58 protein-coding genes (2 of these 58 only partly in view) are annotated in these 55,235 nt (G+C 66.7%); 38 read left to right on the forward strand and 20 right to left on the reverse strand.

What is annotated here, in order from left to right; all coding sequences use genetic code 11:
• Both HCU64_RS04295 and HCU64_RS04300 read right to left on the reverse strand, forming a co-directional pair.
• On the reverse strand, positions 1-682 hold the 5' end (the start) of the coding sequence (locus tag HCU64_RS04295; RefSeq protein ID WP_233382517.1) for a glycosyltransferase. 1,310 nt of this gene lie to the left of the window's left edge; 682 of the gene's 1,992 nt are visible here — the first part of the coding sequence; its start codon is at positions 680-682; its stop codon lies off the left edge, out of view.
• A 134-nt stretch (positions 683-816) separates the two neighbouring features.
• Complete coding sequence (locus HCU64_RS04300) at positions 817-1,470, reverse strand: response regulator (protein ID WP_233382518.1); 654 nt, start codon at positions 1,468-1,470, stop codon at positions 817-819.
• Positions 1,471-1,964: 494 nt separating this feature from the next.
• Between HCU64_RS04300 and HCU64_RS04305 the strand changes: the two genes are divergently transcribed.
• From HCU64_RS04305 to HCU64_RS04365, 13 genes are all read left to right on the forward strand, one after another.
• Positions 1,965-3,779, forward strand: coding sequence for a PQQ-dependent methanol/ethanol family dehydrogenase (locus HCU64_RS04305; RefSeq protein ID WP_233382921.1), 1,815 nt, complete (start codon positions 1,965-1,967; stop codon positions 3,777-3,779).
• Positions 3,780-3,905: 126 nt separating this feature from the next.
• Entirely contained in the window at positions 3,906-4,607 is a 702-nt protein-coding gene (locus HCU64_RS04310; protein WP_233382519.1) for a pentapeptide repeat-containing protein, read from the forward strand.
• Complete coding sequence (locus HCU64_RS04315; RefSeq protein WP_233382520.1) at positions 4,604-5,029, forward strand: hypothetical protein; 426 nt, start codon at positions 4,604-4,606, stop codon at positions 5,027-5,029. Before HCU64_RS04310 ends, HCU64_RS04315 begins: the two co-directional genes overlap by 4 nt.
• Positions 5,030-5,070: 41 nt before the next feature.
• Positions 5,071-5,520 (forward strand): cytochrome c-550 PedF, encoded by a 450-nt coding sequence (gene pedF, locus HCU64_RS04320; protein WP_233382521.1) that lies wholly within the window; start codon positions 5,071-5,073, stop codon positions 5,518-5,520.
• The gene (locus HCU64_RS04325) at positions 5,517-5,867 is read left to right on the forward strand and encodes a hypothetical protein (protein WP_233382522.1); all 351 of its coding nucleotides are present in this window, start codon (positions 5,517-5,519) and stop codon (positions 5,865-5,867) included. Before pedF ends, HCU64_RS04325 begins: the two co-directional genes overlap by 4 nt.
• The gene (locus HCU64_RS04330) at positions 5,842-6,441 is read left to right on the forward strand and encodes a cytochrome b (RefSeq protein ID WP_233382523.1); all 600 of its coding nucleotides are present in this window, start codon (positions 5,842-5,844) and stop codon (positions 6,439-6,441) included. The genes HCU64_RS04325 and HCU64_RS04330 overlap by 26 nt, the downstream gene beginning before the upstream one ends.
• 3 nt (positions 6,442-6,444) lie before the next feature.
• Positions 6,445-7,017, forward strand: coding sequence for a rhodanese-like domain-containing protein (locus HCU64_RS04335; RefSeq protein ID WP_233382524.1), 573 nt, complete (start codon positions 6,445-6,447; stop codon positions 7,015-7,017).
• A gap of 221 nt (positions 7,018-7,238) precedes the next feature.
• On the forward strand, positions 7,239-8,027 hold the full coding sequence (locus tag HCU64_RS04340; RefSeq protein ID WP_233382525.1) for a quinoprotein dehydrogenase-associated SoxYZ-like carrier: 789 nt from the start codon (positions 7,239-7,241) through the stop codon (positions 8,025-8,027).
• A 23-nt stretch (positions 8,028-8,050) separates the two neighbouring features.
• Complete coding sequence (locus tag HCU64_RS04345) at positions 8,051-9,013, forward strand: quinoprotein relay system zinc metallohydrolase 1 (RefSeq protein ID WP_233382526.1); 963 nt, start codon at positions 8,051-8,053, stop codon at positions 9,011-9,013.
• A 98-nt stretch (positions 9,014-9,111) separates the two neighbouring features.
• Entirely contained in the window at positions 9,112-9,585 is a 474-nt protein-coding gene (locus tag HCU64_RS04350; RefSeq protein ID WP_233382527.1) for a formate dehydrogenase subunit gamma, read from the forward strand.
• Positions 9,582-11,147 carry a formate dehydrogenase beta subunit gene (locus tag HCU64_RS04355; RefSeq protein WP_233382528.1) on the forward strand — a complete coding sequence of 522 codons (1,566 nt, stop codon included), beginning with the start codon at positions 9,582-9,584 and terminating at the stop codon, positions 11,145-11,147. The genes HCU64_RS04350 and HCU64_RS04355 overlap by 4 nt, the downstream gene beginning before the upstream one ends.
• 10 nt (positions 11,148-11,157) lie before the next feature.
• Complete coding sequence (gene fdhF, locus HCU64_RS04360; RefSeq protein WP_233382529.1) at positions 11,158-14,013, forward strand: formate dehydrogenase subunit alpha; 2,856 nt, start codon at positions 11,158-11,160, stop codon at positions 14,011-14,013.
• A gap of 10 nt (positions 14,014-14,023) precedes the next feature.
• Positions 14,024-14,314 carry a formate dehydrogenase subunit delta gene (locus HCU64_RS04365; RefSeq protein WP_233382530.1) on the forward strand — a complete coding sequence of 97 codons (291 nt, stop codon included), beginning with the start codon at positions 14,024-14,026 and terminating at the stop codon, positions 14,312-14,314.
• A gap of 25 nt (positions 14,315-14,339) precedes the next feature.
• Here the strand turns inward: HCU64_RS04365 and HCU64_RS04370 are convergent, their stop codons facing one another.
• Positions 14,340-14,513, reverse strand: a complete 174-nt coding sequence (locus tag HCU64_RS04370) for a hypothetical protein (protein ID WP_233382531.1) — start codon at positions 14,511-14,513, stop codon at positions 14,340-14,342.
• 266 nt (positions 14,514-14,779) lie between these two features.
• On the opposite strand from HCU64_RS04370, the gene HCU64_RS04375 reads away from it, so the two are divergent.
• The 3 genes from HCU64_RS04375 (at position 14,780) to HCU64_RS04385 (ending at position 17,944) form a co-directional block, all read left to right on the forward strand.
• The gene (locus tag HCU64_RS04375; protein WP_233382532.1) at positions 14,780-16,297 is read left to right on the forward strand and encodes a sensor domain-containing diguanylate cyclase; all 1,518 of its coding nucleotides are present in this window, start codon (positions 14,780-14,782) and stop codon (positions 16,295-16,297) included.
• A 112-nt stretch (positions 16,298-16,409) separates the two neighbouring features.
• Positions 16,410-17,327 carry a LysR family transcriptional regulator gene (locus HCU64_RS04380; protein WP_233382922.1) on the forward strand — a complete coding sequence of 306 codons (918 nt, stop codon included), beginning with the start codon at positions 16,410-16,412 and terminating at the stop codon, positions 17,325-17,327.
• A gap of 83 nt (positions 17,328-17,410) precedes the next feature.
• On the forward strand, positions 17,411-17,944 hold the full coding sequence (locus HCU64_RS04385; RefSeq protein ID WP_233382533.1) for a helix-hairpin-helix domain-containing protein: 534 nt from the start codon (positions 17,411-17,413) through the stop codon (positions 17,942-17,944).
• A gap of 11 nt (positions 17,945-17,955) precedes the next feature.
• On the opposite strand, the gene HCU64_RS04390 is transcribed toward HCU64_RS04385, so the two are convergent.
• Complete coding sequence (locus HCU64_RS04390; RefSeq protein ID WP_233382534.1) at positions 17,956-18,333, reverse strand: hypothetical protein; 378 nt, start codon at positions 18,331-18,333, stop codon at positions 17,956-17,958.
• Between the two features lie 533 nt (positions 18,334-18,866).
• Between HCU64_RS04390 and HCU64_RS04395 the strand changes: the two genes are divergently transcribed.
• On the forward strand, positions 18,867-19,124 hold the full coding sequence (locus tag HCU64_RS04395; protein ID WP_233382535.1) for a hypothetical protein: 258 nt from the start codon (positions 18,867-18,869) through the stop codon (positions 19,122-19,124).
• A gap of 10 nt (positions 19,125-19,134) precedes the next feature.
• Here the strand turns inward: HCU64_RS04395 and HCU64_RS04400 are convergent, their stop codons facing one another.
• From HCU64_RS04400 to HCU64_RS04425, 6 genes are all read right to left on the reverse strand, one after another.
• Positions 19,135-19,419, reverse strand: coding sequence for a hypothetical protein (locus HCU64_RS04400; RefSeq protein WP_233382536.1), 285 nt, complete (start codon positions 19,417-19,419; stop codon positions 19,135-19,137).
• Between the two features lie 186 nt (positions 19,420-19,605).
• A complete protein-coding gene (locus tag HCU64_RS04405) occupies positions 19,606-19,965 on the reverse strand; it encodes a hypothetical protein (protein WP_233382537.1) in 360 nt (119 codons plus the stop codon).
• A 332-nt stretch (positions 19,966-20,297) separates the two neighbouring features.
• Positions 20,298-21,071: a class I SAM-dependent methyltransferase gene (locus HCU64_RS04410; RefSeq protein ID WP_233382538.1), complete on the reverse strand. Its 774-nt coding sequence runs from the start codon at positions 21,069-21,071 to the stop codon at positions 20,298-20,300.
• Positions 21,072-21,081: 10 nt separating this feature from the next.
• The gene (locus HCU64_RS04415) at positions 21,082-22,317 is read right to left on the reverse strand and encodes an MFS transporter (protein WP_233382539.1); all 1,236 of its coding nucleotides are present in this window, start codon (positions 22,315-22,317) and stop codon (positions 21,082-21,084) included.
• A 183-nt stretch (positions 22,318-22,500) separates the two neighbouring features.
• Positions 22,501-24,657 (reverse strand): OmpA family protein, encoded by a 2,157-nt coding sequence (locus tag HCU64_RS04420; RefSeq protein WP_233382540.1) that lies wholly within the window; start codon positions 24,655-24,657, stop codon positions 22,501-22,503.
• Between the two features lie 227 nt (positions 24,658-24,884).
• Complete coding sequence (locus HCU64_RS04425; protein WP_233382541.1) at positions 24,885-25,907, reverse strand: DUF2865 domain-containing protein; 1,023 nt, start codon at positions 25,905-25,907, stop codon at positions 24,885-24,887.
• 173 nt (positions 25,908-26,080) lie between these two features.
• Here HCU64_RS04425 and HCU64_RS04430 point away from each other — a divergent pair, with 173 nt between their 5' ends.
• Positions 26,081-26,590, forward strand: coding sequence for a CreA family protein (locus tag HCU64_RS04430; RefSeq protein WP_442785915.1), 510 nt, complete (start codon positions 26,081-26,083; stop codon positions 26,588-26,590).
• Between the two features lie 87 nt (positions 26,591-26,677).
• Here the strand turns inward: HCU64_RS04430 and HCU64_RS04435 are convergent, their stop codons facing one another.
• Complete coding sequence (locus HCU64_RS04435; RefSeq protein WP_233382542.1) at positions 26,678-27,001, reverse strand: hypothetical protein; 324 nt, start codon at positions 26,999-27,001, stop codon at positions 26,678-26,680.
• 331 nt (positions 27,002-27,332) lie between these two features.
• Here HCU64_RS04435 and cysS point away from each other — a divergent pair, with 331 nt between their 5' ends.
• A complete protein-coding gene (gene cysS / locus HCU64_RS04440; RefSeq protein WP_233382543.1) occupies positions 27,333-28,715 on the forward strand; it encodes a cysteine--tRNA ligase in 1,383 nt (460 codons plus the stop codon).
• A gap of 59 nt (positions 28,716-28,774) precedes the next feature.
• On the opposite strand, the gene HCU64_RS04445 is transcribed toward cysS, so the two are convergent.
• Entirely contained in the window at positions 28,775-29,368 is a 594-nt protein-coding gene (locus tag HCU64_RS04445) for a TIGR00730 family Rossman fold protein (protein ID WP_233382924.1), read from the reverse strand.
• Positions 29,369-29,611: 243 nt separating this feature from the next.
• Between HCU64_RS04445 and HCU64_RS04450 the strand changes: the two genes are divergently transcribed.
• The 3 genes from HCU64_RS04450 to HCU64_RS04460 all read left to right on the forward strand — a co-directional run bounded on the left by HCU64_RS04450 (position 29,612) and on the right by HCU64_RS04460 (position 33,756).
• A complete protein-coding gene (locus HCU64_RS04450) occupies positions 29,612-31,171 on the forward strand; it encodes a LysM peptidoglycan-binding domain-containing protein (protein WP_233382544.1) in 1,560 nt (519 codons plus the stop codon).
• Positions 31,172-31,270: 99 nt separating this feature from the next.
• Positions 31,271-33,193, forward strand: a complete 1,923-nt coding sequence (locus HCU64_RS04455; RefSeq protein ID WP_233382545.1) for an ABCB family ABC transporter ATP-binding protein/permease — start codon at positions 31,271-31,273, stop codon at positions 33,191-33,193.
• Positions 33,194-33,210: 17 nt separating this feature from the next.
• Positions 33,211-33,756 carry a hypothetical protein gene (locus tag HCU64_RS04460; RefSeq protein ID WP_233382546.1) on the forward strand — a complete coding sequence of 182 codons (546 nt, stop codon included), beginning with the start codon at positions 33,211-33,213 and terminating at the stop codon, positions 33,754-33,756.
• Between the two features lie 60 nt (positions 33,757-33,816).
• Here HCU64_RS04460 and HCU64_RS04465 read toward each other — a convergent pair whose 3' ends face one another.
• Positions 33,817-34,533 carry a dihydrofolate reductase family protein gene (locus HCU64_RS04465; protein ID WP_233382547.1) on the reverse strand — a complete coding sequence of 239 codons (717 nt, stop codon included), beginning with the start codon at positions 34,531-34,533 and terminating at the stop codon, positions 33,817-33,819.
• A 143-nt stretch (positions 34,534-34,676) separates the two neighbouring features.
• On the opposite strand from HCU64_RS04465, the gene HCU64_RS04470 reads away from it, so the two are divergent.
• From HCU64_RS04470 to HCU64_RS04485, 4 genes are read left to right on the forward strand one after another with little or no spacing between them, the layout of a single operon-like run.
• The gene (locus HCU64_RS04470; protein WP_233382548.1) at positions 34,677-35,114 is read left to right on the forward strand and encodes a GlcG/HbpS family heme-binding protein; all 438 of its coding nucleotides are present in this window, start codon (positions 34,677-34,679) and stop codon (positions 35,112-35,114) included.
• A 44-nt stretch (positions 35,115-35,158) separates the two neighbouring features.
• Complete coding sequence (locus HCU64_RS04475) at positions 35,159-36,751, forward strand: peptide ABC transporter substrate-binding protein (RefSeq protein WP_233382549.1); 1,593 nt, start codon at positions 35,159-35,161, stop codon at positions 36,749-36,751.
• Positions 36,752-37,675, forward strand: a complete 924-nt coding sequence (locus HCU64_RS04480) for an ABC transporter permease subunit (protein ID WP_233382550.1) — start codon at positions 36,752-36,754, stop codon at positions 37,673-37,675.
• A gap of 46 nt (positions 37,676-37,721) precedes the next feature.
• Positions 37,722-38,840 carry an ABC transporter permease gene (locus HCU64_RS04485; protein ID WP_233382551.1) on the forward strand — a complete coding sequence of 373 codons (1,119 nt, stop codon included), beginning with the start codon at positions 37,722-37,724 and terminating at the stop codon, positions 38,838-38,840.
• Here HCU64_RS04485 and HCU64_RS04490 read toward each other — a convergent pair.
• A complete protein-coding gene (locus tag HCU64_RS04490; protein ID WP_233382552.1) occupies positions 38,824-39,126 on the reverse strand; it encodes a hypothetical protein in 303 nt (100 codons plus the stop codon). The two genes, HCU64_RS04485 and HCU64_RS04490, sit on opposite strands and share 17 nt — an antisense overlap.
• 120 nt (positions 39,127-39,246) lie before the next feature.
• Here HCU64_RS04490 and HCU64_RS04495 point away from each other — a divergent pair, with 120 nt between their 5' ends.
• From HCU64_RS04495 to HCU64_RS04525, 7 genes are all read left to right on the forward strand, one after another.
• The gene (locus HCU64_RS04495; RefSeq protein WP_233382553.1) at positions 39,247-40,725 is read left to right on the forward strand and encodes an MFS transporter; all 1,479 of its coding nucleotides are present in this window, start codon (positions 39,247-39,249) and stop codon (positions 40,723-40,725) included.
• A gap of 195 nt (positions 40,726-40,920) precedes the next feature.
• Positions 40,921-41,262: a hypothetical protein gene (locus HCU64_RS04500; protein WP_233382554.1), complete on the forward strand. Its 342-nt coding sequence runs from the start codon at positions 40,921-40,923 to the stop codon at positions 41,260-41,262.
• 163 nt (positions 41,263-41,425) lie between these two features.
• Positions 41,426-42,457, forward strand: a complete 1,032-nt coding sequence (gene holA / locus HCU64_RS04505) for a DNA polymerase III subunit delta (protein WP_233382555.1) — start codon at positions 41,426-41,428, stop codon at positions 42,455-42,457.
• 412 nt (positions 42,458-42,869) lie between these two features.
• Positions 42,870-44,759 carry a tRNA uridine-5-carboxymethylaminomethyl(34) synthesis enzyme MnmG gene (mnmG, locus tag HCU64_RS04510; RefSeq protein WP_233382556.1) on the forward strand — a complete coding sequence of 630 codons (1,890 nt, stop codon included), beginning with the start codon at positions 42,870-42,872 and terminating at the stop codon, positions 44,757-44,759.
• Between the two features lie 67 nt (positions 44,760-44,826).
• On the forward strand, positions 44,827-45,462 hold the full coding sequence (rsmG, locus tag HCU64_RS04515) for a 16S rRNA (guanine(527)-N(7))-methyltransferase RsmG (RefSeq protein ID WP_233382925.1): 636 nt from the start codon (positions 44,827-44,829) through the stop codon (positions 45,460-45,462).
• Positions 45,459-46,283 (forward strand): ParA family protein, encoded by an 825-nt coding sequence (locus HCU64_RS04520; RefSeq protein WP_233382557.1) that lies wholly within the window; start codon positions 45,459-45,461, stop codon positions 46,281-46,283. Before rsmG ends, HCU64_RS04520 begins: the two co-directional genes overlap by 4 nt.
• Before the next feature lie 29 nt (positions 46,284-46,312).
• Positions 46,313-47,209 carry a ParB/RepB/Spo0J family partition protein gene (locus HCU64_RS04525; RefSeq protein WP_233382926.1) on the forward strand — a complete coding sequence of 299 codons (897 nt, stop codon included), beginning with the start codon at positions 46,313-46,315 and terminating at the stop codon, positions 47,207-47,209.
• Between the two features lie 208 nt (positions 47,210-47,417).
• Here HCU64_RS04525 and HCU64_RS04530 read toward each other — a convergent pair whose 3' ends face one another.
• Positions 47,418-48,014 carry a DUF1287 domain-containing protein gene (locus HCU64_RS04530; protein ID WP_233382558.1) on the reverse strand — a complete coding sequence of 199 codons (597 nt, stop codon included), beginning with the start codon at positions 48,012-48,014 and terminating at the stop codon, positions 47,418-47,420.
• Positions 48,015-48,215: 201 nt separating this feature from the next.
• Between HCU64_RS04530 and HCU64_RS04535 the strand changes: the two genes are divergently transcribed.
• From HCU64_RS04535 to HCU64_RS04550, 4 genes are read left to right on the forward strand one after another with little or no spacing between them, the layout of a single operon-like run.
• The gene (locus tag HCU64_RS04535; RefSeq protein WP_233382559.1) at positions 48,216-50,561 is read left to right on the forward strand and encodes an Orn/Lys/Arg decarboxylase N-terminal domain-containing protein; all 2,346 of its coding nucleotides are present in this window, start codon (positions 48,216-48,218) and stop codon (positions 50,559-50,561) included.
• Complete coding sequence (locus HCU64_RS04540) at positions 50,561-51,190, forward strand: GNAT family N-acetyltransferase (protein WP_233382560.1); 630 nt, start codon at positions 50,561-50,563, stop codon at positions 51,188-51,190. Before HCU64_RS04535 ends, HCU64_RS04540 begins: the two co-directional genes overlap by 1 nt.
• Positions 51,190-51,675: a hypothetical protein gene (locus HCU64_RS04545; protein WP_233382561.1), complete on the forward strand. Its 486-nt coding sequence runs from the start codon at positions 51,190-51,192 to the stop codon at positions 51,673-51,675. Before HCU64_RS04540 ends, HCU64_RS04545 begins: the two co-directional genes overlap by 1 nt.
• Positions 51,672-51,974, forward strand: coding sequence for a hypothetical protein (locus HCU64_RS04550; RefSeq protein ID WP_233382562.1), 303 nt, complete (start codon positions 51,672-51,674; stop codon positions 51,972-51,974). The genes HCU64_RS04545 and HCU64_RS04550 overlap by 4 nt, the downstream gene beginning before the upstream one ends.
• A gap of 10 nt (positions 51,975-51,984) precedes the next feature.
• On the opposite strand, the gene HCU64_RS04555 is transcribed toward HCU64_RS04550, so the two are convergent.
• The 5 genes from HCU64_RS04555 to HCU64_RS04575 all read right to left on the reverse strand — a co-directional run bounded on the left by HCU64_RS04555 (position 51,985) and on the right by HCU64_RS04575 (position 54,632).
• Positions 51,985-52,635: an NrsF family protein gene (locus tag HCU64_RS04555; protein ID WP_233382563.1), complete on the reverse strand. Its 651-nt coding sequence runs from the start codon at positions 52,633-52,635 to the stop codon at positions 51,985-51,987.
• Positions 52,628-53,200 carry an RNA polymerase sigma factor gene (locus HCU64_RS04560; protein ID WP_233382927.1) on the reverse strand — a complete coding sequence of 191 codons (573 nt, stop codon included), beginning with the start codon at positions 53,198-53,200 and terminating at the stop codon, positions 52,628-52,630. Before HCU64_RS04560 ends, HCU64_RS04555 begins: the two co-directional genes overlap by 8 nt.
• Positions 53,201-53,350: 150 nt before the next feature.
• Positions 53,351-53,587, reverse strand: a complete 237-nt coding sequence (locus tag HCU64_RS04565) for a hypothetical protein (protein ID WP_233382564.1) — start codon at positions 53,585-53,587, stop codon at positions 53,351-53,353.
• Positions 53,588-53,682: 95 nt separating this feature from the next.
• Positions 53,683-54,372 (reverse strand): DUF1223 domain-containing protein, encoded by a 690-nt coding sequence (locus HCU64_RS04570; RefSeq protein ID WP_233382565.1) that lies wholly within the window; start codon positions 54,370-54,372, stop codon positions 53,683-53,685.
• A 53-nt stretch (positions 54,373-54,425) separates the two neighbouring features.
• Complete coding sequence (locus tag HCU64_RS04575) at positions 54,426-54,632, reverse strand: hypothetical protein (RefSeq protein WP_233382566.1); 207 nt, start codon at positions 54,630-54,632, stop codon at positions 54,426-54,428.
• A 188-nt stretch (positions 54,633-54,820) separates the two neighbouring features.
• On the opposite strand from HCU64_RS04575, the gene HCU64_RS04580 reads away from it, so the two are divergent.
• Positions 54,821-55,235: the start of a glycine--tRNA ligase subunit alpha gene (locus HCU64_RS04580; protein WP_233382567.1), read on the forward strand. Its footprint extends 515 nt past the window's final position; the window shows 415 of its 930 coding nt (coding positions 1-415); its start codon is at positions 54,821-54,823; its stop codon lies off the right edge, out of view.

Here is a 55,235-nt window from a genome sequence, read left to right on the forward strand (position 1 = left end):
TGCCGGCCCCGCCGCCATAGCCGAGATCGGTGAGCGACACGATCGAGCGTCCGGACGGGGGACAGCTAACCGCCGGTTCGCGCCGAAGCAGGACCGGCCGCCCGATCCGGGACGTCCGGATACCGGCGCCCGCCAGACGGGACCAGAGGTCTACCGAGGATGACAGGGCGGTTTTCGCGAGGAGGCCGAGACGAGCGAGGGTCTCGCGCGAAACCAGAATGTCGCCGTAGCCGACAGGCGCCCCCTCTTCGCACGACATCGCGCCCGGCGGCCCGAGCAGGTCGAGGCCGTGGACGCCGCGCGCGAACAGTACGCGCAGGCCGGCCACCGCGCCCGCATCCGACAAAACCGCGTCCAGGCAGAGTGCGGCGAGCGCCCCCGGCGCCAGGAGGTCGCCGGCCCGCAGCCAGAGCCGGTATTCGGCATCGACCGAGTCCGCGTGATCGAGCTCGGCCGAGGCGACCTCGCGGATATGATGGCGAAGCCGCGGATAGGCCTGCCCTTCGAGCGAGGCGAGCGTCGCCGGAAAGTCGGCATCCTGCTCGTCCTGAACGACGGTGACCGTAATCCATGGCCACGGGCGGCCATCCGGCAGGGAATCCGGCAGCAGCGCCGGCTCGGAGCCCATGGGCCAGTCGGCAACGCCGTGGTCGTCGGCGGGGGGAGCTGGCCCTTGGCTCATGCCGTCTCGGTTCCCGGACGCGGACGTCGCGACCGCGCGGCAGGCCTCGAGGGCCGTGGCGTGCAGACGCGATAATGCGAGGAGAACCGTAAAGAAAAGCCGTCGCGGGGTTTTGGCGGCGGCGGAGCGCTCCGTCAGAGGCCGACCCGGTCGAAGTCGAGCGAGGAAGCGCAGATCGCGACCTGCGTCCGGTTGCTCACCCCGAGCTTGCGCATGATCTCGGAGACATGCGCCTTCACCATCGAGTCGCCGATCCCGAGCTCATAGGCGATCTGCTTGTTGATCTTGCCCCGCTTGATCAGGGTCAGGACGTTCATCTGGGCCGGGGTCAGAGTGCGTATCCGCTCCGCGGGACGTGGTGCCTCGTGCCGGCGTGGATCGGTGCGATCCATGCTCAAGTTCACGGAAGCGGGCACGAAGATCGAGCCACTGACGATCTCCTGGATCGCCTGCATGTAGACCGATTTGCCGGACGATTTCGGGACGAAGCCGGCAGCACCGAGCTGCAGCGCCTCGCGTACGATCCGGGGTTCGTCCAGCGCCGAGACCACCACGATCGGGATGCGCGGATAGGCGATGCGCAAGGACATCAGCCCGTCGAAGCCCGTGACGCCCGTCATCGACAGATCGAGCATGATCAGGTCGACCGTCGGCCGATCGCCGAGAGCGATCTTGGCGGCCTGAATCGAGTCGGCCTCGTCGATCTTCGCGTGAGGAAGGCCGAGGCGGATCATGCTGCGCAGCGCCTCACGGAACAGCGGATGGTCGTCGACGAGGATGAAGTGCACGGGAGGCTCCCTGGTCGACGGTTCCGATCGCCATGGCGCGGAACGGACCGGTCCATCGGTCGATAGATGTGGCGCAACGTAGAATAGTTCGCGCATCACGAATGCCGTCAAGGCTTTCGATTTTAACAAATCGCTTATTTCCAAGAAGTATTTCGGACATTGACTGCTGGCAACTCATGTTGCGCAATGTTCCCAATGATAAGAACTCAATAAGCCTTATGGCCAAAAGTTAGGATGCGATTGCCTGATCTTCCGTCATAGGTTGCATCGAGGCCGCTTCCAATGCCGGCCCAGGTGCAAACCGCAACGCTGGCGGTGGAGCACGACGATCCAAGACTGCGACGTCGAGCCATCGACGCGAAACCATCAACGCCAACAGCCGGTCCGACCACGTGATCAAGACCGGGAGGGAGAGACGCATGGCCTGGAAGACCGCGGGGCGCACGCCCCGCACGCTGATGCTTGCCACCGCTTCGTCGCTGATCTTGTCCGGCATGCTGCTGGCGGGCCCGACCTCGGCCGAAACGGCCCAGAAGGCCTCCGCCGGCAACGTGACCTGGGAGGACATCCTCAACGACCAGAACACCAACAACGACGTGCTGATGTACGGCATGGGCATCAAGGCCCAGCGCTACAGCACGCTCGATAAGGTCAACACCAAGAATGTCGGTCTTCTGAAGCCGAAATGGTCGTTCTCGTTCGGTGACGAGAAGCAGCGCGGCCAGGAAGGCCAGGCGCTCATTCACGACGGCATCGTCTACATCACGGCTTCCTACTCCCGCATCTTCGCGCTGGACGCCAAGACCGGCAAGAAGATCTGGGGCTTCGCGGCACGCCTGCCTGACGACATCCGTCCCTGCTGCGACGTCGTGAGCCGCGGCGCCGCGATCTACAACGGCAAGATCTACTTCGGGACGCTCGATGCCTCGATGTACGCGCTCGATGCCAAGACCGGTAAGGTGGTCTGGAGCAAGAAGTTCGACGATCACTCCGCCGGCTACGCGTATTCCGGCGCTCCGAACATCATCAAGGACAAGAAGACTGGCAAAGTCTTCCTGATCCACGGCAATTCGGGCGACGAGTTCGGTGCCGTCGGCAAGCTCTACGGCCGCGATCCCGAGACCGGCGAAGAGATCTGGATGCGCCCCCTCGTCGAGGGCCATATGGGTCGCCTCAACGGCAAGGACTCCGTGACGACGGGCGATGCCAAGGCTCCGTCCTGGCCCGAGAAGGACGGCAAGAAGGTCGAGGCTTGGCACCACGGTGGCGGCGCTCCTTGGCAGACCGGCGTCTACGACGAGAAGACCAACACCTTCATCATCGGTACCGGCAACCCGGCTCCGTGGAACACCCACTACCGGTCCCCGGGCGACAGCCTCTACACCTCGGGTCAGGTCTATATCGAGCCGTCGACGGGCGAGCCGGTGGGCTTCTTCCAGCACACCCCGAACGACGCCTGGGACTTCTCGGGTAACAACGAGATCATCCTCTTCGACATGGAGAAGGACGGCAAGAAGATGCGTCTCGGCGCCCATGCCGACCGCAACGGCTTCTTCTTCCTGACCGACACCGACAAGCTGACCGCCCGTGACGGCCAGATCAACAAGCCGACCTCGCTCGTCGCCGCCTATCCCTTCGTGAAGGACATCAGCTGGGCCAAGGGTTTCGACCTGAAGACCGGCCGTCCGATCGAGGTCGAGGGCCAGCGTCCGCCGATGCCGGAAGAGGGCCAGACCAAGGGCAAGTCGATCGAGGTGACGCCGAACTTCCTCGGCGGCAAGAACTGGTCGCCGATGTCCTACTCCCAGCAGACGGGCCTGTTCTACATCCCGTCGAACGACTGGAAGGAAGACTACTGGACGGAGAACGTCACCTATAAGGCCGGCTCGGCCTATCTCGGCCAGGGCTTCCGCATCCACCGGAAGTTCGACACACACGTCGGCGCCCTGCGCGCCCTCGACCCGAAGACCGGCAAGATCGTCTGGGAGCATCTGGAGCACATGCCGCTCTGGGGCGGCTCGATGACGACCAAGGGCGGCCTCGTCTTCCAGGGCACCTCGGACGGCTTCTTCAAGGCCTTCGATGCCAAGAACGGCAAGGAGCTCTGGGCCTTCCAGACCGGCTCGGGCGTGGTCTCGGTCCCGACGACCTGGGAGATGGATGGCAAGCAGTACATCGGCATCTCGTCGGGCTACGGCGGCGCCGTGCCGCTGTGGGGCGGCGACATGGCCGACCAGACCAAGCTCGTCTCGCAGGGCGGCTCGTTCTGGGTTTTCGAACTGCCGACCGACACGGCCTCCGCCGAGTGATCGCGTGAACTCGAGCCCGGGGATGCCGCTCGCATCCCCGGGCTTCCCGTTCCGGGCAGCCGAAATCCGGGAGAGTTCGAACGGCCCGGTCAATCGTCTTTCGCGTCACCTTTCAGGAGCTGACCCATGTCGGCCCGTCGTCATGTCCCGCCGCGCGCCATCACGATCGCCGGCCTCTGCCTCGGCATCGCCGCCCCGATCCCCGCCTTCGCGCAAAACGTCATCGTCAATAAGGAAGACCGTCCCGACCCTTGGGTCATCAACGGCTGCACCATCGCACCGAAGGCCAAGTGCCCCGGCGTCGACCTTCGTCACGCCGACCTCAAGAATGCAGATCTCGGCGGCGCCGACCTCACCGGAGCCAATCTCGCGCGCGCCGACATGCGCGGTGCCAATCTGCGCGGGACGAAGCTCGACGGTGCTAACCTCGGCGGCGCCCAGCTCCAGATCGCCTTCATGCAAGGCGTGAAGGCCAAGAACGCCTCGTTCATCGGAGCCAATTTCGACCACGCGCGCATCGCCGGCGGTGACTTCAGCGGCTCCGACTTCACGGTGGCCGACCTCGAGATGGTCCAGGCCAAGCGGGCCCAGTTCGTCGGCGCGAAATTCGTCAACACCGACCTGCAGGAGGCCAAGTTCTACGAAGTCAACCTGACGGGCGCCGTGATGGACGGCGCCAAGATCCGCTTCGCGGTCTTTCAGGACGCGTGGATGCCGAACTGCACCGGCTGCCCGGTGCATTGGCAGAGCGACAAGCCGGTCTGGGAACTCTATCCCGAGACGCCCGCGCCCCAGCATGATGAAAGCGACGCGAAGGAGGCGCAGTGAGAGCCGCCACGGTCTCGCTGCTCGGTCTCGTCGTCGTGCTCGGGGGTGACGCCTTCGCGAATGATCCCGGGGCGGACGCCAATGTCCGCCACGCCTTCGCCAAGTGCCGCGCCGTCGAAGACGATCACGACCGGCTGCGCTGTTACGACAAGCTCACCAACCTGCTCACGCCGCCGCGTTGGCAGGGGCGCCTGACGGCCCAGACCGAGAACTTCGAGATCTCCGCCCCGACCGTGCTTCGCTACGAGAGCGATGGGCCGATCTTCGTCATGTACCTCAAGGACGCGCAGGGCGGCATCGTCCAGAACCTGCACATCGGGGGCGGCGGTACCTCGACCTACCTCATCGAGAAGCCCGGGACCTACTCGCTTCAGGTCAGCGGCTCCGAGACCTGGCGCATCTGGCTCGACCCGATGAGCTGATCCGACCGAAGACCCTCGCAACAAGAAGAAGGTTCGCGACCATGTCCAAGTTCTTGAAGGCCATCGTCATCGGCGCGCCGCTGCTGATCGCGGCCCCGGCCCTCGTCCACGCCCATGGCGACGGCGCGCCCTCTCCGATCGATACGACCGGGCTCGAGTCCCTCGGCGATACCGATCGCGAGAAGAATCCCTACGAGGGCAACGCCAAGGCCGTGGAGATAGGCGCGTCGGGCTACAACAAGAACTGCGCCCGCTGCCACGGACTCGATGCGAAGTCTGGCGGCATGGCCCCGGATCTGCGCGAGCTCGAGAAGAGCGAGGCGACCGACGTCTACTTCCTGACCCGCGTGCGCGGCGGCGCCCAGCGTGACGGCCGCTACCGGATGCCTCCCTTCGGCGAAATCCTGAGCCAAGAGGCGATCTGGGCGATCCGGACCTATGTCGAGAGCGAAGCCGCGAAAGACCCGGCGCTGGCGGCGAAGGTCAATTGAGCGGCGTCCGCTTCGATCGCACGCTTCCGGTGATTGCGGGCCTCCTGCTCGCGATCACGTGGCCGGTCACCGCTCGGGCCACCATCAAGGAGTATCAGATCCGGCGGATGCTCCTCCTCAAGACCGAATGCGGGACCAGTGGTCTCGAGATCTCGGAGAAGGATGGGAAGGATCGGTTCTTCGCGACCTGTGAGAACGTCGCGCACTACCCGGACGGCGTCGAGATCCTCTGCCCCGACAGCGAGGACGAACGCGACTGCACCATGGTGACGGAGAAGCGCGAGTTCCGGCACCTCCATCACATGAGACCGGTGGAGCAGGATGAGCATCGGCGCGAGCACCCCTGACATCGCGGCCTCCCGAAGCGGCGGCAGGCGCTTAAGCGCGCCGACGCTTCTGCTGCACTGGCTCGTCGGCCTCGGTGTGCTCGGCCTCCTGGCCTATGGCTTCTGGCTCCAGACCCTGCCGTCTGGCGCCGGGAAGGCGCCTGCCGTGCAGATCCATAAATCCTTTGGCATGCTCGTCTTCGGGCTGGCGCTCTTGCGCGTCGCGTGGCGCTGCCACGAGGGTTTTCCCGAGCCCGCCGGGCCACATCGCCACTGGGAGCGACGCAGTGCGATCGTGCTGCACAGCTTCCTGATGGCGGCCACGCTGCTGATGCCGATCACCGGCATCCTGCGCTCCCTCGCCTATGCGCGGCCGGTTGCCGTCTTCGGGCTACCCGTCATCCCCAAGCTCTTCGAGACCAAGCAGGAGCTGCTTTACGAGATCAGCTCCAAGCTCCATGACTCGCTTGCCTTCGTGCTCGCCGGAGCGATCGCCCTGCACGTCGCCGCCGCGCTGATCCACCAGACCCGCGCCGGCGACGCCACGCTCGGGCGGATACTCGGCGGACGAGGCCCGACACAGACGCCGGGGTAGTTCATGAAGTCGCGCCTGCTCGCCGCCGCCATCGGCATCGCCTGCCTCACATTGCTCGGGGCCGGCACGGAGCTGAGCGCCTTCGACAACGACGAGACCACCGGCTACCGGATGCAGAACTACCGCTCGCCGGTGAACCTGCCGGTTCAGGGCGGCAAGCGGGTCGAGACCGCGGACGTCGACGCGCTCACGAAAGAGGGCGCTATCCTCGTCGACGTGATGCCCCAGCGCGGCGGCTACGATCCGGCCACCGGCGGATGGCGCATGGTCGACAAGCACGAGACCCTTCCCGGCGCGACGTGGCTCCCCAATACAGGCACGGGCTACGTCGAACCGCGGCTCGCAGCCTATTTCACCGATGAGCTGAGCCGGCTCACGAAAGGCGACAAGGCAAAGCCGCTGATCGTCTTCTGCAAGGCCGATTGCTGGATGTCGTGGAACGCGGTGAAACGAGCCGCTGAACTCGGCTACAGCCGTGTCTACTGGTACGCCGATGGCAGCGACGGCTGGAATGACGCCGACCGCGCCCTGGTTGGGGCGACGCCCCCTCCGGTCCCCGCGCTGGCGGGCCATTGAGCAAGGCGGCAGATGGCACCGCGAACCGGCAATAAAATTCTTGCCGAGGCCGACTCGCACTTCTACCGATCAGTCGGTAGAGACAATGAATGGCTGTGTCATCATCGACCAATGGGTTGGATGACGCGCAACGGTTGTCGCAGCATGATGCAGGCTGGCCATGCCAGGACACCTGCTGACCTGCGCAGGGCCGGAACGAGAATGGACGAGGTGACGCCGCCATGATGGTCCCATTCCGCAAACCGCCCGCACCGGCCATGGCCGTGGCGGCGGAGACCACGACGCGTGATCCCCTCGATTCCCCGATGTGGAGCGACCTCTCCAAGCGCTACCTCTCGGGACGCGCGGTGGTGTTCGACGAACGCGTGCAGGTGATCCTGCCGCCGGTCACTGAAAACCAGACCCAGGTTCCGATCACCATCGATGCCCGCGCCCTCGGTCAGGTCGACGAGATCCTGGTCATCGTCGACCTGCATCCCTTCCCACAGCCCCTGCGCATGGAGCCGATCGCGGCTCAGCCCTTCGTGGCCTACCGCCAGAAGATCGAGCAGGGCACGCCCGTCCGTGCGGCCGCCCGGCAGGGCGACACCTGGTATGTCGGCGGACGATATCTCGACGCGGCCGGCGGCGGCTGCTCGGTACCTCCGGCGGTCATCGCCAAAGTGGATTGGGAGCATCTCGGCGAGATCCGGGCACGCGCCTGGCGCGAAGCGGATGGCGGCGCCCGCGTGCGGATGCGACTGCTCCACCCCATGGATAACGGCATGATCGCCAACATCCCGGCCTTCTTCATCGAGACCCTGAACGTGAGCGATGCGAGCGGCGCGCCTCTGGCCAAGCTGCAGCTCAGCGAGGCCATCGCCGCCAACCCGACCCTGACGCTCCTTCCCGCGATGCCGAAGGACGGCGAGCTTCTCAAAGTCTCGGCGCGCGACAACAACGGCGGCGAGTTCAAGGCTGCCATCCCGATTCCGGCCGCGGCCACGCGCATGCGGGAGGGCCGCCTGTGACCTCGACGACAGCAGGATCGCTCATGCCCGGCATCAACCGCCGCGAATGGCTCGCCCTCGGCCTTGCCGCCGCGACGCTGCCCGTGATTCCGGGGGCGTCGGAAGCGGCCTCCCTCAAATACAGCCTGAACCCGGTGCCGATCGCGCCCGGCGTCTGGACGATCTACGGCCTGCCGGAGCCGATCACGTCGAAAAATGGCGGCGCCATCGCCAACATCACCATCTTCGATACCAGCGAAGGCACGGTGCTGATCGATGCCGGCCCCTCGCATCGCTACGGCGAGGCGCTGAAGGCCAAGGCGACGGAGCTGACGGGCAAGCCGGTCGTGCGCGTCTACCTGACGCATTACCACACCGATCACGTGCTCGGGGCGACTGCCTTCGAGAGCGGCACGGTTTCGGCGGGCAAGACGCTGACGGCCGACCTCAAGCGCGTCGGCAACGACCTGACCAATGCGATGTACCGAGTCGCCGGGGACTGGATGCGCGGAACGGACGTCCCCCAGCCTGGCCGCGAGGCAGCGGAAGGCGTCGAGACGGTGGGCAACCGCAGTTTTCGGCTGATGCCGCTCGCCGGCCATACCAGCGAGGATCTCTGTCTCTATGAGGAGAGCACAGGTCTGCTATTCCCCGGAGACCTCGTCTTCCTCGATCGCGCGGCCACCACACCGGACGCCAAGATCGATACCTGGCGCAGCTCGCTGGAGCGCTTGAAGGGCATTGGCCACAAGATGCTGGTGCCCGGACACGGCCCAGTCGAGGCCGGCACGCGCGGCATCGAGCAGACCTGGCGCTGGCTCGATACCATCGAGGCGCAGATAGACGATGGCTTCGAGCGCGGCCTCGACATTACCGAGCTGATGGCGGTGCCCCTGCCCGCCTGGACCGACGGAATTGCGGTCGCGAATTACGAATATGCACGCTCGGTCATGCACCTCATGCCGGCCCTTGAGGCCACCCGCCTTCCACAGACCGAGCGCGCTTAACAAAAATACCCTGTCAAGCGACGGGTCCGCTTGATTGAATTATATCGCTCTTCCTGTTCAATTGGCCTTTAGAACAAGACCAATTTGGGTTGGAAAGCATGGCAAGTCCCGAGCCTTGGAGCGCCGACCGCGCCGCTGGGATCGTCGCCGAGCACAAGCATCTCGAAGGTGCGACGCTCCCGATCCTGCACGCGTTGCAGGAAGAGTTCGGCTACGTCGACGAGGCGGCAGTGCCGATCATCGCCGATGCGCTGAACCTGTCGAAGGCCGAGGTCTTCGGCTGCATCACCTTCTACCACGACTTCCGGAAGGCGCCGGCCGGACGCCACCACGTGAAGCTGTGCCGCGCTGAAGCCTGCCAGGCCATGGGCTCGGACAAGCTGCATGGCGAAATCCTGCAGCGTCTCGGCGTCGATTGGCACGGCACCACGTCCGACGGCGACGTGACGGTCGAGCCGGTCTACTGCCTCGGCCTCTGTGCCAACGGCCCCGCCGCGATGATCGGCGAGGAGCCTGTCGCGCGTCTCACGGCCGACAGCCTCGAAGCGGCGCTGAAGGAGTCGCGGGCATGAGCATCAAGATCTACGTCCCGCAGGACGCCGTCGCTCTCGGGCTCGGCGCCAACCGCGTCGCCCGCGCCATCTTCAACGGCGCGGAGCAGCGCGGCCTCGACGTCGAGATCGTCCGCACCGGCACCCGCGGCCTGCTCTGGCTGGAGCCGATGGTCGAGGTCGCGACGGCCGAGGGCCGCATCGCCTACGGCCCGGTGACGCCGGCCGATGTCGATAGCCTGCTCAACGCCGGCCTGCACGAGGGTGGCGAGCACACGCTCCGCCTCGGTAATCCGGAAGAAATCCCCTTCCTCAAGCGTCAACACCGTATCACCTTCCACCGCTGCGGCGTGGTCGATCCGGTTTCGGTCGAAGACTATCGCGCCCATGGCGGCTATCGCGGTTTAGAGGCCGCGCTGAAGATGGAGCCGAAGGACGTCGTCGCGCAGGTGAAGGATTCGGGGCTGCGCGGCCGCGGCGGCGCCGGCTTCCCGGCCGGCATCAAGTGGAACACGGTGATGCTCGCGCAGGACGAGCGGAAATACGTGGTCTGTAACGCCGACGAGGGCGATTCCGGCACCTTTGCCGACCGGATCATGATGGAGGGCGACCCCTTCAACCTGATCGAGGGCATGACCATCGCCGCCGTCGCCACCGGCGCGACCCGCGGTTACATCTACTGCCGCTCCGAGTATCCGCAGGCCTTCCGCACGATGCGGGACGCCATCGCCAACGGCGTGAAGGCGGGCGTGCTCGGCGAGAACATTCTTGGAAGCGGCAAGACCTTCCATCTGGAAGTCCGGCTGGGCGCTGGTGCGTACATCTGCGGCGAGGAGACCTCGCTGCTCGAGAGCCTCGAGGGACGTCGCGGCATCGTGCGCGCCAAGCCGCCGATCCCGGCACTCAAGGGCTTCCTGGGCAAGCCGACGCTCGTCAACAACGTCATGACCTTCACGGCCGTGCCGTGGATCATGGAGCACGGCGCCAAGGCCTATGCTGATTTCGGCATGGGTCGCTCGCTCGGCACCCTGCCGATCCAGCTCGCCGGCAACATCAAGCAGGGCGGCCTGATCGAGTACGCCTTCGGCATCACCATCCGCGAGGTCATCGAGGACTTCGGCGGCGGCACGTTGTCCGGTCGTCCGGTGCGCGCAGTGCAGGTCGGTGGCCCCCTCGGTGCCTACTTCCCCGACAGCCTGCTCGACACGCCCCTCGACTACGAGAAGATGGCCGAGAAGAAGGGCCTCGTCGGGCATGGCGGCATCGTGGTCTTCGACGACACCGTCGACATGGCCAAGCAGGCCCGCTTCGCCTTCGAGTTCTGCGCGGCCGAGTCGTGCGGCAAGTGCACGCCCTGCCGCATCGGCGCGACGCGCGGCGTCGAGACCATGGACAAGGTCATCTCTGGCGACCGCGCCGAGGCCAATGTCGAGCTGGTCAAGGACCTCTGCGAGGTCATGACCGATGGATCGCTCTGCGCCATGGGGGGTTTGACTCCCATGCCGGTGATGAGCGCGATCAACTTTTTCCCCGAAGATTTCACGGGCCCGGGACAGCAGTCCTTCCCCGTCGCCGCCGAGTGAGGAACACACGATGACCCTCATCAAGGAAATCGACTACGGCACGCCGATCCGCGTCAGCGACAAGACGGTGAACCTCACCATCGACGGTGAGCTGGTCTCCGTCCCGGCGGGCACTTCGGTCATGGCCGCCGCCATGGCGATGGGCACCAAGATCCCGAAGCTCTGCGCGACCGACTCGCTGGAGCCGTTCGGCTCGTGCCGCATGTGCCTCGTGGAGATCGAGGGCCGCCGCGGCACCCCGGCCTCCTGCACGACGCCGGCCGAAGAAGGCATGATCGTCCACACGCAGACGCCGAAGCTGGCCCGTCTGCGTAAGGGCGTGATGGAGCTCTACATCTCCGACCACCCGCTGGACTGCCTGACCTGCGCCGCCAATGGCGATTGCGAGTTGCAGGACACGGCCGGACAGGTCGGCCTGCGCAACGTGCGCTACGGCTACGACGGCGACAACCACGTCAAGCCGACCTCCGAGAAGTACCTGCCGAAGGACGAGTCGAACGCCTACTTCACCTACGACCCGTCGAAATGCATCGTCTGCAACCGCTGCGTCCGCGCCTGTGAGGAGGTGCAGGGCACCTTTGCGCTGACCATCGAGGGCCGTGGCTTCGACAGCCGCGTCGCCGCCGGTCCGACGAACTTCATGGAATCCGAGTGCGTGTCCTGCGGCGCCTGCGTTCAGGCGTGCCCGACCGCGACGCTCCAGGAGAAGTCGATCCACGAATTCGGCCAGCCCGACCATTCCGAGGTCACCACCTGCGCCTATTGCGGCGTCGGCTGCGCCTTCAAGGCGGAGATGCAGGGCGACAAGATCGTCCGCATGGTGCCCTACAAGGATGGCAAGGCGAACGAGGGCCATAGTTGCATCAAGGGCCGCTTCGCCTACGGCTATGCCACCCACAAGGATCGCATCACCAAGCCGATGATCCGCGCCAAGATCACGGATCCCTGGCAGGAGGTGAGCTGGGAAGAGGCAATCAATCACGCCGCCTCCGAGTTCAAGCGCATCCAGGCCAAGTACGGCCGCGACTCTGTCGGCGGCATCACGTCGTCCCGCTGCACGAACGAAGAAGCCTATCTCGTCCAGAAGCTGGTCCGCGCGGCCTTCGGCAACAACAACGTCGATACCTGCGCCCGCGTCTGCCACTCGCCGACCGGCTACGGCCTGATGTCGACGCTCGGCACCTCGGCCGGCACGCAGGACTTCAAGTCGGTCGAATACGCCGACGTGATCCTGGTCATCGGTGCCAACCCGACCGACGGCCACCCGGTCTTCGGCTCGCGCATGAAGAAGCGCCTGCGCGCCGGCGCCCGCCTCATTGTCGCCGATCCGCGCAAGATCGACCTCGTGAAGTCGCCCCACATCAAGGCCGATTATCACCTGCCGCTGAAGCCCGGCTCCAACGTCGCCTTCATCAACGCCTTCGCCCACGTCATCGTGACGGAAGGCCTGATCGACGAGGCCTATGTCCGCGAGCGCTGCGACCTCGCCGAGTTCGAGTCCTGGGCTCGCTTCATCGCCGACGAGCGTCACTCGCCGGAGGCCTCCGAGCAGTACACCGGCATCAACCCGGCCGATCTACGCGCTGCGGCCCGGCTCTACGCCACCGGCGGCAATGCGGGTATCTTCTACGGCCTGGGCGTGACCGAGCACAGCCAGGGCTCGACCATGGTCATGGGCATGGCCAACATCGCCATGGCCACCGGCAACATCGGCAAGGAAGGCGCCGGCGTGAACCCGCTGCGCGGCCAGAACAACGTGCAGGGCTCCTGCGACATGGGTTCGTTCCCGCACGAGCTCACCGGCTACCGCCACGTCTCGGACGACGCCACCCGCGAGACCTTCGAGGCTCTCTGGAACGCCAAGCTCTCGAACGAGCCGGGCCTGCGCATCACCAACATGCTGGACGAGGCCGTCGATGGCTCGTTCAAGGGCATGTACATCCAGGGCGAGGACATCGCCCAGTCCGACCCGGACACCCATCACGTGACCTCCGGCCTCAAGGCCATGGAGTGCATCGTGATCCAGGACATCTTCCTGAACGAGACCGCGAAATACGCCCATGTCTTCCTGCCGGGCGCTTCGTTCCTCGAGAAGGACGGCACCTTCACCAATGCCGAGCGCCGCATCAGCCGCGTCCGCAAGGTGATGTCGCCGCTCGGTGGCTACGGTGACTGGGAGGGCACGATCCTGCTCGCCAAGGCACTCGGCTACGAGATGCACTACAACCACCCGAGCGAGATCATGGACGAGATCGCCCGGCTCACCCCGACCTTCACGGGTGTGTCCTATGCCAAGCTCGACGAGCTCGGCTCGATCCAGTGGCCGTGCAACGACAAGGCGCCGAATGGCACCCCGATGATGCACGTCGACCGGTTCGTGCGCGGCAAGGGTCGCTTCATGATCACGGAATACGTCGCCACCGATGAGCGGACCGGCGCCAAGTTCCCGCTGATCCTGACCACCGGCCGCATCCTGTCGCAGTACAATGTCGGCGCGCAGACCCGCCGCACGGAGAACTCGCGCTGGCATGAGGAGGACGTGCTGGAGATCCATCCGTTCGACGCCGAGCTGCGCGGCATCGTCAACGACGATCTCGTCGCGCTGGAGAGCCGCTCGGGCGACATCGCCCTCAAGGCGAAGATCACCGAGCGGATGCAGCCGGGTGTGGTCTACACCACCTTCCACCACGCCAAGACCGGCGCCAACGTCATCACCACCGACTATTCGGACTGGGCGACCAACTGCCCCGAATACAAAGTGACGGCGGTGCAGGTGCGGCGCACGAACCGTCCGTCGGATTGGCAGGCGAAGTTCTACGAGGAGGACTTCTCGCTGACCCGCATCGCCCAGGCAGCGGCAGAGTAAGCGTAAGACAATGGGCGCAGCGACCAACCAAGACCGGCTCGTCCGGATGGCCAACCAGATCGCCGCCTTCTTCCGGACCTATCCGGAAGAAGAGGCGGTCGCCGGAATCCACAAGCACCTCGTCGCCTTCTGGGCACCGAAGATGATCCGCGACCTCGTCGCGCACATCCCGGCAGCGGGCGACAAGCTCGATGCCTACGTCATCAAGGCTCTGGGCGAGGTGCCGACCGGGCAGAGCCCGGTGCGCCCGGCGACGCACGATCCTCAGCTCGCCGGCCAGGGTGCCAGCGACGCGGGCTGATACGGGACGAACCCTAGCCTGGCCTCTAGGCCAGGTAGCCGGCGGCCCTCAAATCATCTTCGAGAGCGCGATAGAGCCCGGCAAGGGGATCATCCTTGCCGGGGCTGATCGTCGCCTCATCGCTCTCGACCATGACAGCAAGGTCAGGGATCGCGATGGCGGGCGGGCGGATGAAGACGGATAGCAGCCTATACAGCATCAGCGCCTCCCAAGCTTATCCTTAACGCAGCTTGACCATTCGCGTTCCGGCGAAGCCGTGTGCCATGAGAGCAGCCCCGGCCACGCTGCGCGGTTCGGATGCCGCACAACCCGTCCCAACCGACAGCTGAGGGATCCTCACGATGCCGGAAACCCGACGTTAGGGACAACGGCATTCATCGGCGAAAATCAGCCGGCTCATGAGGGCCCGTAAAAGGTTCGCGCTCTACAACCCAGGTAACCCCTCGCGCCTGGGAGCGCCCACCGATGGTTCTGCCAGTCCGCATCGCGAGCCTGCTTCGCTCGGCGCGCACCTGGATCGCGCTCGGTATCCTCGCGCCGACCGGCATGCTGCTCCTGTCGGGGCTGATGCTGCTCGACATGCGCAGGGACGCCTGGGACAAGGCGGAGCAGACCTCCACGAACCTCCTGCAGGTCATCGCGCGCGACATTGCCCGCAACGTCGAGCTCTTCGACCTCTCCCTGCAGGCCGTGGTGGAGAACCTCCGCACACCGGGGATCGACGGGATCGATCCGGCGATGCGCCAGCTCGTGCTGTTCGATCGCGCCGCCACGGCGAAGGACATGGGAGTCCTGCTCGTCATCGACGAGCATGGCGACATCGCCATCGACGCGCGCGCCCTGCCGCCACGCAAATCGAACTATGCCGACCGCGACTATTTCCTGGCTCACAAGAACCAGACCGGCCTCGGGCTCTATATCGGGCACCCCCTGATCTCGCGGCTGACCGGCCAGCGCATGATTCCGTTCAGCCGGCGCGTCAACAAGCCGGACGGCTCCTTCGGGGGCGTCGTGCTGGGGACGATGAATCTCGCCTACTTTTCCCATCTGTTCGATCAGATCGGTCTGGGACAGGACGGCGCGATCAACCTTTATCTGCGGGATGGGACCCGCATCATGCGGCAACCTTTCGTCGACGCGGATATCGGTGCGAGCCTCGCCGGCACGCCGATCTTCGCGAGATTCACGAGCCAGCGCTCCGGCAACGTCGTGAGGACCTCTGTCCGAGACGGGATCGAGCGATACTACGCCTTTACCCGCATCGCGGACCTGCCCCTGATCCTCAACGTCGCCCTGTCGACGCGTGAGATCGAGGCCGAATGGCGGACCAAGGCCCTGGTCATTGGGGCCGCCGTCCTCACCCTATGCGGATTGGCCATCGCTCTGTCGCTGCTCTTCGGACGGGAACTCGGGCGCCGGGCCGCGATGCAGGTCGAGCTGGCCCGGCTCTCGCGCACGGATCCGCTGACCGGCCTCGCCAACCGCCGTAGCTTCGAGGATGCCCTTGAAGGGGCCGCCAGGGACGCCCGACGCACCGGACTGCCCGTCTCGCTGCTCGTGGTCGATGCCGATCACTTCAAGCGCTACAACGACCGCTACGGGCACGCCGTCGGCGACGAAGTGCTGCGAGAGCTCGCGCGGCGCCTTTCCGCAAGCGTGCATCGGCCGAACGACATGGTCTGCCGCGTCGGAGGCGAGGAATTCGTCCTGCTGCTGCCGGCGACCGATGCGGCCGGCGCGCTGCGTGTCGCGGACGAGGTCCACGAGCAGATGAAGGGCCTGACGGTGCCCTCGGCCGGCATCGGGAGAGGCGCGGTCACGGTGAGCATCGGGGTCGCCTCCGGTATCGACGACCCAGATCTCTTCCGCCGGGCAGATACGGCCCTCTACGAGGCCAAGGCGACCGGCCGGAACCGCACGTGTCGTGCGCCGGAGGCTCCAATCCGTCCGGAAGTCCGCGCTCTCCGGCTGGTGGGAGCCTGACAGGCAGGGCGTTGAGGGCGGCCCCGTCCTCCGTTTTCGGCTGTTGAGCCGATTGGTACATCTGCTACCACCGTGAAGTCCGCTGCCGCGGACGGCCCGGCCGGTGGACGCGGTGATCGAAAAGCTGGACTACCTGCTCGCGCTCTCTCGCGAGGAGCATTTCGGGCGCGCGGCGGAAGCCTGCAACATCAGCCAGCAGACCCTCTCCGCCGGCGTGAAGCAGCTGGAGAACCGCTTCGGCGTGCAGCTCGTGCGGCGCGGCTCGCGCTTCCAGGGCTTCACCCCCGAGGGCGAGCGCGTGCTGGCCTGGGCGCGCCGCATCGTCGCCGATGCCCGCGCCATGCACGAGGACGTCTCCACGCTCAAGCGCGGCCTCGCCGGAACCCTGCGCATCGCCGCCGTGCCAACGGCACTCCCGATGGTCGCCGCCCTGACCACGCCCTTCCGCAAGCGCCATCCCGGCGTGCGCTTCTCCATCGAGTCCACCACCTCTGCCGACATCTTCCAGCTCCTCGATGGGCTCGAGGCCGATGCGGGACTGACCTATCTCGACAACGAGCCGACCGGCCGGGTCATCACCGTGCCGCTCTATACCGAACATTATCGCCTGCTCACGGCGGCCGGCGGACCCTACGACGACCGCGACTCGATCACCTGGGCCGAGGCCGGCCGCGTGCCCCTCTGCCTGCTGACGCCGAACATGCAGAACCGGCGTATCATCGATCAGCAGCTCCGTATCGCCGGGGCCGAGCCGGCACCGACTCTCGAATCCAACTCGATGATCGTGCTGATGACCCATGTGCGCACCCTGCAATGGGCGAGCATCATGCCAGCGATCCTCGCCGACGCGCTCGGGCCGACGGAGGGCGTGCGCTCGATTCCCATCGTCGAGCCTGACCTGACCCACGTCATCGGCCTCGTCGCGCCACGCCGCGAGCCGGCGACACCGATGGTGACGGCGCTGGTCGCCATCGCGCGCACGATCGCGGGTACGCTCGACCAGATGGGCACCGGCGGCCGGCGCAGCTGACGGTAGGGGTGGCTTCGGCCGGCCGCATCCCGGATAAGATCGCATCCGGGATCCACGCCAACGAGAGGATTCGAGCGCCGCGCATGAAGGCCTCCACCCTGTTTCTCGGCTTTACCCTCGTCGTCCTCGTCGCGGCGGCCGGTGGCCTGTGGCAGTCGTTCAGCCCAAGCGCACCGAGGCCTGCCACGCCATCCTCCGTGGCGGAAGCGCCTGCGCTGCAGCCGAAACCGCTGCAGCCCAACCTGGCTGAACCCGCCGAGCCTGGCGTGCGCTCGGTCTATCCCGGCGGACGACCAACGGCGGCTGCGCGGCCAGTTACCCCGGAGAGCGCCCCGCCCTCCCCCACGGAACGGCAAGCTCCGCTAACCGCCCCGGGTCCCGTAGAGGCGGCGCCATCTCCCGAGCAGCAGGCGGCCATGCCGCAGGCCGCGCCGGAGGGAGACGGGATCGACCTGAACTCGGCGCCGGTCGAGGCTCTGAACAGTCTCGGGGCCGGCATGATCGGCAAAACCATCATCGCGAACCGGCCCTACGCCTCGCCGGACGACCTCGTCACGCGGCGCGTGCTCAAGCGGCAGGACTACGAGATCATCAAACCGCACGTGGTCGCTCGGTAGGGCGCGGCCCGTCAGTGCAGGGCGAGCGAGGCGCCAGGGGCTTCGCCGTCCGGAACGGTCGCACCGGATGCAGACAGCCCGAGTGCGTCGGCGGCACGGTGGATGCGGAGCTCGGCCTCGGCGGCACGCCCCTCGAGGGCCTCGGCAAGGCGGCTGCCGGCCTCGACTTGGTCGCGCAGCGCGCGGATCTCAGCCTGCGCCTCCGAAGCAGCGGCCTCGGCTTGGTCCAACTCCGCACGCATGGCCGCGTTCTCATCGGACAGGGCATCGAGCAGCAGGCTCATCTGGGCTGCGCGCGCCTCGGCGTGCTCCGAGCGCTCGTTGGCTGCCCGGACGCGCTCGACGACCAGCGTGAGCAGCCCCAGCAACTCCTGCATCCTGGCCTTCATTGCGGGTCTCCAGCACTCCTCGTTCTCCATGACACGAGCGCCGTGTTGCGGCCAAGCTGTCGCCTCAAAATCGCGCTTTAGCGCCGGATTGGGTTGCACTGCGGCGTCGAATGGCTAAGCTTCTGCTGTGCTCCGGCGCTTTCGAAACCGATTCGATGGGGATCGGCGATCGGGACGATGTATCCGAAGCAGCACCGCGCCGACCGGCGCCGCGCGATCCTGGACCTTAACTTTCGCCAGGCTCGCAACCGGCCTTTTTGGCTGAAATCACCATCCCGACGCGTCGGATGAAACCCGGCGCGCGCAACAAGCATTAACGCTCACCGCCCGAACGCGTCCGCGAGTTTGGGACGACCTTCGCGCGCGACATGCGTGTCGCGAGCATTTCCGAAGCACGTGCTTTGAAACTCACCGACGGTGCTTCGGCGTGAGGGGAGAAGCCACGAGGCACATTCGCCGGACGGGTCACGACCCGCCTCGCCACTGTATCCGCGTTTCAGAACCGCCGAGACTTCCCGAACCAAGGAGCCCCCATGCCCCTTCATTCCCGACGTCTTCTGTCCAAGGCAGCGCTCGCCATCGAGGGCCGGATTTCGATCAAGCAGAACACCACCCGCGACTGGCCGCGGGACCATGCCCGCCTGCGGGTGCTCGAGCGCAGGGGCAACCTTCGCTGGGTCGGCACGCAGGCCGGCCCGCATCTCGGCGGCACCTACGCCGTCTGGCAGATCACCGACGAAGGCCGTACCCGCGTGGCCACCTGGGAGCCGGACAGTATCGAGATCGGCTGATCCGGCCGGATCAGGCCGGCGCCATCGCGGGCGTCTTGACCGGCGAGGATCGGAAGAGGGCCGTGCAAGCCGTGTCGCGGTGCATGCTGAGGATCGAGGCCCGGTCGAGATCCGGGTTCTCGGCGAGCACGCGGCGGACGTCCTCGACGACCTTCTGGTAGCGCACCGGATCGTAATCCTTCTCCAGCGGGCTGACGGCGATATAGGCCTCGACGACGAGAATGCGTTCGCAGCGATCATGGTCGAGTTCGACCGCGACCCAGGCGGATTTGATCAGGCGATTGGCAGCAAGCATGGGCAGACCTCCGAATTGGGCCCACTTCTGTGGCGGGCTCGTTTTCGGAGCATGAACCCTGCCGGTGCAGGTGCCAAGGCCCGCGAGCCGGCCGACCCGCCGAATTCGCGAATCACCTCGTCGGCACAACGAAAACGGCCCGCTTCGAAACGCGAAGCGGGCCGTTTGCTGCAATCCGGGACGAGATCAACGGGCCGGAACCGACCTTACCTGGTTGAAGGCGACGACGTTGTCGTTGCTGGACCCACCGTTGTCCCGGACGGCGTCGTCCTTCGCCGCGTTGCCCTGATTGATCCAGCGAACCACCTTGTCGTCGCTATGTCGGCCCAGGCGGCGGCTACGTTGGCGCGCGGCCCAAGCCGGTAACGTCTCACTGTGTCGCATCGGTTTTCCCCTCAAGTACGAAAAGGAGAAAGCACGCAGGCCAACAAGTTTCATCACCCATTTGGGGGATGCGGGCGCACCATGGACGTGCATCGGGCCATCAAAACCGCCTTGCGCCAACGATTTGCTGCCGAATTCGGCGAGCGTGTTCGCAACGGACACTGTCCCGCGATCAGCGGCGGTGACGCGTGATGCCGAAGCGTGGACGGCCCGACCGTCTGAGCTTGGACAGAGCCGACGGTCCGCCGCGGAAATAATCCGGAATCATTGGCGGCGTAGCGTCAAATCACGACGCGTCCCGAGATCCCCCCAGTCGGGTCGTGGAGTGGTCGGCGGACCCGACGAAGCCCCGGCTTCGCCGGTCCGCCGACTCCGCTTTTCAGCCCTGCATCGCCGCATCGATCCCGGCCGATCTCAGACCTGCTCTCGCGCAGAAGCCTGATCGGGCCCGACGGACGGTTGGTCGCCTCAGGCGCCCGGTGCTTCTTCTGACGTTAGTCCGAGTCTCCGTCCGGCTCCGCTTCGATCGTCAGCGTGTCGAGGGTGAAGGTGCCGTCGTCTTCCAGAGCGAAATAGCTGCGCACGGATTCGGGCGCACGCTGCTGCAGGCGGCGGATCGTGTCGGCATCGTCGTCCAGCGTTCCCATCCGGGCGATCCAGCTCGCGTAATCCAGACGCAGGCGGCGCAGCGTCTCGTGGCCCGGCACGAAGCCGGCCTGCGCCAGCATCGCGCGCCATTGCGAGGGTGCGTAATTGTGGCCATGCGAGGGGTCACGCAGCAGCTCCCAACTCTGCAGATGCGTGTCGAACAGCGGGTTCTCCGGCGCGGCCGTGTCGATCATCACGAGCCGGCCCCGCGGAGAGAGCACGCGGCGCGCCTCGGTGAGCGCGGCGACGAGATCGGTCCAGTGGTGGGCGCTGAAGCGCGACACGACGAGGTCGAAGCTCTCATCACGGAAGGGCAGGGCCTGCACGGTGCCCTGCTGGGTGCGGATGTTGGCGAGGCCACGCCGCACCGCCTCTTCGGACACCGCCGACAGCATCGCGGGCGAGAGATCGAAGGCGGTGACGGAGCGGACATGCGGCGCAATGGCGTAGGTGGCATGCCCCCCGCCGCAGCCGAGATCGAGCGCGGCGGCGTCCGGGGTCGCGCGGGCCAGCTCGGCGAGCTGGGCGAGATCGTCGCCGGCGGCATGGGCCGCGCTCGTCACGTAGTCCGCGGCGCGGGCTTCGAATTGCCCGGTGACGTTGGCCTCATGCCCTGCCATGGCCTGCTCCTCAGGTTTTCGGGATCTCAGCCGCGATGAGTTCCGGCAGAGGCGCTAATCGCGAGAGCCGGATCGCGATCAGCAATGCCAGAACGTAGAGCCCCGCGAAGAAGCCCGCCACACCGGGCCAGCCGGCATGGGCGAAGAACCAGCCCCCCGTCGTGCCGAGCACCGACGAGCCGAGATAGTACAGGCAGAGATAGATCGACGAGGCCTGGGCCCGGTCGGTCATGGCGCGCCGCCCGATCCAGCTCGAAGCCACCGAATGGGCGCCGAAGAAGCTCACCGTCACAACGACGATGCCGGCGATGATCAGGACGAGGTGCGAGGACAGGGTGAGCGCGATGCCGGCGAGCCCGAGCAGGATGGCGAGCCACAAGACCCGGCGCCGCCCGAGCCGGCTGGCGATCTCGCCGGTGATGGCCGAGCTCGCGGTGCCGGCGAGATAGACCACGAAGATCGCGCCGATCGCCGTCTGGCTGAGCGAGTAGGGCGGCTCGAGCAGGCGGAAGCCGATGTAGTTGTAGACGCAGACGAACCCGCCCATCAGCAGGAAGGATTCGCAGAAGAGCCAAGGCAGCCCGGCATCCTTGAAATGATGCCCGAAGCTCGCCGGCACCTCGCGCCAGCGCATACGATGCGCGTTGAAGTGCCGTGAGGCGGGCAGGGCGAACTGGAAGGCGAAGGCCGCCAGCAGCGCCAATCCGCCGATCAGCCCCAGTCCGAGCCGCCAGGAGGCATGGTCGGCGATGATGCCGGCGATGAGCCGGCCAACCATGCCGCCGAGCGCATTGCCGCCGATCAGGAGGCCCATGGAGAGGCCGATGGCGCGCCCGTGCATCTCTTCGCTGAGATAGGCCATGGCCACCGCGGGCAGGCCGCTCGCGGCGATGCCGGTCAGGGCGCGCAGGACGAGGAAGCCATGCCAGCTCGGCATCATCACCGCGGCGATAGTGAGCAGGGCGGACAGGAACAGCGAAGCCGCCATCACCGGCTTGCGGCCCCAGACCTCGGAAAGCGGGCTCACGATCAGCAGCGAAATCGCAAGCGTCGCGCAGGGCAGGGAGAGGGCGAGGCTGCTCTCGGCCGGCGAGACCGAGAAAGCATCGGCGAAGACCGGCATCAGCGGCTGCACGCCGTAGAGAACGGCGAAGGTCGAGAAGCCGGCGGCGAAGAGGGCGAGGGTGGTGCGACGGAATTCCGGCGTCCCGGCTTCGATCAACCGGTGCCCCACCTCTCCGTCCATAGCCTCAAAAACCCTTCGTCCGCGTCGCGTCCCGCGCCCCAGCCAGAGCCGGACACGGTCATCGGTATAGGACTCAAATGTTTCCCATACCCGTCACGGTCAGGTGAGGACGCACAGATCCGCCCTGTCGCATCCGCATGCGAAAGATCCCGCCCGCATCGGCTGCGGACGGGATCCGGTGTCTCAGCGCGGCGGGGGCGGCGGCGGTGAGCCGCCCTGCTGGCCCTGGTCTGCCTGCTGCTGCAGGAGCGGCGTGATCCGGCGCACCGTGACGCGGCGGTTCTCGCGGTTGGCCTCCTGCGTGTTCACCTTCAGGTACTGCTCGCCGTAGCCCTGGGTGGTCAGGTTCTCCGGCGGCACCTGGAAGTTCTGCGTCAGGATGGTGGCCACCGACTGCGCGCGGCGGTCCGAGAGCGAGAGGTTGTCGATGTCGGCGCCCACCGCATCGGTGTAGCCCTCGATTAGGAAGACCTCCTGCGGGTTCGCCTGCACCGCCTGATTGATCGCATCGGCGATGTTCTTCAGCTGGCGGCCCTGCTCCGGCGTCACCGTGAACGAGCCGGAGTCGAATGTGATCGTGTTGATATCGACGCTCGGCATGCGGGCGCGTAGCTGCGGGCTGTAGCGCACCTGGTCGAGTGAGTAGCGCCGGTCGATCGCGGTCACCGGCGGCGCCGTGAGCGCCCCGTAGACGGCGCGGGCATCGGCCCGGTCGTAATCGACCACGTAGCGGTCCCGTGGGATCCGGATGTCCGGCGGCGGCAGGTCGACCACGTCGTCGTAGATCGGACGCGGGCCGCCGGGGCCGTAGCCGTTGTTGATGATGATCACCTCGCGGCCGTCGCGGAAGCGGCGGTAGCGCCGGACGAGGCGGCCGTCGTCATCCACCACGGTGACGATCTGCTCGCCGCCGGGACGATCGATATAGCTGTAGGTCTCATTGCCGCGCCGCTCGCTGCGATAGGCGCGCCGGTCGAGGTCGCGGAAGCGCTCGTTCTCGTCGTGGCGGATGTAATAGTTGTCGCGGTCGCGCACGATGATGCGGCCCGGCTCGCGGTAATAGTTGCGGCCGTCGACGTTGTACTCCTGGCGGTCGCGGCGGATCCGGTCGTAGTCGCGGATCTCGTCGTCCTCGCGGCTGTCACGGAAGCCGCCAGGGATATAGCCGGGGGCGCCGGGCCGGTTGAAGCCGCCTCGCCGGTCGTCGCCGTATCGCCCATCGCCCCGGCGGTCGTTGTCGAAGCCAGGACCGCCTCGACCGTCACGGCCGACGCCGCCCGGTTGCTGCCCAGGTTGGAGCTGGTTCTGCTGGAGCTGATTGGGCTGCTGGCCCGGCTGGGTCTGGCCCGGCGGCAATTGGCCAGGCTGCTGCTCACGCCGGAACTGGTTCGGATCCTGGCCTGGCTGGACGCCCGGCTGGGCTCCTGGCTGACCCGGCGGGGCAGCGTTCGGCTGTTGGCCCTGCGGCGTGAACGGCCGTCCCGGCACGCCTGGACGTTGGTTCGGGGCCGCGGGCGCTGCGCCGGGTGCCGTCCCGGGCTGCGTAACACCCGGCTGGGTCTGGCCCGGCGGTGTCACGGCATTCGGCTGCGCCGGTTGCTGACGGTTCTGCTGTGCGGGCACCTCCGGACTGGCCGGACGCTGGGGCTGCGGCGTCGTGGGTGGCGTGGCGCCCGGTTGCGTCGGCGCATCCGGTGCGCGGCGCTGGGCCGGTGCAGGCGCCGTCTGAGGCTGAGCAGCCGGTGGTGTGGTCGGACGTGTCGGCGCCGTGCGGGAGGGCTCCTCGCTCGTCGGTGGCGTCGGCCTGGTTGGCTGAGTGGGCGGGGTCGGCCGCTCGGGCGTCTGGCGCTGAGCCGGCGGGGTAGCACGCTCGGGTGCTTCACGGGCTGCCGGAGCCTGCTTCGGCTCGGGGCGTTCGCGTGCAGCCGGCGCTTCAGGCTTCTCGCGAGTTGCGGGCGCTTGCCGCGGTTCGGGACGCTCGCGGGACGAAGGCGCCTCCGGCCGTTCGCGGGCTGCCGGGGCCTGCCGTGGCTCGGGGCGCTCACGGGCCGCCGGCGCTTCGGGACGTTCACGGGCTGCGGGAGCCTGTCTCGGCTCTGGACGTTCTCGGGCTGCCGGCGCCTCGGGCCGTTCGCGGGCCGCACCGCCGCCCCGCTCGCCCGCGCCACCACCGCGCTCAGCTCCACCTCCGCGACCGCCGCGTGGACCTTCCTCGCCAAGCTGTGCCAGCTCCATCCGTGCAGAAGTGCCCTCGTTCGGTGAACGCGCCTGCACCGGCACGGCCAGAAGGAGGGTCGGCAGCATGGTGCCTGTCAGGAGCAGCGAGCGGGTCATCCGCATTCAGTGAGCCTCGTCCATAGTCGTCGAAACGCGATCGGCGGGTCCGAACGGCGTCGGGCCGATATGGTTCCGAAAACCGAGGCGTCAAATCGCAGCGGAGCGCCGTCCGGCGCCGCCGAACGACTTCGCTTCCGACGAAACTCTTTGGTGTCAGATAGTTAGAGTACCCGTAAGACGGGTGGCTCGCGCGACGAATTAGGCTGCCAGTGCCAAGGCCGAATCGGCCTTCAGGGCGTCCCGGTCCGAGCCGGTATTGGGATCATCGACGGCTCGATCACGCGCACGGCCGTGCGATCCGCATTGGCCTTGGCGACCGCCGCCGAGGCGTCGGCCGGACCGGCCGTCCCGGTGGCGGTGACATCGCCCGCGGTCTCGCCGGTGGCACCATTGCGGCTGGCCGCGTCGGCCGCCAGGGTCGCGGCGGTCTTGTCTGCCCGTCCAACGAGGGTCAGGCGGACCTTCGGCGGCCGCGACAGACGCTCGGCCTGCATCGGGGTGACGAAGATGTCGCCCTTGTGCCGGAACAGCATGCTCTCGGCCTTGGCGAGCGACTGCGCCCAGCCCTTGCCTTCCTGCTTGCAACTGCAGCTCGGCTCGAAGCTGGTGCGGAATTTGAAGGCGGTCGCCAGCGCCGTGTAGGCACGGTTGCCCTTGACGGTCGCCGCCGAGCGCAGGGCCTCGTCGCCCTCCGGCATCGAATAGGCGACGGCCTGAGTGCCCGGGCAGAGCGCCTGGCACATCTCGTCGGCCCCGCCCCGCCCGTCGGGTAGGTTGTTCATCGGGAAGTAGGAGCCGTCGCAGGTCTTGACGCAGATGACCTTGTGGCCGCCGCGCGCCGTCTGCTGGAGTGGCGAGCCGTCGGATGGCACGTCGAGCGTGTTCGTGCAGGCGGTGCCGATGGCGGCAACGAGCTGGCGCCGACGGGCCGCGACGACCTCGCCATTCTGTGCGCCATAGCCGGCATTGAGCGCCTTGATGCGCTGCTCGACGGCACCGCACTGGGGCGGGCGTGTATCGAAGAACAGGAACCGGCCGCCTTCGCAGTTCAGCGAGCGGTAGTAGGATTGAAGCCGGCCGATCTCGCTCTGCAGGGCGCGTTGCGTGGAGCCGTTATCGGTCAGGCTTGCGAGCTCGGCCTTGTAGCGTTGGCAAGCGTAGGGGTTCGCCGAAGCCGGCAGCACCGTTCCCAGCGTGAGCATGGCAGCCACGGCGGCGACGTGGCGACGGAGCTTCGAGGCGATCAGCGGCATGGCAGGAACGCGATGAGTGTCACGGAAAGGCGGTACCGGCTCGTTAGGAATCGGGGCGCAGCCGTGTCGACTGGCATACTTGTTAGCCCCCCTCGCGCGGCGGCGACAGGCACACCACATCGTTACGGCCAAGTTTGGGAGGGAATGGTTCGATGATGTGGCGAACGGGCACCATGCAGTTTGGAATGGCTCTGGTCACGGTGGTGGGCATGGCCGTCTCGACCGCGCCCGCTCGGGCAGACGACCCCGACCGGATCTTCGACAAGTCGACGGTCTGGCGCCCTCTGACGCCCAACGACAAGCTGGTCGTCTACGGGATCGACGACCCCGCCGTGGGCGGCGTCGCCTGCTGGTACACGCAGCCGGAGAAGGGCGGCATCAAGGGCACGCTCGGGCTCGCCGAGGACGTCTCCGACATCTCTCTCGCCTGCCGCCAGACCGGGCCGGTGCAGTTCAAAGAGAAGTTCAAGCAGGGCGAGGTGGTGTTCAGCGAGCGCCGCTCGCTGATCTTTAAGTCGATGCAGATCGTGCGCGGCTGCGACGTGAAGCGCAACACGCTGATCTACATGGTCTATTCGGATCGGGTGATCCAGGGCTCGCCGAAGAACTCGACGTCGGCCGTGCCGCTGATGCCCTGGGGCACTGAGCCGCCGCCGAAATGCGCGGAGTTCGTCAAAGGGTGATCAGGCCACGCGTGCCGATCATTTCCGTCATTCCGGGTCCCGCTTCGCGGCTCCGGAATGGCGTCAATCACTCGTGCGATTGAAAATTCAATCCTGGCAGGTGATGCGGATCGGGCGGTCGGCGGCCTGCCGCACCGGGATCGCGTCGATGGCGCCCGTATATTCGTCGCGCTCGGCGACGCCGTAAGAGGCGGCAGAGGCGAAGCCCTGCGACTCGCACCAGGCATTGGCGACGACCTGACCACACTCGCTCTTGCCGTTGGTGAGGCACTCGCCGGTGCCGTAGCCATCGTTGGACGGGATCAGGAAGGCCTTCTCGACATGCTGGGCAGCGTTGCCAGTCTCATCGGCAAGAGCCGGTGCGGTTGAGACCAGGGCAAGTGCGAGGAAGGCAGCGGCCTGAAGGCGCATGGTCGGGACCTCGAAAATCGGATGACGCGATTGCGGAGTGTTCTGACGGCTCGGTAAACAAAGGCTTCACGCTGCCGCTCACAGTCGAGTGAGCGGCGACGATCGACCGGCAGGTTGTCGAATCGATCACGCTTTTGGGGTACCGGATGCGGGCGGCCCAAACCGTCGCCCTTGCGCCACAGCCGGCTCGGGGCAATGGGGCGGGACGAAGGCGAACGAGACCGTGCCGCGAGGCCGGCCGGACTCGGAAAGCGTCAGGACACAACGGGATAGGGGCCCTGCCCGGCGCCGTCGGCGATCGGGGAGGTGGCTCCGGACGAAATGGACACCGATGGCGCCGATGTTGCGGCTCTACAACACGCTGACACGCGAGAAGACGCCTTTTGCGCCGATCGATCCGGGCAATGTGCGCGTCTATGCGTGCGGCCCGACGGTCTACGACGCGGCCCATATCGGTAACGCGCGGCCGATCATCGTCTTCGACCTGCTCTTCCGGCTGTTGCGCCACCTCTATGGTGAGGCACACGTCACCTACGCCCGAAACGTCACGGACGTGGACGACAAGATCAATGCGCGCGCCGCCGAGCGCGGCATCACGATCCGCGAACTGACCGACGGCACGCTCAGCGTCTTCCATAAGGACGTTCGCGATCTCGGCGTGCTGATGCCGGAGGACGTGAACGTGCCGGGCGAGCGACCGTGCTTCCTCGAGCCGCGGGCCACCGACCACATCGCCGAGATGATCACCATCATCGAGGGGCTGGTCGCGGCCGGACATGCCTATGTCGCCGAGGACCACGTGCTGTTCGACGTGCCCTCGATGCCGGATTACGGGAGCCTCTCGAAGCGCCCGCTCGACGAGATGGAGGCCGGTGCGCGTGTCGAAGTGGCGCCCTACAAGCGCTCGCCCCTCGATTTCGTGCTCTGGAAGCCTTCGAAGCCGGGCGAGCCGTCGTGGCCCTCACCCTCGGGGATCGCCGCACCTGGCCGCCCGGGCTGGCACATCGAGTGCTCCGCGATGTCGTGGAAGCATCTGGGAAAGACCTTCGACATCCATGCCGGCGGCATCGACCTGATCTTTCCGCATCACGAGAACGAGGTGGCTCAGTCGCGCTGCTGCTTCGACACACCGGTCATGGCGAACGTCTGGATGCACAACGGCTTCCTCCAAGTGGAGGGGGAGAAGATGTCGAAATCGCTCGGCAACTTCATCACCATTCGCGAGGTGCTAAACGACTGGCCGGGCGAAGTCGTGCGTCTCGCGATGTTGAAGACGCATTATCGGCAGCCGATCGACTGGACCGTGCGGGGGCTGGAGGAAGCCAGCAGGACGCTCGACCGCTGGTACGAGATCGTGGGCGACACTTTGCCGGCTCGTGACGTGTCGGCTGCGGTGCTGGAGCCTCTTCTCGACGACCTCAACACGGCTGCGGCTCTGGCCGAATTGCATCGCCTCGACGATCCGGCCTCGTTGAAGGCCGGCGCGGGTCTTCTCGGCCTGCTCGGGCAGACCAAGAGCGACCGCGCCCAGGCCAGTGTCCAGGCGGCTGGCATCGACGTTGCGGCGGTCGAAGGTCTGATCGAGGGGCGCCGCGCGGCGCGAGCGGCCAAGGACTGGGCCGCCTCCGACCGGGCACGCGACGCCCTCACGGCGATGGGCGTCGCGGTGAAGGACAGCAAGGACGGCACGACGACGTGGAGTGTCATCAAGTAGGCGGTCGTGCCACACCCGGCGTTGCGGGGGTCGCAGCGCGATGACGAAGGAGGGCGTTCTTAGAGCCGCTCCCTGACCAGCGCCTCTCCCTCCGGGGAGGGCGCGCGTTTGGCCACCGCATCCCGCAGCATCCCGACGACGTCAGCCGGATCGGTCGCGACGAGGAAGGCCGGATCCAGCCCTGGCCGCAGGAAGCCGTGACCGCGCATGTGATCGAGCAGCGTCAGCAGCGGGTCCCAGAAGCCGTTGATCGAGAGCAGCAGGATGGGCTTGGCGTGCTGGCCGAGCTGCGCCCAGGTCATCTGCTCGATCAGCTCCTCCAGGGTGCCGATGCCGCCGGGCATCGCCACGAAAGCGTCGGCGCGATCGAACATCAGCTTCTTGCGGGTATGCATATCGCCGACGACCACGGTCTCCTGGATGTCGTCGAGCATGCGCTCGCGCGACTTCAGGAAGTCCGGGATGATCCCGGTCACATGGCCGCCGGCCTGCAGAGCGGCATGGGCCACAGTGCCCATCAGCCCGACATTGCCGCCGCCATAGACAAGGTTGATCCCCGCCTCGCCCAGAGCGCCGCCGACGGTGACGGCCGCCTCCTTGAAAGCCGGGTCGCCACCGAAGCCCGAACCGCAATAGACGCACACTGAATTCAGTTGCACGCGCCTGCCTCCCCCCATCCCGTGAGATCGGCGCCAGTCTTGGCCGCCGCGAGATCCCAATCCTGCTGGGACTGAACGGACGAGATCCGCCCAACCCCTCGGTATTCGCCCCCTTGGGCGCTCCCGTGCCTTGGTGTTCCTGTCATGTTCAGTAATATGCCATGAGATTTAGACGGGTTGTCGACAGACCCGCGCGGGCAGCGGCATCGCCGCGGCTGGCTGAGGGAGTGGAGCACGATGACGGCGGGTATGGGACGGATGGTGGCCCTCGCCGGCACGGGTTTGGTGGTCGGGCTCGCCATCGTCGCGACATTCTTTGGCGGTGGAGACCTTCTGAAGCGCATCCGGGGTGCCCAGTCACCGACCGAGACATCCCGATCGGCGGCCGACCTGCCGAAGACCGGCACCACCACCGCGCCCAAAGCTCCCGGTGACCAAGCCGCCATCGAGTCGGGCAGGGATGCTCTTGCCGGTCCCGGCGAGGCCTCGCAAGCGGAAACCCGCCAGGGCGACGACAAGACGCCGAAGTTCGACATCCTGCGCGTCGAACCCTCGGGCGACGCGGTCCTGGCCGGCCGCACCACGCCGAAGGCGGCGATCGAGCTGCGGCGCGACAACCAGACCGTCGCTCGCGTCATCGCGGACGAGTCCGGCCAGTTCGCGATCGACAGCCTCTCTCTCCCCCCCGGCAACAGCGAGTTGACCCTTCGCAGCACCACGCCCGACGGCAACATCGTCGAGGGCAAGGCGAGCGCAGTGGTGGTAATCGACAAGGACAGGAAGGCGCAGCCGCTCGTCGCCGTCAGCGAACCCGACAAGCCGACCCGTGTCCTCTCGATGCCTGGTCCGGTCGCCGAGGCCAGCAAGGAGGCTGCCGAGGCCTCGGGATCGAATGCGACGCCGCCCGCCATTCCTTCGCAAGAGGATGCGGCGTTGCCGGGAGCGGCCGCCTCCGCGCAGGCCGCACCGGTGAAGATCGTCAGCGTCGATGCGCAGGACGGCGGACGCCTGTTCGTTTCCGGGCAGGGCGCCGCCTGGGCCTCATTGCGCCTCTATCTCAACGATACTTTGGTCGCCTCGGGGAAGGCCGGCGCGGATGGCCGCATCGCCTTCACGATCGGGCGCGGCGTGAAGCCCGGCGGTTATCAGATCCGGCTAGACCAGGTGGAATCCGACGCCGGCAAGGTCGGCAACCGGGCGCAGGTCGCCTTCACCTTCCCAACGCAGCTCGCCGCGAAGGAGCCTGGAAAGACCACATCGAAGGATCAGGCCCAGCCCAAGGCGAAGCCGGCGGCTCCGGCGACGGGCAGTGCGGAGAAGCCGGCATCTGCGCCGAAGACCGCGGCCGCAACCGAGACACCGAGCGTGGCCGGGGCAGGGCGCCCGGACAAGACGATGCCGTCTCGGGAGGCCAACCGTCGCACCGCCGAGGCCCTGGCGCCGACGCTGCCCGACGCAGCCAAAACCCCGGCAGCCGACGCCAAGGCAGCAACCGCCCCCTCATCCGCGCTCGGCTCCGCCAGTGCGCCAATGGAACTGGCTGAGAAAGCCGCACCGGCCCCGTCCGACCAGGCCGCCGCCGTGTTCGTTCCGGAGATCGAGACCGCGAAGATCATTCGCGGCGACAATCTCTGGCAGATCAGCCGGAAGAGTTACGGCGACGGCAAGCGCTACACGGTGATCTACGAGGCGAACCGTGACCAGATCCGTGATCCGAACCTGATCTATCCCGGCCAGATCTTCGTGATGCCGAAGGATGCGCCCGCGGCCGACCAGCAGGCGCCGAACCGCGGCTGACGGCTGCCGCATTGCAGGGCTGAGCCTCGCGGCGGCTGCGCTCTCGCGTGACCGCCCCTATATGCGGGGCCAACCCCCGCCTCGTAAGAACGCTTCCAAATGACAGCTTCCCCCGCCCCTGCGGCGGAGAACGCCCCGGCCGCGCAGCAGCGACCGGGGCTGCTCGCCACCTATCGCCGACTCTGGCCCCATCTCTGGCCGGCCGGAAGGCCGGACCTGCAGCGGCGCATCTTCATCGCCTTCGCGCTGATCCTCGTGGTCAAGCTCGTGACGATGGTGATGCCCTTCACCTTCAAATGGGCGACGGACGCCCTCGTCGCCGCCATCGGCGGCAATCAGGCCGGGCACGGCGAAACGGCGTCCACCGGCATCTGGGCGATCCCAGCGGCGATGATCGCCCTCTATGGCGGCTCGCGCATCGCGATGGCGGGGCTGACACAGATCCGCGATGGGCTGTTCGCCAAAGTGGCGATGCACGCCGTCCGGCGGCTGGCGCTCCGCACCTTCGCGCACATGCACCGGCTCTCGCTGCGCTTCCATCTCGAGCGCAAGACCGGCGGCCTCACCCGCGTGCTGGAACGCGGCCGCTCCGGCATCGAGGAGCTGTCGCGCCTCATGGTGCTGACGCTGGTGCCGACCATTGTCGAGCTGGTGCTGGTCCTCGGCCTGCTCACCTGGGAGTTCGACTGGCACTACTCGGCGGTCGTCGCCGTCACCATCGCCGCTTACCTCGTCTACACATGGAAGGCGACGGAGTGGCGCATCGGCATCCGCAAGCGGATGAACGCCTCCGACACAGACGCCAACACCAAGGCGGTCGACTCGCTCCTGAACTACGAGACGGTGAAGTATTTCGGCGCCGAGGCCCGCGAGACCGAGCGCTACGACGTCTCGATGGCGAAATACGAAAAGGCATCGACGCAGACCTACGTCTCGCTCGCCGTGCTCAATGCGGGGCAGGCGATCATCTTCACCCTCGGCATGACCTGCGTGATGTGGCTCGCCGCGCGGGACATCATGGCCGGGCGCGCCACGATCGGCGGCTTCGTTCTGGCCAATACCATGCTGGTGCAGCTCGCCATCCCGCTGAACTTCGTCGGCATGATCTACCGCGAGATCAAGCAAGCACTCATCGACATCGACGACATGTTCCGCATCCTCGACCAGAACCCCGAGATCGCGGACCGGCCCGGCGCGCCAAGCCTCGCCATCGCAAACGGCAGCGTGCGCTTCGAGGACGTGCGCTTCGCCTACAACCCGAGCCGACCGATCCTGCGCGGCGTCTCCTTCGAGGTGCCGGCCGGGCGTACCGTCGCCATCGTCGGCCCGTCGGGCGCCGGCAAGTCGACGCTCTCGCGCCTGCTCTTCCGGTTCTACGAGCCGCAGGGAGGGCGCATCCTCATCGACGGCCAGGACATCGCCGGGGTCCGGCAGGACAGCTTGCGCGCGGCCATCGGCATGGTCCCGCAGGACACCGTGCTGTTCAACGACACCATCGGCTACAACATTCGCTACGGCCGCTGGGACGCGAGCGAAGCCGAGCTACGCGAGGCTGCCCGCTCGGCCCAGATCGATCGCTTCATCGAGAGCCTGCCCGAGGGCTACGACACGCCGGTGGGCGAGCGCGGGCTGAAGCTGTCCGGGGGCGAGAAGCAGCGCGTCGCCATCGCCCGTACGATCCTCAAGGCACCGCCGATCCTCGTCCTCGACGAGGCGACCTCGGCGCTCGATTCCTTCACGGAGCGCGAGATCCAGACCGCCCTTGATCGGGTCAGCCGCGGCCGCACCACGCTGGTGATCGCGCACCGCCTCTCGACCGTGGTCAATGCCGACGAGATCCTGGTGCTCGACCATGGCCGCATCGTTGAGCGTGGAAGCCACCTGACGCTTCTCGGCCGCGGGGGTGTCTACGCCGCCCTCTGGAACCGCCAGCGCCAGGAGGACGAGGCCCGCGAGGCGCTGGAGCACGCGGAGGAAGAAGCTGACGAGGACGAACGCGTTCTCGAGGTTGCGGCGCCTTAACCATATCCGCGGTATCGATGAGCCGACGGCCCGATCTTGGCCGTCGGGAGATTGCCAGCGTGATCCTGCGGCTCGTCGTTACTCTGGCTTTGGCCTGGCTGATGCCGCTCGGTGCCGAGGCTGCGCCCCGTTCGCGCATCGCCAAGGACGACGGTGCCGCGAAGATCGTGCTCTACGACTCGCTCTGCGACGAGGACAACTCGCTCGAATGCCTCATCGCCGAGATCGGCTGCACCGGCCCGGGCGACTTCTTCGCGACGGCGTTCAACCTCGATCCCAAGCAGACGGCTGCCGTGTTCGACAAGGCCGCGGGCAAGGGCAGTGTCTCGGTCGGCGGCCAGAGCTGGTCCCTGCACGTCACCAAGGTCGCCTTGTCCGACTATACCTTCAATTGGGACGTCACCGGCGTCAGCCTGGAGAAGGCGCGCGAAATCTGGGTCGCGATCTGGAGCGCTAACGAGGTTCGGCTCCAGGCGGGACCGAAGAAGGTCACGCTCCGGCGCAGCGATGTCGCCGAGGATGATTTTCGCGCGGTGGTGAGCACCTGCGGGGCGGCGCAGTGAGATCACCGTCACTCCCGATTCTCGCTTTCAGCGAGCCCCGGAGGGACGACAGACGCAGAGCTATTCCAAGGCGCTGATCCCGTAGCGCAGCCAGACCGTGCCGCCGTCGAGCGGCTCGCAGCTCTTCAGCTCCAGCCGGCGGGTTTTCGCCAGAGTCTCGTCTTCCGTGCCCTCGATATCGAACACGGCCGGCGTTCCTTCGAGCCCATCGACGGCGGGCACCAGCAGCAGGCTCAACTCGTCAACCACCCCGGCCTTCAGCATCGAGCCGTTGATGCCACCGCCGCCTTCGAGGAGGAGCCGCGCGATCCCGAAATGGCGGCGCAGCTTCTGCAGGGCCAGCGGAAAATCGACCTCGCTTGCGCCAGCGAGGATGTAGGACTGGCCGCCGGCCCGCAGGCGCCACAGATGGTCGTCCGCGACGCGTTCCGTGAGCACGACGACGACGTGGTCGCCTTCGATGTCGTTGCGGGCACCCCAGTCCATTGCACCGCGGGCATCGAGCGCAACGGCGTAGCCGGAGGCATCCTTGCAGGCGATGTGGTCCTCACGGTCGATCGGCTGGCCGGCATCGGGCTGCTTCCCCAGCGGCTTCGCGCTGTCGGCGTAGCCCTGCATGGTGATGCGGCCGCACATCCAGGCATCGCCTTCGAGGCGCTTGTGGATCGTCTCGTAATGGTCGTCGGCATCGAGGGTCGTCCAGCGCCTCACCTTGATCCGGCCGTCGACCGAACTGGTCATGTGACAGATGACATAAGGGCGTTCGTTGGCGGCCATGCGGGTTCTTTTTCGGGCGAGGGGTCGGAGCCGGTAATTGGGCCGCACACGCGCGATCGCCAGGGCAGGGCGCATGTTTGCAACCCTGCCCATCCGCGCTATCGACGTGCGCCCTCTGCAACGGGCCCATCAAGGGAAACCGAATGTCCGACCTGACGCTCGCCTCGGCCCAGACCCTCGTCGCCACTGCCCTCCAGGTGGCCCGCGAGCGGAACCTGAAGCCGCTCTGCGTCGTGGTCTATGACGGTCGTGGCGCCTTGAAGAGCCTCGCCGCGGAGGACGGGACCTCGCTGCGCCGGGGCGAGATCGCCCGGGGCAAGGCGAACGGCGCGCTGGCGCTCGGGCTTGGATCGCGAGCGATTTCGAAGCGGGCCGAGGAGCAGCCGCATTTCGTCGCCGCCGTCAGCCATGTCGTCGGTCCGGATGCCCTGGTGCCAGTGCCGGGCGGCGTACTGATTCGCGACGGGGAGGGCCGGGTCGTCGGCGCCGTCGGCATCTCGGGCGACACCTCCGACAACGACGAGATCTGCGCCGTCGCCGGCATCGAGGCCGCAGGGTTTCGCGCCGATACCGGCGCCTGAGCCGCGCCGGATGCATCCGCGTCCGTCTCTGTGAGCGCACGGGCATGAGCATCGCCCGACGCTCCTGGCTGAAGGGCAGCGCAGCGCTCGGCCTCTCGCTCGGCACGCCGGCGCGCGCTGGGACGACATTGTATCGACGCGGCAACGATGCCGACCCCGAGACGCTCGATCCGCATAAGACCTCGACGGTGGCGGAGGCGCACCTGCTGCGCGATCTCTTCGAGGGCCTGCTCACCTACGACAATCGCGGCAGGCTGATCCCGGGCGCCGCCGCAAGCTGGACGGTCTCGGACGACCGCCTGACCTATACCTTCACCTTGCGGGACGATGGCCGCTGGTCGAACGGCGATCCGGTAAAGGCAGAGGATTTCGTCTTCGGCCTGCGCCGCATGCTCGATCCGAAGACAGGCGCTCGCTACGCCGAAGTTCTCTATCCGATCCGCGGTGCGGCGGCAGTGAACCGTGGAGAGGCGGCGCCCGAAAGCCTCGGTGTCTCCGCACCCGATACACGCACTGTCGTCGTCACCCTGTCCGAGCCGGTGCCCTACCTGCTCGAACTTCTGACGCATCAGACCTCGATGCCAGTCCACCGGCCGTCGATCGAGTCGTATGGGGATGCCTTCACACGGCCGGGCCGGCTCGTCTCGAACGGCCCGTATTGCCTCGTCGACATGGTGCCGAACGATCGCATCACGCTGCGAAAGAACCCGCATTTCCGGGATGCCGGGCGCATCGCCATCGAGACCGTGGCCTTCATCCCGACACCCGATCTATCCTCCGCTGTGCGCCGCTACGCGGCCGGCGAGATCGACTCTCTGTCGGACCTGCCCGCCGACCAGATCCCTTCACTCAAACAGCGCTTCGGCGAGCAGGTACAACTGGCGCCCGCCCTCGGGCTTATGGCGATCGCGGTCAACACGCGGAAAAAGCCGTTCGACGACGCGCGCGTGCGCCGCGCCCTCTCCCTCGTCATCGACCGGGAATTTCTGGCGCAGGCCGTCTGGGGCGACAGCATGGCGCCAGCCTATTCGCTGTGCCCACCGGGCCTCGACAATTACCGCGATCCGCCGGAGCTCGCTGGTCGCGAGGCGTTGCCGATCGATCGCGAGGAGGAGGCGAGGTTGCTGCTGGCCGAAGCGGGATTCGGGCCGGGCAAGGTGCCGCTGACCGTCGAGTACCGATTCAATACGACGGACAATAACCGCAACACCGCAATCGCCCTCGCCGACCTCTGGCGCGGCATAGGCATCGAGACACGCTTCGTGAACACCGATGCCAAGACGCATTTCGCCTATCTGCGTGATGGCGGCGACTTCGATCTCGCCCGGATGTCCTGGTACGCCGATTACTCTGACCCGCAGAATTTCTTGTTTTTGCTCAGGACGGGAAACGACGGCTTCAATGCGGGCCACTGGTCGAACGCGACGTTCGATGGTTTGCTGAGGCAGGCCGCCACCGAGCGCCACATTGGCAAGCGGGCCGACCTGCTCTTCGATGCCGAGAGGATCGTCTTGGACGAACTGCCCTGGATCCCGGTGCTGCACTACCGCTCGAAGGCACTGATTTCGCCACGCGTTCACGGCATCCATCCGAACCTGCGCAACGTCGCGCCGACGCGCTTTCTCTCGCTGTCATAGATGATCGGGTACGCCCTGCGACGGCTGCTCCAGGCGATCCCCACGCTCTTCGTCGTGGTGACCCTGAGCTTCTTCCTGATGCGGCTGGCGCCCGGCGGCCCGTTCGATCTGGAGCGGCCGCTGCCGGCCGCAGCGATGGAGAACCTCAAGCGCATTTACGGCCTCGATCAGCCGCTGATCGTGCAGTATGGCCGTTACCTGCTCTCGCTCGCGCAAGGCGATCTCGGCCCGTCCTTCTCCTTCCGCGATCTTACCGTGAACGACCTTTTCGCCCGCGGCCTGCCGGTCTCGGCGACGCTTGGGGCATTGGCCCTCGTGGTGGCACTCGCGCTCGGTCTGGCCCTGGGCACGATGGCGGCTTTTCGGCGAGGTAGGCTCTCTGATCGCCTCATCGGTCTCGGTGCTTCCCTCGGGCTTGCGGTGCCCACCTTCGTCACCGCCCCCCTTTTCCAGATCGTGTTCGGGCTGAGCCTTGGTTGGCTCCCCGTTGGGGGATGGGAAGGCGGCAGCCCGCGCAACCTGGTGCTGCCCGTATTGACGCTGGCTCTGCCGCAGGTCGCTGCCGTTGCTCGGCTGACGCGCTCGGCGCTGAACGAAGTCCTGGCCCAGCCTCATATCCGGACGCTGCGCGCCATGGGCCTGCCGCCCTACCGCGTCGCTCTTCAGGCGCTTCGCGGCGCGTTGCTGCCTGTGATCAGCACACTCGGGCCGGTGGCGGCGGCGCTGCTCACGGGTTCGGTGGTTGTCGAGACCATCTTTGGGCTGCCGGGGATCGGACGCTACTTCGTCGACGGCGCGCTGAACCGCGACTACACCCTCGTCATGGGCACGGTCGTGCTCGTCGCGGTGATGGTAGTGATATTCAACCTCATCGCCGACCTGCTGGCCGCAGTGGTCGACCCACGGCTAAGGCTCGGCGCGTGACGGGCACCGATCCGCATGGCGCGTGTTTCACGTGGAACATCGCGCGATGATCACCCTGGCTGTCCCGCGAGGACCGTCTCTCGCTGCCCTCGCCCGGCGCCGCCTCGTCCGCAACCGCCCGGCACTGGCAGCGCTGGTGATGCTCATCGCGGTGGGCCTTGCCTGCCTGCTCGGCCCCCTCCTCACGGGTCATGCGCCAAGCCGTATCTATCCTGATCTCGTCCGCGTGAAGCCGAGCCTGTCTGCGCACCCGAAGCCCGACGCGGTCCGACCCGCCATCGACCGACTCGCCTTCCGCATGCGGCTCACGGTCGAGGAGTATTCGGTAAGCGATCACACGGTCCGGCTGACACTGACGTCCCCGAAGCCGATCAACGAACGCAGCCTGAGCTACTTGCCGCGCTCCGACCTGTTCGGTCCGGCGCGAGTCCTGGAGCGCGCCGAGTATGGCAGGCGTCTTGTCGTCGAGGCACCGATCCAGCGACTCTATTTCCTGCTCGGCACCGACGTTGTCGGGCGTGACCTCCTCACCCGCTGCCTCGTAGCCGGGCGCATCTCTCTGCTTATCGGGCTGACCGCGACGCTCGTCGCGCTACTCGTCGGCGTGGCCTATGGCGCGGTCTCGGGCATGCTCGGAGGGGGGGGCGACGCGCTGATGATGCGTATCGTCGACATCCTCTACGCGCTGCCCTTCGTCTTCTTCGTCATCGTGTTGCTGGTCTTCTTTCGCGCCGGGCTCTGGTTGGTGCTGGTCGCAGTCGCCGCCGTCGAGTGGCTCGACATGGCCCGCATCGTCCGCACGCAGACGCTCGCGCTCAAGAGCCGCGACTTCGTGCGTGCCGCCCACGCCCTCGGGCTGACCACGCCGGCCATCCTCGCCCGGCACATCGTGCCGAACATGCTCGGCCCGATCGTGGTCGCCGCGACGCTGCTGGTGCCGCGAGTGATCCTGCTGGAGAGCTTCCTGTCGTTTCTTGGCCTCGGCGTGCAGGAGCCGGCCACCTCCTGGGGCGTGCTGATTGCCGAGGGCTCGCGCTCGCTGGAATCCGCCCCTTGGATGCTCGGGGCGCCCGCCGGCTTCCTGGTGGTCAGCCTGATTGCGCTGAACGTCCTGGGAGACGGTTTGGCCGACGCCCTCGACCCGAGGCTCAGCGAGCCGAGCTGACTGCGCTTGCGTCGAAATAGCCTTGGTAGACGACGCGGACGGCGCGCCGTTCCTCCGGAAGTGCCGACAGCGGCGCCTCCTTGAGGCCCGACCGCTGCACGAGGTTGGCGGCGGCGCTGACATGGGTCGGCCGCAAGGCCCAGCGCTCGGCTCCCGAAAGGTCGACGACCTCCCGATCGCGGCCCAGCGTGCCATCGGCCGCCTGCGGTGGTGCTGCGGTCAGCCCCAGCGCACCGGTGAAGCCGGCAGCGAGGAAGAGCGTGGTGATCCGGAACGAGGTGGTCATGACGGCGTGGCCCGAGCGATGGGCTCATTCAGCCATGAGAAATCTTTCCAGCCTGAGGTGGCCGAATCGGGTCGCAATGCGTTCCCAACAGCTGCGTTGAATCGAAGTTAATGGGGCGTCATGGCGAGCAAGGTCGAGGGACAGGCACGATCCGGAGCGCCGGAGCAGGTGCCCATGGGCACCGTAATCGACACTGACATTGCCGCCCGCCTCGACCGTTTGCCCTGGGGCCGGTTCCACGTTCTCGTCATCATCGCGCTCGGCATCACCTGGGTCCTCGACGGGCTCGAGGTGACCTTGGCCGGCGCCCTCGTCGGGGCTCTGCGCAAGCCGCCGATGTCGTTCTCGGAATTCGACGTCGGGCTCGCGGCGAGCTCCTATCTCATCGGCGCAGTGGTCGGCGCCCTCGGCTTCGGTTGGCTGACGGACCGCATCGGCCGAAAGAAGCTGTTCTTCATCACGCTCGCCCTCTACCTCGCCGCCACGGCGGCCTCGGGCCTCTCCTGGGACATCTGGAGCTTCTGCGTGTTTCGCTTCCTCACGGGGGCGGGCATCGGCGGCGAATACACCGCGATCAATTCGACCATCCAGGAACTCGTCCCCGCGCGGGTGCGCGGCTGGACCGACCTCGTCATCAACGGCTCGTTCTGGATCGGCGCGGCGCTCGGCTCCTTCCTGTCCATCGCGGTCCTCAAGCCGGAATGGATCGACCCGACCTATGGCTGGCGCATCGCCTTCTTCGTGGGCGGCGGCATCGGCCTTGTGATCCTGCTGCTGCGGACCTGGATCCCAGAGAGCCCGCGCTGGCTCGCCACGCACGGCTACACGGCGGAAGCCGACAGGGTGGTGAGCGGTATCGAGAAGCGCTTCACGGACGAGGGCATCGCGCTTCCGCCTGTGGACGAGAGCAAGCGCATGAAGCTGAAGACGCGCAGTCACACGCCGCTCTCGGAGGTCGCCAATGCCATGCTTCGGACGAGCCGCACGCAGACTTTCGTCGGCCTCGCGCTGATGATCGCCCAGGCCTTCTTCTACAACGCCTTGTTCTTCACCTACGCCCTGGTGCTCGAGCGTTTCTACGGCGTGCCGGGCGGCCATGTCGGCTGGTACCTGCTGCCTTTCGCGCTGGGCTCATTCCTCGGTCCGCTGTTGCTCGGGCGCCTGTTCGATACCGTCGGCCGCCGGCCGATGATCGCCTTCACCTATGGGATCTCGGCGCTGCTGCTCGCAGGCGCAGGCTACCTGTTCAAGATCGAGGTGTTCGGGCCTGTGGGGCAGACGACGACCTGGATGGTTGTGTTCTTCTTCGCCAGTGCCGCAGCGAGTTCGGCCTATCTCACCGTGGCTGAAACCTTCCCGCTGGAGATCCGAGCCCTCGCCATCGCTGCGTTCTACGCGATCGGAACGGGCATTGGCGGTGTGTCGGGGCCGCTTCTGTTCGGCTCGCTTGTCGAGACCGGCTCGCGCGACTGGGTCTTCGTTGGCTACCTCATCGGAGCAGCCCTGATGGCCGTCGCTTCCGTGGTCGGCTGGATCTGGGGGACGGCTGCCGAAGGGAGGTCACTGGAGGATGTCTCCAAGCCACTTGCAGCCGCCTGACGGCCCACTCGGCACGCATGCGCCAGAAGCGGTTGCATGGCCACAAAATCATTTTGATATGCAACACATGCATTGATGCGCTGCAGAATGAGATATTTGCGGTGCAGCAATCTGCCCGCATATTCGGGTCTCCCGGTGCTACCGGCTTTCCGTACGGGCACTCCCGGCGGACAGTAACCGCACAGGTCCACCCACATGCGCACGATCTCCCTCGCCCTTGCCGCGACTGCCCTGACGCTCGCCACCGCTGCTTCCGCCGCCGAGTGGAAGCCGGCTGCCGGCAAGTCCATCGACCTCGGCTCTTTCAAGGGCTCGGCCTTCTATACGGTGGAAAAGGATGGCTACCGCGTGGTCGCCACCCTCGCCGCCGTGAATTCCGGTGCTGAACGTCCGCAGGTCATCCGCCTGGCCACCACCCTGAAGGCCGACCAGACGGTGCACCTTTCGATCCCCGGCACGATCGGTGCCGACGGCAACGAGACCACCATTGCCTTCAAGCGCCGCGGTGACATCGTTGAGGTCGCTTCGGCCGAGTAAGCGGACGATCCGCGCAGCCGCCGTTCTGCCGGCGGCTGCGATGCCATTGGCCCCAACACCTGCTATCGAGCGCGTGTGGCGCGGAGGCAGGAATGAATCGGTCGGTCGGGGATTGCGCGCCGTCATTGCGAGCACAGCGAAGCCATGACGGCGAGCGTCCGGCATGACGGCCGTCCGTCCCGGCGACATCGAGGGGCTGCTGCGGCGTGGCCCCGATCCTCGTATCCTGCTCGTCCTCGTCTACGGCCCGGATGTCGGCCTCGTCGCCGAACGCTCCGCCCGCCTGGTCAAGGGTATGGCGGCTGATCCGGACGATCCCTTTGCTCTGGTGAAGCTCGACGGAGACACGCTCTCATCCGATCCTGGCCGCCTCGTCGATGAGGCCGGCACCATCGGCCTGTTCGGAGACAGCCGAACGATTTGGGTTCGCTCGGGCTCCCGCAACTACGCGCCCGCGGTCGATGCCGTGCTCAAGGCCGAGCCGGAAGGCGCGCGCATCGTTGTCGAGGCCGGCGACCTCCAGAAGTCCTCGCCGCTGCGGGCGCTCTGCGAGAAGTCATCCCGGGCGCTGGCCATCCCCTGTTACTCCGACGACGCTCGGACCTTGTCTGAGTTGATCGAGACGACCCTGCGTGAGCGCGGCCTCGGCATCGATCGCGACGCGCGCGATCTGCTGGCCCAGAGCCTTGGCGCCGACCGCCGCGCCAGTCTCTCGGAGATCGACAAGCTGGCGCTGTACGCCCAAGGCCGCGAGCGCGTTGAGCTGGACGACGTAGAGGCGATCGTCAGCGACGTCGGGGCGAGCGTCCTCAACACGCTGATCGATGCCGTTTTCGCCGGGCGGATGGCCGAGGCCGAGCGCGAGGCGCGCCGCTTCCGGCAGGAAGGTCTCGACCCCTCGGCAATGCTCGGCGCGGCCTTGCGGCACGCCCTCGCCCTGCTCAGTTCCAAGCTCGACGATCCGAGCGCCAATGCCGCGACCCTGGTCGCCAATTGGCGCGGCCTGCATTTCCGGAGGAAAGGGCTCGTCGAAACGCAACTCGCTCGCTGGTCACCCGGCGCCCTGCGGCAGGCCGTTGCCGCGCTCCAGGAGGCCGTCCTAGCCTGCCGGCGGGCCGATGCTGGCCTAGCTCATTCGCATGCCTCCTCGGCGCTCCTGAGGATCGCCGGAGAGGCTGCGCGGCGGCGGGGCTAGAAGTGGCCAGAGCGGGTGATGAACAATCCAGCGAGGAGGAAGCAGAAGCCCCCAAGAGCGAGCAGGGTCTCGTTATGCCGATTCTTGTCCGCAAAATGAGCCACGGCGCCACTGCCGCATAGCATCGCCCCAAGGCCGATCGTCACCACACCCATCCACCTGCCTCCGTCTCATCGATGAGACCACGGTCATCGTCGACCGGGAAACAGCTCTCTTCTCCGCGAGGACCAGCAAAGGCAGAGGCTGCTTGGCCCTATGAAGCAATGAGGATGCCAGAGCCGCGCCAACACTCGGCTTTGCTGATCAAAGGCGTCATTGCTTTGCTGTACACGCAATAATGGCGAGCCGCTGGCCATTGCCTCGAACAACCGGTTCCGTTGACGATCCGACCTCGAGGCGCCTAATCACGCCCATGTCCGAGACCTTTTTCCGAGACTTCGATGTCATTGTCGTCGGTGGCGGCCATGCAGGCGTCGAGGCGGCTGCCGCCTCGGCACGCGCCGGTGCGCACACGGCGCTGGTGACGCACAAAGCGGCAACCATCGGCGCAATGTCTTGCAATCCCGCCATCGGTGGCCTCGGCAAGGGGCACTTGGTGCGCGAGGTCGATGCGCTCGATGGTCTGATGGGCCGCGTCGCCGACGCCGCCGGCATTCAGTTCCGCCTGCTGAATCGCCGCAAGGGACCGGCGGTGCGCGGCCCCCGCACGCAGGCTGATCGCAAGCTCTACGCAGCTGCGATGCAGGCGGCGATCGCCGAGACCGAGAACCTCACCGTGGTCGAAGGCGAGGCCGACGACCTGATCCTGCGCGACGGTGCTGTCGCCGGCATTGTTCTCGCCGATGGTCGCCAGCTTGATGCACGGGCCGTGGTTCTCACCACAGGGACCTTCTTGCGCGGCCTCATCCATATCGGCGAGCGGCAGATCCCAGCGGGCCGCGTTGGTGAAGGGCCGGCGATCGGTCTCGCGCAGACGCTGGAGCGCCATGCCTTTCGCCTCGGCCGCCTCAAGACCGGCACGCCGCCACGGCTCGACGGCACCACCATCGATTGGGCCTCACTGGAGATGCAGCACGCGGACGAGGATCCGGTGCCGTTCTCCTCGCTCACCGAGAAGATCACCAACCCACAGATCGCCTGCGGCGTGACGCGGACAACGTTGCGCGTTCACGACATCATCCGCGAGAACCTGAATCGCTCCCCGATGTATTCCGGCGGGATCAGCAGCCGCGGACCGCGCTACTGCCCGTCGATCGAGGACAAAGTCGTGCGTTTCGGTGATCGCGAGGGCCACCAGATCTTTCTGGAGCCCGAGGGGCTCGACGACACCACCGTCTATCCAAACGGCATCTCGACGGCTCTGCCGGAAGACGTTCAGGCTGCAATCATCGCGGGGATCCCTGGTCTTGAACGTGCTCGCATCGCCCGGCCCGGCTACGCGATCGAATACGATTACGTCGATCCGCGCGAACTCGATCCCACGCTACAAACCCGCCGCCTACCGGGGCTCTTCCTCGCCGGGCAGATCAACGGCACGACGGGCTACGAGGAGGCTGCATCGCAGGGTCTGGTCGCCGGGCTGAACGCGGCGCGTCTGGCAGGCGGCTCGGAGCTTGCGGTGTTCGACCGGGCCGAGAGCTATCTCGGCGTGATGATCGACGATCTCGTCACGCAGGGTGTCAGCGAGCCCTACCGCATGTTCACGTCGCGCTCGGAGTATCGGCTTTCCTTGCGCATCGACAATGCTGATGAGCGGCTGACCGGGCGCGGCCTCTCGCTCGGCTGCGTCGGCACGTGTCGCGCCGGGCATTTTGCACGCTCGCAGGCAGCTCTTACGGCAGTGCGCGCCCGGCTCGACGCGCTCAGCCTCACGCCGAACGAAGCAGCTGTGCAGGGCATCACGCTCAACCGGGATGGCTTGCGTCGGAGTGCCTTCCAGCTTCTGTCGTATCCCGAGATCGGATGGGCGCAGCTGGCCGCGGTCTGGCCCGAGTTGGCAGAGGTTCCGCAGCGCGTCGCCGAGCGGCTGACCACCGACGCAACCTACGCGGTCTATCTCGATCGACAGAGCGCCGACATCGCCGCCTTCCGCCGCGACGAAGCGGTTCGGCTGCCAGACCATCTCGCCTACGGGGCAATCGCCGGTCTCTCGAACGAGATGCGGGTGAAGCTCGAAGCCGTGCGCCCAGCCACACTCGGGCAGGCGGCGAGGATCGAAGGCGTGACCCCGGCGGCGCTGACGCTTCTCGCGGCACATGCCAAGCGAAGCAAGGGTACGTCTGCGGCGGCCACCCAGCCTTGAGCTGGACGGGTTAATGTCAAAGCCATACAGCCTTGGCATCAGCGCTGTTGGGGCAAAGTCCGAAGAGATGGCAGTTGACGACCGGGCGCGCGTTCTAGCCGAGTACAATGTTTCACGTGAAACATCGCAGCGGCTCGACATTTACGTCGACCAGCTGAAGCGCTGGCAGACCGTCAAAAATCTCGTCGGGCCGGCAACGCTGTCGGATGTCTGGACACGGCATATCGCAGACGCGCTGCAACTGTTCTCGCTGATGCCCGATGCCACTCGCTGGCTCGACTTGGGATCCGGCGCCGGAATCCCTGGCCTGATCCTCGCGATTGTCGGCCGAGACCGTGAAATGTTTCACGTGAAACTTCTCGAGAGCAATGCGCGCAAATGCGCTTTTCTCACGGAAACCGCTCGCCTGACGGATGCCCCGGTGACCGTGCTCAACGCGCGCATCGAAACGATCATCGCCGAGCAGCACGATACCGATGTCGTCTGCGCGCGCGCTTTGGCCTCCCTGAGCCAACTTCTCGATTGGACCGAACCCCTGTTGAAAAGTGGGATAACTGGCCTGTTTCCCAAGGGACGTGATGCATCCGTGGAATTGACCGAAGCTGTGGGCAAGTGGAGTCTGACCTACGATTCGATCCCGAGCCGGACCGATCCGCAGGCGCAGATCCTGCGCATCACGGCCCTCTCTCGCAGGGACTCATGAGCGATCCCAGACGGCCTCTCCGCATCCTGGCCCTCGCCAATCAGAAGGGCGGTGTCGGCAAGACGACCACCGCCATCAACCTCGGCACGGCACTCGCCGCCATCGGCGAGACCGTTCTGGTCATCGATCTCGACCCGCAGGGCAACGCCTCGACGGGCCTCGGCATAGACCGGCGTAGCCGCGAGATCTCGACCTATCACGTGATGGCGGGCGAGGCCTCGCTGGCGCAGGCCGTCGTGCCGACCGCGGTGCCACGCCTCTCGGTGGCACCCTCGACGATGGACCTGCTCGGGCTCGAACTGGAGATGGCGAGTCTGCCTGATCGCGCGCACCGCTTGCGTGGCGTGCTACGGGACATTCACACGAACCCGGCCACGCAGAACGTCAGCTACATTCTGATCGACTGCCCGCCCTCGCTGAACCTGCTGACCATCAACGCGCTGGCTGCCGCGGACGCCGTGCTGGTGCCCTTGCAATGCGAATTCTTCGCGCTGGAGGGCCTGAGCCAGCTCCTACGCACGGTCGATCAGGTCAAGACCGCTCTCAACCCGCGCCTCGAGATCCAAGGTGTGGTGCTCACCATGTACGACCCGCGCAACAATCTCTCGACCCAGGTCGAGGCGGACGTGCGCGGCTTCCTCGGTGACAAGGTCTACGGCACCACGATCCCGCGCAACGTCCGGGTCTCGGAAGCGCCCTCGCACGGCAAGCCGGTGCTCCTTTACGATCTCAAATGTGCGGGTGCCCAGGCCTATCTGCGGCTCGCCTCCGAGGTCATCCAGCGCGAAGGCCGTATGCCGCCGCCCGCCGCAGCAGCCTGAACACAAGCGAGTAGTGGAGTATCTCTATGATGGCGGAAGATGCGGCACGGCCCCGGCTCGGACGCGGACTCGCAGCTTTGATCGGCGATTTCCCGACCGAGGCACGCGGCAGCTACGATCGCGAGCAGCGCAAGGTCGCGGTGGAGTTCCTGCGCCCAAACCCGCGTAATCCGCGCCGTAGCTTCTCGGAAGTCGAGCTGAAGGAGCTCGCCGAGTCGATCCGCATGCGCGGCGTCATCCAGCCGGTGGTCGTGCGCCCTCTGCCGAACGTTCCGGGCACCTATGAAATCGTTGCCGGCGAGCGTCGTTGGCGCGCCGCGCAGATCGCGGGCCATACCGAGATCCCGATCGTCGTCCTGCATCTCGATGAAAAGGCCTCGCTCGAATACGCGATCCTCGAGAACGTCCAGCGCGCCGACCTGAACGCCATCGAAGAGGCCTCGGGCTACGAACGCCTGATGACGGAGTTCAAATACACCCAGCGCGAGTTGGCCGAGATCCTCGGCAAGAGCCGCAGCCATCTCGCCAACACGCTCCGCCTCCTGCAACTGCCGCCCGTGATCCAGGACCGCGTCGTCAATGCGGAGATCAGCGCCGGCCATGCCCGCGCACTGCTCTCGGTGCGCAATCCCGAGGCGGTCGCCAAGCGCATCGTCACAGAGGGGCTGTCCGTTCGCGAGATCGAGGCTATCGCCGCAGCCGAAGCCGACGCCGGCACTGCCGAGAAATCCGAGGCGACGACCACACGGCGCGTGGTCGAGAAGAACGCCGAGATCCGGACACTCGAGCAATCACTGGCCCGCACGCTGGGCTTCGGCGTCGCCGTGAAGGCAAAGCCGACGGGCGAGGGCGAGATCCGCATCCGCTACAGCAATGCGGACGAGTTCGCTGCGCTCTGCAGGAAGCTCGACGCCGCGACGGCGTGATCGGTCGGAGCGAGGCAGCTCTGCCTCGCGCTGACCGCTAGCGGGGCTCGGAAGGGGACTCAGCATCCGTTTCTTTGAGGCGTCCTCCAGGACTGCTTCGCATCACATCGGGTGAGACGCTGTACGGCAACCGTGGCAAGCGATGGAGACGGTCGCCGATCCCTCAAGCATCTGAACAAAAACACCTTTTGCAAAATCTAACTGCTCGTCACGGCTTTTCGAACCGGTAGTGACCAGTGATCGGGAAGGCAAAAAGCGTATCCTCCTCCCGTGCTCCGGCACCGATGTTGTGCAACACCAGCGGCCGCCCTTCCGCCGAGTGCCGATCCGACACGATCGCGATATGCGGTAGATTGCCGGGTAGCATTTGGGTCACGAGATCGCCGGTTCGATAGTCCCTCGCATCCTGGGTGGCCGGCTTTTCCCAACCCCTGCGACGGAAAAAGACCTGCAAATTCGGCACGCGGCGATGGTCGATGTTGCTGTCGGCACTCGTGAGGCCCCAGCGCTTCGGATAGGCTGCCGGCTCCCTGCGGATGTCGGTGTTCAACTCGCGTTGCAGGTCGTAGCCGTAGGCGCTCCGCAATGCGCGGATCACGACATCCGTGCAGACGCCACGATCCTCGGGCACATCCCCGTTCGGAAAGGCGATGCGCCTGTAGGCGGGATCGTAGAGGACCATCCTTCCGACCTGGGCACGCGCCGCCGCGACGAAGGACAGCCTCGGGTCCGCCGAGGCGGGTGAGGCTGCAAGGGTTACGAAGGCGAGCAGCCACGCTCCGCAGCGTCGTGATCGATCCGTCATGACAGGAACCACCTTCCCTCGGTGCGCCCATCATCGCAGGACGATCTATGCAGGCGGTGCGGCGGGGCACCAAGCACGGCCGTTCCCTCGGCCTCCTCGTAATGTGTGAAGCCGGGAAAGCATTCTCTCGGTCACCGTCATTGCATCGTCATCGTGAGACGGGCATCTGTCCGCCTTCCACGAAACCGGAGCCGCCCGCCCATGGACTTCCACCGCCGTTTTACGGTGCTGATGTGCACGCCGAACTTCGACCCGGATGACCTCGAAGGCGCGCGTGTCAGTCAGATCGTGGCGGCGGTCGAGCAGCGCGGGTTCGAAGTGGTGCGCGCCCGGCGCGTCGAGGATGCCGCCATCGCCGTACAGACCGACGCGGCGGTGGGCTGTCTCGTGGTCGACTGGGGCAAGCGCGGGCTAGATGGCAAGGCGGCGGCACTCATCGACATGATGAGGAAACGCGGCCTCGAAATGCCGATCGTGATCATGGTCCGCCGCAAGCGGCTCGAGGACATCCCCGTCGAGCTGCTCGACTTCATCGACGGCTACATCTTCCTCGCGGAAGAGACCCCGGAATTCATCGCGCGCGGTCTCGTCAGCCGCGTCACGCAATATGCCGAGACGCTGAAGACCCCGTTCTTTGGCGCGCTGGTAGACTATGCAGAGGAAGGCAACCAGCTCTGGACCTGCCCGGGCCATAATGGCGGTATCTTTTATAACCGCTCGCCGATCGGCCGGATCTTCGTCGAGCATCTCGGCGAGGCGATTTTTCGCGATGACCTCGACAACTCGGTGCTCGATCTCGGCGACCTGCTGACCCATGAGGGCCCGGCGCTGAAGGCGCAGAAGGAGGCGGCGCAGATCTTCGGCGCCGAGAAGACCTACTTCGTCCTCAACGGCACCTCGGCCTCGAACAAGGTCGTGCTCGGCTCACTGGTGGCCGAGGGCGATCTCGTGCTGTTCGACCGTAACAACCACAAGGCCGCCCATCACGGCGCCCTGATGCTGGCCGGCGGCATCCCGATCTTCCTGGAGACCGATCGCAATCCCTACGGCCTGATCGGTCCGATTTTTCACGATGCCCTCGACGAGGCCAAGATCCGCGAGAAGATCAAGAACAACCCGCTCATCACCGACCCGGAGGCCTGGAGCCGCGAGCGTCCGTTTCGCGTCGCGGTCATCGAGCAATGCACCTACGACGGCACGATCTACGACGCGCGGATGATCGTCGAGAAGATCGGCCACCTCTGCGACTATATCCTGTTCGACGAGGCCTGGGCGGGCTTCATGAAGTTCCACCCGCTCTTCGCCGGCCATTTCGCCATGGGTCTGACCGGGCTCGACGAGACCTCGCCGGGCATCATCGCCACGCAATCGACCCACAAGCAGCTCGCGAGCTTCAGCCAAGCCTCGCAGATCCACACCAAGGACAGCCACATCCGCGGCCAGACGCGCCGCGTCGAGCATCGTCGCCTCAACGAGAGCTTTCTGGTCCACGCCTCGACATCGCCCTTCTACCCGATCTTCGCCTCGCTCGACGTCGGCGCGCAGATGATGAAGGGCCGCTCCGGCATGATCCTGTGGGACGACACGATCCGGCTCGGCATCGAGTGGCGCAAGAAGGTGCGCGCCATCCGCAAGGAGTTCGAGGAGAAGGAGGGCGACAAGAAGCGCCGCTGGTTCTTCGACGCCTTCGTGCCCGACGTCGCCATCGATGCCGACGGCGAGGAGGTGCCCTGGGAGAGCCTGCCGACGGACGTGCTCGCCTCCGAGGTGAAGCACTGGGAGCTGAAGCCCGGCGCGCGCTGGCACGGCTTCACCAAGGTCGCGCCCGGCTACGCCATCACCGATCCGAACAAGCTCACCGTGCTCACCCCCGGCTTCGACCGGAAGACGGGTGAGTACGCCGAGCACGGCATCCCGGCCCCGATCGTCGCGCAGTACCTGCGCGAGAACCGCATCGTCGCCGAGAAGAACGACCTCAACTCGCTGCTCTTCCTGCTGACGCCGGGCGTCGAATCCTCGAAGGCCGGCACGCTGATCTCGGGCCTCGTCGCCTTCAAGCGGCTGCACGACGACAACGTGCCGCTGGAGGAGGCCATGCCGGAATTCGTCCGGCGCCGGCCGCAGCGCTACCAGGGTGTGCGCCTGCGCGATCTCTGCGCGGATTTCCACGCCTTCCATCGCGAGCACAACACGTCGGGGCTCCAGCGGCGGCAGTTCATGCCCGAGCATCTGCCCGAGATGGTGATGCCGCCCAAGGCCGCCGCCCAGATGCTGACCCGCAACAAGGTCGACTTCGTGCCGATCGCCGAGGCCGAGGGCCGTGTGGCGACGACCTTGCTTCTGGTCTACCCGCCCGGAATCGGCACGGTGCTGCCGGGCGAGCGGATCGACGAGCGCGCCAAGCCCATGCTGGACTACTTCAAGATGTTCGAGCGGTCAGCCAACCTGTTCCCCGGCTTCGAAGCCGAGATCCAGGGCGTCTACCGCCAGGTCGAGCCGGACGGGCGCATCCGGTTCTTCACCTACGTGCTGCGCGAGGGGGCGTGATGGCGGAAACGTCGGCCGCCCGGCCGAAACCCGCCTCCTGGCCGGACATCGTGATCCGGCCCTCCTCCGATGCCGACGTGACGGCGATGGTGGCGATCTACGAGCACCATATCCGCCGCGGCGTCGGGGATGTCGGCGATTTCGAAGAGGAGCGGCTGCTCCCCGACGATCTCAAGCGTCGGCGCAAGACCATGCGCAAGAAGCGCCTGCCTCACCTCGTTGCCGAGTGCGAGGGGCTGGTGGCCGGCTATGCCTATGCGGTGCCATTCCGGAAACGCCCGGCCTACCGCTACACGCTGAAGCACTCGATCTACGTGCATCCCGATCATCTGCATTCGGGCATCGGACGCCGCTTGCTGCCGGCCTTGATCGAAGCCTGCGCGGCGGGGGGATACCGGCAGATGATCGGCTATATCGATGCGAAGAACGAGCCGAGCCTGCGTCTCCACGAGGCCTGCGGCTTCGTGCGCGTCGGCCTGCTGCCGGCGATCGGCTACAAGTTCGGGCGCTGGAGCGACAGCGTGATGGTCCAGTGCCCGCTGGGTACGGGATCGGAGGATCAGCCCGGCGCCTGGCACCGGCCGCCGAAACCGGTCGTGGTGACGGGCGATCCCTTCCAGGAACCCTAATGCCTTCCACGACGACGACACGCCGGCATGCCCTCTCGCTGCTGGCTGTGACGGCATTGGCCTTCATGTCCGCCTGCAGCGAGGCACCTGCCGTGCTGCCACCCGATGCGCCGGGCGTCTCGGTGGCCAAGGACGACGCCTTCACCGACGTCGTGCGCACGGCCGACAAACAAGCCCAGAAGGACGTGCTCGACCAGCTCGCCTCGCGTTTCGGCAGAGATCTCCGCATCCTGCCCCGCCGGGTCGACAGCGATGCGGAGCCGCTTCCGATCAAGGAGCACTACGAGAAGGCACTGGCCGGCGCACGCGGCTGGAAGGAGTTCCCGCTGGCCGATTACGGAAGCACCTGGTCCTTCGCCTATATCAGCCCGGACAACCGCTCCGTATTCGCCGTGGTGGTCCTGAACCCGCGTTTCGCTCCGGAGGGCGGGGGTGACGTGCCGCTGACGATCTTGACCAACCTGCCGGATGCAGGCGCACGATGAGAACCGCTCGCAGAGCGATGGCCCTGTCCACCTGGCTTGCCGCCTGGCTCATTACGGCGCCGGCCGGGGCGGCACTCGCACCGGAGTGGCAGCGCGTGCGGGAATTCCACAGTGTCGTCGACGAAGGCGCCAGGCTGCTCGGCGGCCGGCCGATTGAGGCGATCGAGCGACTCGACGGTGGCGCCTATCGCGTGCGCGGCGGCGGCTGCGAGGTCGTGGTGAAGATCGTTCCGTTGCCGCAGCAGATGCCCGGGCCACAGGCTTTCTCGCTGGCTCCAGGGAAGCTGTCCTGCCCGTAGCGGAATGCCGCTACGCCCCGCGGTCGAGCAATCTCCCCCCCGCCAGCCCGTTCAGCCCGATGATCAGGCAAACCGCGAGCGCGTGCATGGCGAGGTCGCTCGCCGTCGCATCGTGCGGGTGGAACGGCACCAGCAGGGCGGCTGCGGCTCCGGCTGCAGCGAGGCCTGCCAGCGCAGCGGTGAGGTTCGGCCGCATCGGGGCAGCCCGGCGCAGCATCACCACGAGGAGCACCGAAAGCGGCAGCGAGAAGCCGAGCAGGAAGTAGAGGCAGCCACGCATCTCGGCGGCATCGGCGATGTTCGAGTCCGGCGCGATCCAGGCCCGCAGGCAGCCGAGGCTGCTCGCGCCAATCCACAGCGCCAGCGACGGCAGCGGCAGCAGCGCCCAGAGCCGGGAGCGGCCAGGCACGCTGGTCTGGAAGGCGGCGATGGCCGCGCAGAGCGAGGTCAGCACGGCGCCGATCGCGGCGACGCAGAGATCGGGCACGTGCAGGCGCTCGACCATCGCGTGCCAATCGGCAAACGGCATCAGCACGAGGCAGAGGGCTGGCAGCAAGCAGAACCAGGCCAGCGCACGCAGCGACGGTGCTGCGAGGCGGCGCACCGGCTTGAGATCGGCAGTGAGCTGATCGACGAGGGTGTCGAGGCGACCGTCAGACATGGCCGTCCTCCCGATCCTTGGCGAGCGCGGCACGCAGGGTCTTCAGGGCGCGGTGCAGGTTCACCTTGAGAGCGCCCGTGCTGCGTCCGGTGAGAGCGGAAGCTTCCGCCAGGGAATGCTCGCGCAAGCCTAGCTGTTCGACCGCTTGCCGCTGACCCCGGGGCAACGCAGCGACGGCCTGAGCCAGTCGAGCCTCGCGTTCGCGGGCTTCGAGGCCCTGCCCGGCCTCGGGCAGACCGTCATCCGGATGGGCTTCGTAGGCGATGGGATCGTCGACCTCGCGGGGCCGCCGGCCGTCGCGCCGCAAGGCATCGATGGCGCGCCGTTGAGCGATGGCACGCAGCCAGGGCAGGAACGGGCGCGCCGGATCATAGCTCCCGCGCGCCCGGTGGACCGTCATCAGGGTTTCCTGGACGACGTCTTCCACGGCCTCGCCGCGAACGCCCTTGGAACGGGCCGCCGCCGCGATGACCGGCATGCAGTCGCGCAGCAGCGTCCGATAGGCCTCGGCGTCGCCGGTCTGGGCTGCCGCCATGGTGGCAGAGAGGGTTTCTTCGAGCACGATGGCCGACCTGCCGTGCCTCTCCAAACCGGATGCTCGGGACGTCCCGAGCCCGATGGAAAGCGGCTTTGCGGCGGGACGGCAGCTGTCGCTACCAAATCCCGCCATGGCCGTCGAGGCAAAGGACATCGGACCCTGTCCCGATTGGAGGCCTCAATGCTTGCTCATGGAGTCCTTCTTCTCCATCGAGTCCTTCTTCATCATCGCGCCGCCGTCTTTCTTCATGGCGCCATCGCTCTTCATCGAGTCGGTGTGGCCCGAGCCGGACTTCATGTGGCCGGCCTTCATGCTCTCGGTGGCAGCGCCGGCCGGCTTGGCATCCTCGGCGAAAGCCGGGGCGGAGAGGGCGAGAAACGCGGCGCAGGCGGCGATCGCGACGGAATGGCGCATGATGGTCTCCTGAAGGTGGCTGTGTCGTGAGAACGCCTGTCTCGGCGTCCTGAAGCTCTTTCGCGCGGGGTACCGCGGCGGTTACGTTTGACCCGTCACAGACGTGCGGCGCCGAGAATGCGACCGTCCGCTGCCTGCAGGATCAGCGCGGCATCCTCACCGGCCGGCGCGGCCTCGGCCAGGGTCACAGCGGAGCCTTTCCAACGGCCGATCTCCCGGAGCGAGCGCACGATGTTCGCCTCGGTTAGCCGACGGCCGCTATTCTCACCGCGCCCGATCGCGGTGGTGTGCTCGCGGTCGAATCCAACGAGAAGCAGGCGGCCTTCGCCCTGGCCGGCGCCAACCGCGATGTTTACCCCAGCACCCGAACGGCTGATCGTCAGCGGCACCGCCGTCCGCGCCTGGGACCTCGCGCTGGTAATGGCCGCTTCGACCTCGCCGCGGCGCGACCCGACGACGCTGGTCTGCCCGTCAATGACCGCCTGCGGCGTGAAGGAGGTCTCGCCGAGGCGCGAACCGTAGTCCGCCTGCCGCTCCGTGGCAGCCTCGAGTGAGAAGGGATCGCGCCAACCGAGGCGGTTCCAATAGGTCACATGGAAGGCGAGCGGCAGCACGTCTCGCCGCCCTTGCGCCAACTGTCGGAGATGTTCGTCCGCCGGCGGGCAGGACGAGCAGCCCTGCGAGGTGAACAATTCGACGACGACGGGCCGCTCGACGGCCTGGGCCGAGATTGCCGCCGAGAACGGTGCCGCGAACAGGGCCGCGGCGATCATGAGGCTGCGCATGGGACATTCCCTGGATGATGATGCATCCAGGTTCGCTGATGCAGGGGGCTCGGTTACGAGCGCTTCTTGGTGAGCTGGTCGACCCGCCTGCGCACCTTCGCGCCGAAGCCCGTATGGCGCTTGCCGGCCGGTCCGGCGAGTGCCTGGGCGACGACCGGAGCCTGGTTGCCGTAGCGGGCGATCAGCCGGCGCGCCTCGGCATCGACGGAGGCCCGTTCCGCGCGAAGGTCAGAGATCCAGGTTCGAAGCGACATGACCATGAAGGGTCAATCGCACCGCGCTGGCGCGGTGCCGAGAACCGAACCTCGACCGGGCGACAGGGTTAACCAAAGGTTTCCACCTCTGTCTGCCGAAACCGAGACACCCCGTCGGCGCCGACGGAGCGCTCGCTTGACACCCCCCGCCCCGGCCGTAAACCGGCGCCGTCTTCCCCGCACCCGGACTGCGCATGCCGAGCGACGCCGATCTCTCGCCCAAGACCTCGTTCCAGGGCCTGATCCTGACGCTCCAGCGCTTCTGGGCGGCGAAGGGCTGCGTGATCCTCCAGCCCTACGACATGGAGGTCGGTGCTGGCACGTTCCACCCAGCGACGACCCTGCGGGCGCTGGGGCCGAAGCCGTGGAAGGCAGCCTACGTGCAGCCCTCTCGCCGCCCCAAGGACGGCCGCTACGGTGAGAACCCGAACCGGCTGCAGCACTACTACCAGTTCCAGGTCATCCTGAAGCCGAACCCGCCGAACCTGCAGGAGCTCTACCTCGAGTCGCTCGCCGCCATTGGCGTGGACCTCAAGCTCCACGACATCCGCTTCGTCGAGGACGATTGGGAGAGCCCGACGCTCGGCGCCTGGGGGCTCGGCTGGGAAT

This window comes from Methylobacterium sp. C25, assembly GCF_021352225.1.
Taxonomy (GTDB): domain Bacteria; phylum Pseudomonadota; class Alphaproteobacteria; order Rhizobiales; family Beijerinckiaceae; genus Methylobacterium.

Bases quoted from the DNA above. Each gene is read 5' to 3' on its own strand.
- HCU64_RS04545 (WP_233382561.1), top strand. From the start codon at position 51,190: ATGCCTTCCACGACGACGACACGCCGGCATGCCCTCTCGCTGCTGGCT.
- HCU64_RS04340 (WP_233382525.1), top strand. From the start codon at position 7,239: ATGATGGTCCCATTCCGCAAACCGCCCGCACCGGCCATGGCCGTGGCG.
- HCU64_RS04310 (WP_233382519.1), top strand. From the start codon at position 3,906: ATGTCGGCCCGTCGTCATGTCCCGCCGCGCGCCATCACGATCGCCGGC.
- HCU64_RS04465 (WP_233382547.1), bottom strand. From the start codon at position 34,533: ATGGCCGCCAACGAACGCCCTTATGTCATCTGTCACATGACCAGTTCG.
- HCU64_RS04550 (WP_233382562.1), top strand. From the start codon at position 51,672: ATGAGAACCGCTCGCAGAGCGATGGCCCTGTCCACCTGGCTTGCCGCC.
- HCU64_RS04455 (WP_233382545.1), top strand. From the start codon at position 31,271: ATGACAGCTTCCCCCGCCCCTGCGGCGGAGAACGCCCCGGCCGCGCAG.
- HCU64_RS04385 (WP_233382533.1), top strand. From the start codon at position 17,411: ATGAAGGCCTCCACCCTGTTTCTCGGCTTTACCCTCGTCGTCCTCGTC.
- HCU64_RS04335 (WP_233382524.1), top strand. From the start codon at position 6,445: ATGAAGTCGCGCCTGCTCGCCGCCGCCATCGGCATCGCCTGCCTCACA.
- HCU64_RS04375 (WP_233382532.1), top strand. From the start codon at position 14,780: ATGGTTCTGCCAGTCCGCATCGCGAGCCTGCTTCGCTCGGCGCGCACC.
- HCU64_RS04400 (WP_233382536.1), bottom strand. From the start codon at position 19,419: ATGCTTGCTGCCAATCGCCTGATCAAATCCGCCTGGGTCGCGGTCGAA.
- HCU64_RS04520 (WP_233382557.1), top strand. From the start codon at position 45,459: ATGAGCGATCCCAGACGGCCTCTCCGCATCCTGGCCCTCGCCAATCAG.
- HCU64_RS04305 (WP_233382921.1), top strand. From the start codon at position 1,965: ATGCTGCTGGCGGGCCCGACCTCGGCCGAAACGGCCCAGAAGGCCTCC.
- HCU64_RS04540 (WP_233382560.1), top strand. From the start codon at position 50,561: ATGGCGGAAACGTCGGCCGCCCGGCCGAAACCCGCCTCCTGGCCGGAC.
- rsmG (WP_233382925.1), top strand. From the start codon at position 44,827: ATGGCAGTTGACGACCGGGCGCGCGTTCTAGCCGAGTACAATGTTTCA.
- HCU64_RS04395 (WP_233382535.1), top strand. From the start codon at position 18,867: ATGCCCCTTCATTCCCGACGTCTTCTGTCCAAGGCAGCGCTCGCCATC.
- fdhF (WP_233382529.1), top strand. From the start codon at position 11,158: ATGACCCTCATCAAGGAAATCGACTACGGCACGCCGATCCGCGTCAGC.
- HCU64_RS04370 (WP_233382531.1), bottom strand. From the start codon at position 14,513: ATGCTGTATAGGCTGCTATCCGTCTTCATCCGCCCGCCCGCCATCGCG.
- HCU64_RS04430 (WP_442785915.1), top strand. From the start codon at position 26,081: ATGCAGTTTGGAATGGCTCTGGTCACGGTGGTGGGCATGGCCGTCTCG.
- HCU64_RS04390 (WP_233382534.1), bottom strand. From the start codon at position 18,333: ATGAAGGCCAGGATGCAGGAGTTGCTGGGGCTGCTCACGCTGGTCGTC.
- HCU64_RS04530 (WP_233382558.1), bottom strand. From the start codon at position 48,014: ATGACGGATCGATCACGACGCTGCGGAGCGTGGCTGCTCGCCTTCGTA.
- HCU64_RS04415 (WP_233382539.1), bottom strand. From the start codon at position 22,317: ATGGACGGAGAGGTGGGGCACCGGTTGATCGAAGCCGGGACGCCGGAA.
- HCU64_RS04475 (WP_233382549.1), top strand. From the start codon at position 35,159: ATGAGCATCGCCCGACGCTCCTGGCTGAAGGGCAGCGCAGCGCTCGGC.
- HCU64_RS04565 (WP_233382564.1), bottom strand. From the start codon at position 53,587: ATGCGCCATTCCGTCGCGATCGCCGCCTGCGCCGCGTTTCTCGCCCTC.
- HCU64_RS04575 (WP_233382566.1), bottom strand. From the start codon at position 54,632: ATGGTCATGTCGCTTCGAACCTGGATCTCTGACCTTCGCGCGGAACGG.
- pedF (WP_233382521.1), top strand. From the start codon at position 5,071: ATGTCCAAGTTCTTGAAGGCCATCGTCATCGGCGCGCCGCTGCTGATC.
- HCU64_RS04485 (WP_233382551.1), top strand. From the start codon at position 37,722: ATGATCACCCTGGCTGTCCCGCGAGGACCGTCTCTCGCTGCCCTCGCC.
- HCU64_RS04330 (WP_233382523.1), top strand. From the start codon at position 5,842: ATGAGCATCGGCGCGAGCACCCCTGACATCGCGGCCTCCCGAAGCGGC.
- HCU64_RS04495 (WP_233382553.1), top strand. From the start codon at position 39,247: ATGGCGAGCAAGGTCGAGGGACAGGCACGATCCGGAGCGCCGGAGCAG.
- HCU64_RS04425 (WP_233382541.1), bottom strand. From the start codon at position 25,907: ATGCCGCTGATCGCCTCGAAGCTCCGTCGCCACGTCGCCGCCGTGGCT.
- HCU64_RS04555 (WP_233382563.1), bottom strand. From the start codon at position 52,635: ATGTCTGACGGTCGCCTCGACACCCTCGTCGATCAGCTCACTGCCGAT.
- HCU64_RS04480 (WP_233382550.1), top strand. From the start codon at position 36,752: ATGATCGGGTACGCCCTGCGACGGCTGCTCCAGGCGATCCCCACGCTC.
- HCU64_RS04570 (WP_233382565.1), bottom strand. From the start codon at position 54,372: ATGCGCAGCCTCATGATCGCCGCGGCCCTGTTCGCGGCACCGTTCTCG.
- HCU64_RS04500 (WP_233382554.1), top strand. From the start codon at position 40,921: ATGCGCACGATCTCCCTCGCCCTTGCCGCGACTGCCCTGACGCTCGCC.
- HCU64_RS04365 (WP_233382530.1), top strand. From the start codon at position 14,024: ATGGGCGCAGCGACCAACCAAGACCGGCTCGTCCGGATGGCCAACCAG.
- holA (WP_233382555.1), top strand. From the start codon at position 41,426: ATGACGGCCGTCCGTCCCGGCGACATCGAGGGGCTGCTGCGGCGTGGC.
- HCU64_RS04490 (WP_233382552.1), bottom strand. From the start codon at position 39,126: ATGACCACCTCGTTCCGGATCACCACGCTCTTCCTCGCTGCCGGCTTC.
- HCU64_RS04535 (WP_233382559.1), top strand. From the start codon at position 48,216: ATGGACTTCCACCGCCGTTTTACGGTGCTGATGTGCACGCCGAACTTC.
- HCU64_RS04355 (WP_233382528.1), top strand. From the start codon at position 9,582: ATGAGCATCAAGATCTACGTCCCGCAGGACGCCGTCGCTCTCGGGCTC.
- HCU64_RS04450 (WP_233382544.1), top strand. From the start codon at position 29,612: ATGACGGCGGGTATGGGACGGATGGTGGCCCTCGCCGGCACGGGTTTG.
- mnmG (WP_233382556.1), top strand. From the start codon at position 42,870: ATGTCCGAGACCTTTTTCCGAGACTTCGATGTCATTGTCGTCGGTGGC.
- HCU64_RS04345 (WP_233382526.1), top strand. From the start codon at position 8,051: ATGCCCGGCATCAACCGCCGCGAATGGCTCGCCCTCGGCCTTGCCGCC.
- HCU64_RS04525 (WP_233382926.1), top strand. From the start codon at position 46,313: ATGGCGGAAGATGCGGCACGGCCCCGGCTCGGACGCGGACTCGCAGCT.
- HCU64_RS04470 (WP_233382548.1), top strand. From the start codon at position 34,677: ATGTCCGACCTGACGCTCGCCTCGGCCCAGACCCTCGTCGCCACTGCC.
- HCU64_RS04410 (WP_233382538.1), bottom strand. From the start codon at position 21,071: ATGGCAGGGCATGAGGCCAACGTCACCGGGCAATTCGAAGCCCGCGCC.
- cysS (WP_233382543.1), top strand. From the start codon at position 27,333: ATGGCGCCGATGTTGCGGCTCTACAACACGCTGACACGCGAGAAGACG.
- HCU64_RS04460 (WP_233382546.1), top strand. From the start codon at position 33,211: ATGAGCCGACGGCCCGATCTTGGCCGTCGGGAGATTGCCAGCGTGATC.
- HCU64_RS04435 (WP_233382542.1), bottom strand. From the start codon at position 27,001: ATGCGCCTTCAGGCCGCTGCCTTCCTCGCACTTGCCCTGGTCTCAACC.
- HCU64_RS04420 (WP_233382540.1), bottom strand. From the start codon at position 24,657: ATGCGGATGACCCGCTCGCTGCTCCTGACAGGCACCATGCTGCCGACC.
- HCU64_RS04350 (WP_233382527.1), top strand. From the start codon at position 9,112: ATGGCAAGTCCCGAGCCTTGGAGCGCCGACCGCGCCGCTGGGATCGTC.